Genomic DNA, 55742 nt, shown 5'->3' on the forward strand with positions numbered 1-55742 from the left:
CATGCGGCTGGTCAGGAGATCGATCACTTGTTCCGCCTGCACGTCGCAAGGTTGTACGAAGGTGGTGAGGTCATAGGCCGACCAGCTTGCCTGAGGGATGTCGTCATGGCCGATCACCTTGACCGAACCATAGCTCTTTCCGGCTTTGGCAAGCCCGTCGAGAACGCCGCAGGCCATGTAGTCGTTGACCGAGAACACCCCGTCGATCCCCATGTCGATAAGCACCTGGGCCGCCTCGTGGCCGTGGGCGTAGTCGTTGACGGCGACCGGTATCAGTGGCGCATCGAGCCCAAGCATCTGGCAGCGGCTCTGGAAAGCCTCGGCTCGGCGGCGCGAGGAATAGGAAACAGTCGTGCCGGCGATGACGGCGAGCTTTCTGGCGCCTGTTTCGATCAGATGGTCAACCGCGGTGTAACCCGACATCCGGTCGTCGGAAACGACCCGGTCGACGAAGGGAAAATCCTCGCCCTTGTTGACCAGCACGATCGGCACGCCCTCGATCGCGCATTCCTCGAAAATATGCGAGGGCGGCGCGTCCGAGGTGATGATGACTCCCGAAACGGCATAGTGCAGCAACTGACCGATGACGGTGGCGCTGTCCGCTTCCTTGGAGGTCGGCAAGAGGATCGGCCGGTAGTTGCGGGAGATCAGCGCCCGGGCCAGATTTTCGAGCTGCTGGGTGCGGAACGGGTTGTCGAGGCCGGCGGCCACCAGGCCGACGAAATCGGACCGCTTGTTGGTGAGGCTGCGGGCGAGATAGTTGACCCGGTAGCCGAGTTCCTTGGCCGCCTGATAGACCTTCTGCCGGGTTTTTTCCGAGACGCTGGCATCCGGTGTGAAGGCGCGCGACACGGCGGCGCGGGAAACGCCCGCCGCACGGGCGACGTCGAAGGAGGTAACGCGGCGAGGTTCGCGGGACATGCCGCTCATCTCCCTGGGCCGCATCAGGTCCGGCAGGTCGGTACAGATGCCGAGCACGGGCAGGGCCATGATGTCCTTCAGGACATCCGGCCGTTCCTCGTGCCAGAGCACGACTTCCTTTCCATTGGTGAAAGCCCTGTCGAGCAGTTCCTCGGTGACGAATTCCTGCGGCGTGTCGCTCGCCTTTTCCCAGCACAGATGCAGGATGTCGGCGCCTGCCGCCTCCCCTGCCACATGCGGGTCATGGCCGACGCGGATCAGCACCGAAAGCGGATAGTCGCAGCCGAGGTCGCGGAGGTCGCGTACCTGCACGGTGTCGAAGGAGCCGAGGCAGGCGAAACGCTGGTCCATGTCCTTCAAGTGCTGCCAGCAGAGCGGGCCGGTGCCCGGCCGTTTCAGCTCGACATAGAGGCCGCAGCCGGTCTCGCGCCCCAAGGCCGCAACTTCCGCGAAACTCGGCACCTCCGGCACCGCCTCGCGCAGCTCGGCAAAGGTCATATTCGAGATGAATAGATCCTGCTGGAAGACCCGTTGAAGATGATCGTCATGGGAGACGACGACCACGCCGTCCGAAGTCATCTGGGTGTCGAGTTCCCACATTTCGGCGCCAAGTTCCGCCGCACGGCGAAATGCGGTGAGCGTATTTTCCCGCTCATGGCCGCTTGCGCCGCGATGGCCGATGCAGAATGGCAGCCGGCCCTTCCCTTCCGGCCAGCCGAACTTGCCGAAGAAGGCGGAAAAGTCGCACGTCGAAGCGTCCATCACAGTCTCCGGCCGTCTTCGGCGAAAACGAAGGTCGAGGCGCTGTCGAGGTTCCAGCGCACGCTGTCACCCGGCTTCACGTCGTCGCGTACCGGCTGGATCGAACGCAGCACAGAACCGTCCGGCAGAACGACGTCGTAGAGGTTTTCTCGCCCTTGGGTTTCCGCAAACACGACCTTGCCTTCGACCGGTATGCCTCCCGCCGTCCCGAAATGCTCCGGGCGGACGCCGAGGCTGAGCGCCGTGCCGTCCGGAATGCCCGAAAGCGCGGCGATCGGCAGGCGCAAGCCGTTTTCGCCGAGCACGAAAGCCCCCTGCTGAGCCCGGCCCTTGAGGAAGGAGATCGGCGGGTTTCCGAGGAAGCTGGCGACGAAGGATGTCCGCGGATCCTTGTACATTTCCGACGGGGTGGCGATCTGGACGATCTCGCCCGATTTCATGATGGCGATGCGGTCGCACATCGACATCGCCTCGACCTGGTCATGGGTGACAAGGATAGCGGTGATGCCCGTCTCCTTTTGCAACCTTCGGATTTCCGAGCGCATTTCGAGGCGAAGTTTGGCGTCGAGATTGGCGAGCGGTTCGTCGAGGAGCAGCACATCCGGGCGGCGGATCAAGGCGCGAGCAAGCGCCACGCGCTGTTGCTGGCCGCCGGAAAGCTGAGCGGGACGCCGGCCCAGAAGATCGCCGATATGGACGAGGTCTGCGATATCGGCGACCTGTTTTTTGATGTCTGCCGAGGCGGTCCGCCTGACCATCAGCGGGAAACCAATGTTTTCCTCGACCGTCATATGCGGATAAAGCGCGTAGGACTGGAAGACGACGCCGACATTGCGTTCCTGGCTCGGCAGGTCGGTGACATCCCGTGTGCCGAACAGGATGCGGCCGGAGGTCGGCCGGTGGATGCCGCAGACGGCAAACAGGGTCGTCGACTTGCCGCAGCCGGAAGGCCCGAGCAGCGCCAGCATTTCGCCGGAACCCACTTCGAGATCCATGTCCTCGATGATCTTGGTAGAGCCGAAACTCTTGGAAAACTTGTCGAGCAGGATACGCATCAGCCCTTGCTGCCTCCGCCATAGATGTTCATGAGATGCTTCTGAAAGAAGACGTAGAGGATCAGCACCGGCACGACGTAGAAGACGCCGACGGCCTTGAAGGTGCCGAAATCGAAATTGTTGTCGTCGATGATCAGGCTCGCCAGATAGACCGACAGGACCTGCACCTTCGCGCCCGGCGCCAGCACCTGCGGCATTATGAACTCGCTCCAGCCGGTGAGGAAGGAAAAGAGCCCGAGCGCCATCACCGCCGGCCTGATCTGCGGCAGCACGAGCCGGCGCCAGACCGTGAAGCGCGAGGCGCCGTCGACGGTGCCGGCCATCTCGATCTCCCAGGGCACGGTGTCGTAGAACCCCTTCATCAGCCAGATGCCCAGGGGAAGTTCGACCGCAGCCTTTACCAGGATTACTCCGATCAGCGAATTATAGAGGCCGATCCACTGCAGCACGATGAATATCGCGATGATCAGCGTCACCGACGGAAAAGCGTGCAGCACCATGACGCCGGCGAGGAAGAAGCCACGCGCCGGCACGTTAAGGCGCGACAGCACGTAACCTGCCATCGACGAGACCGTGAGGACGACGCCGGTGATGCAGCTTGCGAAGATGAAGGTGTTGAGCGTGACGAGCCAGATGTTCGGTTTGCCAGTCTTGGTCTCCCAGAGGAAGCTCCAGTGGCGGAGCGTGAACTCGCTCGGGATCAGCGAACCGACTTCCGTGTCGCTGATCGTGTCGATGAAGAGATAGGCATACATCACCAGCAGCGGCAAGCTGAAAAGGCCGAGCAGCAGGATCACGGGGAGGCTCGAGAAATTCGCCGAGGCCATGCCTGACGAAATTTGCGGTTTTTCGGCCATGGTCAATCCTCGATCAGCGGCTTGGAGATCAGCGTATCGTAACGGAAGATGCGCAGGTAGATGAGCGACAGCACGATGCCGACAACCACCAGCACCAGTGCCATGGCAGCGCCCAGCCCGTATTCCAGATTGCCGGTGTAGTTGTTGAGCGCGGTGTGGAAGGCGGCGAGAGACCAGACTTCCGTCGCCTTCCCCGGCCCGCCGCGGGTCGATAGGAGGATTTCGTTGAAGGACGCCAGGAGCGACAGCGTCTGGTAGCAGGTAACGAAGAGGATCGGCCAGCGCAGCTGCGGCAGGATGACGTGGCGGACCTGTTGCCAGCGGCTGGCGCCATCGACCTCGCTTGCATGGAACTGCGTCTGCGGGATCGCCTTGATCGCTGACGAGAAGACCAGCATGCCCATCGAGGCGCCGATAAAGCCGTTGATCAGGATCACGAAGAACCAGGCGTTATAGGCGCTGTCGAGCAGGTAGTTTTTCGGCGGATAACCGAACTGGCCCATGAACATCGAGATGAAACCGCTGTCCCAGGTCAGCCATTTCCACATCAGCACATAGATGACGACCGGCGTGATGCGCGGCAGCAGCCAGATGGCGCGGAAAATGGATGCGGTCGAAGCCGGCATGTAATGGGTGGTGATGGCGAGGAAGAGCGCGTAGCTGACGTTGAATAGGAGCAGCGTCACCGAGACGTAGAAGGCGGTGTTCAAGAAGATCTGCGCCATGTCCGGCGAATTGCCGATAATCCGGAAGTTTTCCGCCGTCCACACCCAGCCGGTATAGGTAGCCTTGGCGACCGTCTCCTGTTCGGCCGGGGTCAGGGTAAAGCCGAGCTTCTTCAGGCTCGTCATCAATTCGTCGCGGCTCTCGAAACGGGTATTGAGAACCGAGCGGTTGAAGAGGTCGGAAATCTGCTTAACCTCGCGGGTTGAGGGCCGGTCCTTCAGCGCCTTGATCACGCGCTCCGCCTCGCGCCGCGAGGGAAAGACCTCGCCCATGTGGCTGGCGCGCAGCTCGGCGGTGAATCCTGCCTTGAGCTTCAGGGCATCGAGGGCGACGAGGCCGTCCTCATCGATCACGAAGCGCGGCTCGGCAATACCGTCGGCGAGTTCCGGCATGTCGGTCTTCAGGCGGTTGACGGCGCCTTGCGTGACCTGCCAGACGCCGCCGGAAATGCCGGTCGCGGTGGTCATGTTGGTCATGGCGAAGATGGCGGTCAACACGACCGGCATCAGGAAAAACAGGAGGATCATGACCGCAGCGGGTGCAATCATCACCAGTCCGAGCGTTCGTGACGTTCGCATGGGTGAAGCCTTGGGAAACGGGATGGGTGCGGGCGGCGGAGCGAGCGCCGCCCGCAGTTCGGAGCGAGGAGTTTCGCCCGGATCGGTCGACGCCCTGTGTCAACCGGTGGAGACACAGGGCGTCTTGCTTCAGCGGATGATAATCGCTGCGCCGAGCGCCGACTTCAGCTCGGCTTCGGCATCGTTGAGCGCGGCATCGGCCGTCTTGGCACCCGTCCAGGAGGCCTCGAAATTCTTCCACATGATCGTCCAGTACTTACCGAAATCGGCATTGTTCGGCATGGCGTTGGCATGCGGCAGAAGGCGTTCGGTGGCTTCCGAAGCCCAGCGGTCGGCTGCATAGAGGTCGACCTTGGTTTCCGAAGGCGAGATGCCGAGATGGGCCGACTTGATCGCATGCAGCGCATTGATGCGCGGCTCGGAGGCGATCTTGATCAGGTCGGCAGCGATCTGGGTCTCTTCTTCAGTATGGCCGGCCATCAGCAGGTAAGCCAGCGGATGGGTCAGCGTGTTGGCCTTGCCGCCTTCACCGGCCGGTACCAACGTGAACTGAACGTTGGTGAAGAAGTCCTTCAGGCCTTCCTGGTTGACGAGGCGGGCATAATGCCAAGTGCCGCCGTGCCAGATGCCGGCCTTGCCGGTGGCGACTTCCTTCCACCACTGGTCGCCTGGCATGCCGATATGATTCTTCTTGGTGACGCCGGCCTTCACGAGATCGGCGAAATACTGGTAGGTGCGCTTCATCGCGGCCTTGTCGAAGACGAGCTTGCCTTCCTCTTCCATCACGCCGCCGAAGGACGTGTAGAACTGCCAGTAGTCCGGGCCGTTATTGGTGCGCGGATAAAAGCCGTAGCCGGCCTGGACGAGGCCCTTGTCCTGCATCTTCTTGGCGTCTTCGAGCACGTTCTTCAGCGTATATTCGCCCTTTTCGACCTTGGCCGGCAGAGCCTCGATATCGGCGTCCGAATAGCCGATTGCCTTCATGTAAGGCTTCCAGAAGAAGAACGGGCGGGATTCTGCGTCCTGCGGAATGCCGTAGACGGTGCCGTTGAAGGAGGTGATTTCCATCAGGTTCGGATAGATGTCGCTGATCGGCCAGCTATCGAGGTCGATGAACTTCTCGACCGGAACGATGAGACCGGCCTGGGCCCAGGGGCCGATGTCTTCATGGCCGGTGGCGACGATGTTCGGAGCCTTTTTGGCTTCGGCAGCGAGCGTCAGGGCCTGCTTGAAATCTTCCCAGCCGGAATAGGGCGTCTTCTGGACGATGATATTGAGCTGTTCGCCGCGGATGGCAGCTTCGCGCTCGAGAATATCGGCAGCGATGTCGAACGCATCGGTGCGGTAGTTGTCGTTCGGTCCGGAACCGCCGGACCACACCGAGATGGTGACATCCTTGGCAGAGGCGAAGACCGCGGTCGAGGCGAAGAGAACGGCCGCGAGCGTTGCGGATTTGAGTATCGGAAGAACAGTCATGGTTTACTCCCCGAAGAGCGAAATGGCTTCTTCCAAACCCTGAGAGACCTATTGGCCCAAGGCTCCGGAAGCGCTGAAGATCATCAACAGGAAGCGGTTTAGAGGCGCTCCATAACACCCGGATGACAAAATGTACGCGTGTGCAAAATTTATCTAAGAGCGATTTCCAACGCCGGTCGAGGCAAACCCTCAGGCGGCTTCGTTCGCGGAAACGACCGTGACGCGCAGCCCTAATGCCTTCAGAACACCGAGAAGCGTGGAGAGTTTCGGATCACCCTTGTCGCTCAGAGCTTTATAGAGGGCCTCACGGGTAATGCCCGCTTCCTTGGCGACATTGGTCATGCCCATGGAACGGGCGACATCGCCAAGGGCGATGGAGACAAGTTTCGGATCGCCATCTTCGAAAGCTGCTTCGAGATAGGCTACACGCGCTTCGGGCGTCTTCAGATAATCTTGAACATCCCATTTGGTCGTTTCGATAGGCACTGTCATATCTCCTTCGCCATCTGTTTGCCGAAGCGATGTCCTTGCTCTGAGTGCTCTTGTCGCCACCGCAAAGCAGGATGATGATCTCCTGGCCCTGCTGAACGAAATAGATCCGATAGCCAGGACCGTAGGGGATGCGCGCCTCGCTGACACCTTCGCCGACCGGCTTCACATCCCCCAGATTGCCAATTTCCATTCGGCGAATGCGTGTAACAATCCGCATCGCGGCATTGTGGTCGCGAAGTTCGGCGAACCGCTTTGAGAAAACTGCGGTCTTACGAACTTCGATCATATGTAATCTATAGTTCACATCTCGCGTAAGGTCATTTCGACCTACCGCTCCAGCGCTACTGTCTTGATCACCGCAAAAACCCGCTTTTCCAGCTTCAGGTCGAGCCGTTCGACGGAAAGCGCGGTGATGCGGGCGAGCACGGTATCTCCGCCACAGCGGATGCGGATGCGGGCCATGCCCTCCCCGTCCGGCTCGATCGCGGCAATCGCGCCTTCGAGGATGTTGAGCGCGCTGAGACCCTCCGGCCGCCGGGTGGCGACCATCACCTCCCGTTCGGGGATATGCACGCGGACGCTCCGGCCTTCTTCGGCATGCGCATTCGGCACGACGATCCGAGCCTGCGAAAGCCGGATCGTCGCCAATCGGTGCGGAATATCGATCGTCTCGACCACCCCGGTCAGCACAGCCCCGGCATCGCGGCGGTCTGTCGATGGCATAGAGAGGACTTCCGACGGCATGCCGATGGCTTCGACCCGGCCGTCCTTCATGATCACCACCTTGTCGGCAAGCCGGGCCACTTCCGAGACCGAATGGCTGACATAGACGATCGGCGTCGTGGTTTCGTCGCGCAGGCGTTCGAGATAGGGCAGGATCTCGGCCTTGCGCTGGTCGTCGAGCGCGGCGAGCGGCTCATCCATCAGCAGGAGACGCGGAGCGGAGAGTAACGCCCGGCCGATCGCAACGCGCTGTTTTTCGCCACCTGAAAGCTTCCCCGGCCGCCGGTCGAGCAGCAGGCCGATGCCCAGCAGTTCGACAATCCGATCGAAATTATCCGGCGCCGTTGTCTTCGGCGCGAACCAGCGGCCATAGGCGAGGTTCTGACTCACCGAAAGGTGAGGGAAAAGCCGGCTCTCCTGGAAGACGTAGCCGAAACGCCGTTTGTGCTTCGGCACGAAAATGCGGCTTTCAGTGTCGAGTAGTGTTTCGCCGTCGACAACCAGCCGCCCGTGTTCCGGCTTCGACAGTCCCGCGATCACTCGCACGAGCGACGTCTTGCCGGAGCCCGAAGGCCCGAACAGCGCGGTCACGCCGCCATCCGACGTGAAGCCCGCATCGAGGACAAACTCTCCCAGCGTCTGCCGTGCGTTAACGACGAGGGTCATTCGATATGGACCCTCTTGCCGACCAGATAGGCCAGGAACTCCGAGGCGAGCAGCGCTGCAAACGAAATGGCGATCGCGACCAGCGTCAACCGCATCGCGCCTGCATCGCCGCCCGGCACCTGCGTGAACGTGTAGATCGCCGCTGACAGGGTCTGGGTTTCACCGGGAATGTTGGAGACGAAGGTAATCGTCGCGCCGAACTCGCCCATCGCCTTTGCGAATGCGAGGATCATGCCGGCGATCACGCCCGGCAGGATGAGCGGCAGCGTCACGGTCATGAAGACCCAGGCGGGTCCCGCGCCGAGCGTGCCGGCCGCCTCTTCCAGCTTGCGGTCGACGGCCTCGATCGACAACCGGATGGAACGCACCATCAGCGGGAAACCCATGATGCCGCAGGCAAGTGCTGCGCCCGTCCAGCGAAAGGAGAGAACGATGCCGAGATATTCGTTGAGAAAGGCGCCGATGACGCCTCGTCGTCCAAACAGGATCAGCAGCAGAAAACCGGTGACCACCGGCGGTAGGATAAGCGGCAGGTGGACGATGCCGTTCAGGATCGACTTGCCCCAGAACTTTCCGCGGGCGAGCAGGTAAGCGACGAGAATGCCGAACGGCAGGCTGACGATCGTCGCGACGGCGGAAACCTTCAGGCTGAGCCTGATCGCGGTCCATTCCTCGTTGCTCAATGCCAGCCAGTCCAAACGCTGATCCCATCCGTAGCCGCCATGCAATATATCGCATTGGATATATCGAGACGGGTCTGATGGCTAGGTCCTGGCGGAAAAGTTACCTGGCGGGTTCTGAAAAAGGCGGTGGGAGAGCGCCGGGTTACCGCTGCTCTCCCTACACCATCGCATTTACAAGATGATTTGCTGAACGAAGGCCCCTGGAGCCTCGGTTCTCATGCGCGACACGTTAGCGGTTGTCGCGGGTCGTGTTGCCGAAGATCGACTGGCCTTCCTGGCGATCGTTGTCGCGGATCTGGATGCTGCCGGTGCGCACGTCGTCCACATTGCCGCCGCTGACCCGGGCGGAAGCATGCGTCTTGGAGGTGCCTTCGTAGTAGTCGCCCTCAGCGAGAGCAGAGCCTCCGAAGGAAGCCGCAGCGATCATGGCGGCGATAGCGGAGATGGAAGTCTTCATTGTCCTGGTCCTTTCAGAGTTCGCCCGGGGCTTAAGTTTGCGACCTGCCTGCCGGACGATGTTCGGTATCTTGAATGAGCTGCGGTTAGCGCCGGTTAGCGATTGTCGCGGCTTTCATGCTTGAAGATCGGCTGGTCGCCGCGATTGTCGTTGGCGCGAACCTGATCGATGCTGCCGGTCCTGACATTGTCGACCTTGTCGTTGGTCTGCACCGCTGCCTGTCCCTTGGTCGCACCCTGATAATAGTCGCCTTCTGCAAAGGCGACGCCGGCGAAGGAAGCCGAAGCGATCATGGCTGCTGCAAGCGTGGAAAGTACTGTCTTCATCATCGTATTCCTCAGTTGCTAAACGGAGCCGTTTGGGAGCCGGCGTCCGCTGAGTGGCATTGGGGAAGCGTTGTTTGCTTCCGGTCATGGAGATGGGGGAGCCCGATCGAGGTCGCTAGGGCATGATTTCCAAACGGAATGTTCGGGATTCGAGAACAAACGATCGCGTGAGACCGGTTGAAATCGAGATTCGGACAGCGCTGGGCGGAGAGGTTCGCTCTCGAGAACGGTTCGGTCGGAAACGAAAAACAGCCCCAAAAGGGGCCGTTTCGACGCGCATTGCCGGAGTGCTTGCCGCTACTTCAGAACCGTAAAACCTTCCTTTTCGAAGAACGGCGCCGCCTTGGCCGACTTCAGATAGTCGAGATAGGCGGGCGCATCCTTGGACTTCGATTCCGACAGGATGGCGATCGGATAGATGATCGGCGGGTGGGTGTCGCTCGGAAACGTGCCGACGATGGCGACACCGGGATCGGCCGCCGCATCCGTCTGATAGACGATGCCGTAGGGCGCTTCGCCGCGCGAGACGAACGCGAGTGCTGCGCGTACGCTTTCGGCGCTTGCTACGCTCTTTTCGACCGACGACCAGAGCCCAAGTTTTTCAAGCGAGGCCTTGGCGTATTTGCCGGCCGGGACCGCATTCGGCTCACCCATGGCAAGCCTGCCGCCCTTCAGCAGGCCCGCGAGATCGAAGCCCGGCCTGATATCGACCGGCTTGGCGGCGTCCTTGGCGGCGACAAGCACGATGCGGTTGCCAAGCCAGTTGAACTTGGTGTCTTCCCTCACGAGCTTTTTGTCGGAGACATATTTCATCCAGTCGAGATCGGCCGAAATGAAGATATCCGCCGGCGCGCCGCTTTCGATCTGCTTGGCGAGCGCCGAACTTGCGGCGTAGGAAACGGTGACTTGTCCGCCACCCAAGGCTCCCCACGCCTTGTTGGCGTTGTCGAGCGCGTTCTTCATGCTGGCTGCCGCAAAGACGGTGACCTTTTCCTGCGCTCCGGCGGGAGCGACAAAGGAGGCGAGCGATACGAAGGCGGCTGCCACCGACGTCACCGCGAGCCTGATCCAGGTATGCCGATCAATGTTCATAGTTTCCTCCCCAATCCCTGCGAGATATACGTTTGGATATCTCGTTGGCCTGGTTTTGACCAGAGCCATATGCCCAAAGGGAATTACGACGAGCGTTTAATGCCCGGCAACTGGTAACGGACAAATCAAACCTGCAGCGACACTGTGGTCAATTCACCTGAGGGGTGAGGGCCTCCGAAGAGAACAGGCGCGTCCGACGTGCGTTAATGTGCATTGACGCACGTGCGTCCAAAGCTCTTCTGCCGCATCGTTTAGGTCATTGGCTTGCGAAGCCCAACTCGCCCAGCAGCGGCTTAGTTTGAAGCGCCTCGCTGGTCCAGCCCGAGGGGTTCACTCCATAACCGGCAGCCTTGATGATGTGGACGCCCCCGCACCGCCTGGCCGCTGCTATGATGCGAGCCGCTGATCTGAAGCGACACAAGGAGCATTCAGGCCGGACATATGAAAGCAATCGATCACGCAATCACGACAAAAAGCCCTTGCCACAAGGGGCAATGGGTATGGACCCCGCCCACCAGCGAGCGCAGTCTCCGTACTCGGGAACGGACAAGAAGGAGTGTCATGTCAGGCGTTCGGATTGGTCTCGATCTTGCGAAATATGTCTTTGAAATTCACGGTGTCGACGGCCACGGGAAAGTCGTCGTGCGCAAAACGCTACGCCGCGATGCGGTAGGCCGCGGAGCCAGCTTGCACCTAACGCCCAGGTGCCTCGCTCCTGCGCGAGGTCATTTAGGCAAGGCGAGCCCTCAGCCATCGTCAGGGTTCTTCAAATGTCTCGGCCAGGCGGAGATTGCGCCCTCCGTTGCCGCATCCAACTGTTGCTGATATTTTTCGCAGCATGGCTCAACAACGAAATGCATTCGGTCCATTTGTGCTCGATCGCGCCGCCGGGTTGGTGCGACGGGACGGAGAGGAAATTGGGCTTGGCCAGCGTGGCCTTGCTCTTCTCGACGCCCTCTTGAGCGCAGACGGGCAGGCCGTAAGCAAGGACGATCTGCTGGCCCGAGCCTGGCCGGGACAGACTGTCGAAGAAGCAAATCTCACGGTACAAATCGCAGCCTTGCGCAAGGCGCTTGGCAAGGCGCCGAGCGGCCTGGAATGGATCGCGACGGTCCCCCGAATTGGCTATAGGCTGCCGCATGCACATTCATCTGAGACTGCGCCGCGAGCGGTGCGCCCGACCATAGCCGTGCTGCCGTTCGAGAGCCTCTCCGGCGATGCCGAATACCAATATTTCGCCGAAGGCATGGTCGAAGACATCATCGTCGCCCTGTCGCGCTTCAGGACCTTTGCAGTGGTCGCCCGAAACTCGTCTTTCGTCTACAGGGACCGGAACGCACCCATCAGAGACATCGCGAACGCACTTGGCGTCCGCTACATTCTCCAGGGCAGCGTCCGTCGCCATGGCGATCGGCTAAGGGTCGCTGTCCAACTGATCGATGCGGATACCGATACGCATATTTGGGTGGATCGCTTCGATGGTGACATCTCGAGTCTTTTCGACTTTCAGGACCGCATCACGGAGGCTGTCGTCGGCCTTGTCGAGCCGGAAATTCGCAAGGCCGAGATCGAGCGAGCCCGACGGAAGCATCCGGACAGTCTCGACGCCTATGACCTCTATCTGCGCGCCCTGCCGCACTTCCGGGGCACCACCGCCACCGTTCGCGCCGAAGCGGTACGGCTGCTGGAGCAAGCCGCTCACCCCGACCCCGGTTTCGCCACCGGTCTTGCTCACGCCGCCTGGGCTTATGAGCGTCATGAGACGTTCGGCTCCGGCCTAGGCGACACCGAACGGCAGCGCTGCCTCCAGCTTGCGGAGACGGCCCTTGAAATAGGCTACGACGATCCGCAAGTGGTCGCCATCTGCGCACTGGTGTTCACCAATGTCGGCCACGATCACCAGCGCGGCCTCGCCATGCTGCGCGATGCTCGAGACGCCAATCCCAACAATCCAACAGTGCTCTCCCTCTTTGCCTTTCTCAATGTGATGGCAGGAGACATCGATATCGGCAGAGACACGTTCCTGCGCACACTGCACATCGCTCCAGGAGCGCTGGAGAATTACGAAATCCTGGTGGGCGTTGGCATTGCACATTTGTTCAAGGGCGAATTCGAGCAGGCAGTTGACTGGGCGTCGCGCAGTCTCGCCGTGAACAACGAGTGGCTTGGGGCGTACTGGACCCTGGCAGCGGCCTACGCCCATCTCGGTCGTGTTGAACAAGCGCAGGCGACAATCGCAAAGCTCCGGACCAAAGCGCCACTGATGCGGGTCCACGACCTCGAACGGCACCGTCCGCGCTATGCGGAGCGATACGAAATCATGATCGGCGGCGTCCGCAAGGCCGGTCTGCCGGACTGACCGCCGCTGGAGCGACTTAAGTCGAATTGGAAGATTTTGGCCCCCGTTTTGGGACACAAATCGCCTTATTCATCCAGATTGCCCCTGTCGACCCAAAATGGTGTTGGACGAGGGAGAACCGAGATGATTTTTGCTGGAGCTTTCCGAAATTCCCGGTTTGCGCGATCGACGAACAAGCCGTCGCGCGCGCGGATCGTTGCCGTCTGGTTCAGCTTCAGGGAGTGGTCAAGGGGTCTAGCGAAGCGTTTGCCGGTCGAAGAGTCGGGCGACGATCCCACGGCTCACTTCAGTCTCCGGGATTGGGCCGACCTCCCACCTCACCATCCCGCTTCACCGGAATAGGAGAATCCTGTCACGCTGGAACTGATTTTGGAGGCAAATACAGCTATGCTGGCTGTGTTTAAAGCCGAAATGTCGCGGGCTGGCGACAACCATCATCACGCCTATACGATCGGCAGGCTGTCGTGCTTGCGAAACTTGGCCAGCTTCGAGGCCTGGCGCTCGATCCCATCGATCAATCGCCGGACAGTCGCCGAGAGCGGAAGGCCCGTCGCCGTGATCACGCCCCAATGGAACGGGACATGGAAGCTCAGGGGAACAACGGATACGTCCTTGATCGGCAGCCCACTCAACGTGACCGACTCGACGATCGCTACTCCAAGCCCCGCGCGCGCCAGCGAAAGCGAGACATAGGTGGCGTTGCTGTCGATGACACCGCCGGGCTCAATGCCATGCTCGGCAAATACGCGGTCTATGCGCATCCGCAGCCGATAGGGATTTGCCGAGGCGATCAGACGGCGGCCATTCAGATCACCAGGCTGCAACACGTCCTTTCCCGCCAGCGCGTCGCTGACGGCAATGACAGCCACGCAGGGCACCTCCCCGATCCAATGAACATCGATGCCCGGATTGTCGAGCGGCAGGCTGGCAATACCCAAATCGGCCGTCCGGGCCAAAACTGCCTGGACCACATTCTCCGAAGCAGTGCTCTGTACATGGACATGTTCCGGAAACTGGTCCCCCGGCAGACCCTGCAATGCCAACGGGATGATGCTCGCGGCGATTGCCGGAATCGACGCGATCTCCACCGAACTCGTCTGGACCGTTTCGATCTGCCGAGCCCTCTCGCTGATGGTGCGCAATCCGCTGAGGAAAAGTTCCGCCTGGGCGAAGAAGGCCACTCCCTGCTCGGTCGGCGCGATCCGCGGCCCGTTGCGATGCAGCACCGGAAAACCCAGTTCCTGTTCCAGTTCCTGAATGAGCCTCGTCACCACCGGTTGGGATTTTCCAAGCGCCTTGGCGGCACCCGTCATACTGCCGATCGACATCACGGCCACGAAGGCCTCCAATTGCCGCGTATCAAGGTATTCCGGAGGCATAGGGTATCCCGTCTTCGCCCTTACGAGTGACATTCCAGCATTTATCGACGAGGTTGGTATAGCCATCTCATGCTTGGTGGACCAGTCCGGTTCGAAAGGCGCTTAACGGTGTGAACGGTCGCGCGATCCTTTTCACGCGCTCGCCTTGATCCAAAGCGCGGTGCGCCCATCGAAGGGGTCGGCGACGAGACGAAAATCCCCGCTATCCATATGCAGCACCTCTGGCTGCGAGGCCGAATAGCGATGCCAGTCACCGGCCGGCGACTTAGGTATCTCGTCGCGAATGAAAGAAACCCACACATCGTGAACAGCCGCCGCGAAATCCGGTTGCGTGACGGACTGCCGCGCCGGCAGATGGCTGACATTCGTGCCCCGCCGGTACCAGACCGCACCGACCTCGGCGCCATGCGGCGCTCCCAGTTCGTCCGGCTCGATCGGCCCATAGAGGTATTTGTAGACGGGCTGGTGGACCGCATGCAGCCGGGCAAAGCGTGTCGCCGGGTTCTGAAACACGAGATCGCCGCCAACAGCGCGCCAGATACCACGAGGAGAATGATCCGGCAATGCGCGCCGGTAGCGCTCGACGGTCCCTTCTCCGGTCAGCCCCATCGGCCGCACGCGTTCGTGCAGCAGGCTTGCGGCGATATCGAAATCCATGTCCGGCTGCGCCGTTGCATGGGTCACGTATTCGCCGGTCGTGCAGCCGATCATCATCGGCACGCCGGTGGTTTCGCCATCCGCTGCGGCGGCTTCCGGATGCCGCGGAAGCGAGATCCCGTCGATGACCGGGACGAAGGGGACCCCCAGCATCGATGCCGAGCCGTCCCGCTCGAAATCATGCTTTTCGTAGGATTCGTTACAGAGGTCGCGCTGCGCAATGAGCAGGTTCTCGAAGGGCACGTTTGCGAGTTCCGCTTCGGTCACATTTAGATAGTCCAGCATCCGCCTGTTGAGCTTCTGCGCATCGTCCATCGTCGAGACGCCGGTACTTGCGCCGCTCTGCGGCATCGCCCGGGCGAACAATCCGTGCGCCGCAGGCATCGCCATGACGGCCGCAATCGAGAAGCCCCCCGCCGAACGACCTGCAAACGTGATCTGCTTCGGATCCCCTCCGAAGGCGGAGATGTTGTCGCGGACCCATTCCAGTGCTGCGATCTGATCCAGAAGCCCACGATTGTCCGGCGAGCCGTCGTTCAAATGCAGAAAGCCGAGCGCCCCAAGCCGATAGTTGACCGTCACCTCGACGAGGCCGCTGGCGGCGAATGCGCCACTTTGCAGCACGGCCTCATTGGCCGAACCGACCGCGTAACCGCCTCCGTGAATCCAGACTAGGACCGGTGCCGAGCCCGTGATGGACGGCGTGCGGATGTTGACCGTCAGGAAGTCGGTGCCGAATTCGAGCATCGATGCAGCTGCCTTTCCCACGGGACCATAGGTCGGGATCTGCGGGCACACTCCGCTCAGCGCTTTGGCGAGCCGGATTCCCGACCAGCGTGGAACCGGCTGCGGCGCGGCAAAACGCCGTTCGGGAGTGATCGGTGCGGCATAGGGAACCCCGAGAAAGACGGCGTAGCCGTTCTCATTAAAACCCTCGATGGTGCCGCCAGTTGTCTCAACGAGCATGTCAGAGTGCCTTGCGTAGGCCAATCAGCTTTTCCACTACCATCACGACCCCGACCGAGATCAGGATCAGGATGACGGAGAGGGCGGCGATCTGCGGATCGGTGGAATATTCGAGATAATGGTAGATTTCCGTCGGCAGCGTCGAAGCCTTGACCGACACGATGAAGAGCGAGATCGTCGCCTCATCGAAGGAGATGAGGAAGGCAATCACGCCGCCCGCGATGAGGCCGGGCCGCACCAGCGGCAGGGTTATGCGCCAGAACACCATGCGTGGCGATGCGCCATGGACGAGGGCCGCTTCCTCGATACGGGTATCCACTGCCATCAGGCTCATGGTGATCGTTCTGACGGTGTAGGGGATCGTGATGCCGAGATGGGCAAGCACGATACCCGGATAGCTATCCAGCAGGCCGAGCGGCGCGATCACCAGCATAATGCCAACCGCAAGAACGATATGCGGCACGAGAAACGGTGCGAGGATGAGGAAGTTCACCGCCGCCTTTCCACGGAAATGGTACCGCACCAGCGACAAGGACAGCAGCATTCCGGCAGACACCGCGACGAAACCGACAATCGCGCCGATGATGAGGCTGCGCCAGAAGGCCGAGATGAACTTGACGTTCTGGAAGACCTTCACATAGGAGCCGAAGGAAAAGCTCTCCGGCGGGAAGGCGAGATACTGGCGTGTATCGAAGGAGATGATGAAGACAACGATGATCGGCGCCAGCAGGAACAGGTAAAGCAGCGCGATCAGCGTATTCCAGGCGAACCGGCCGAAGAGTGTGTTGCTCTGCATGGCTCCTCACGTCTCCAATGCGCGCAGGGCGCGCTGGTAAAGCAGGATGATGCTGCTGAACAGGATCAGCAGCATGACCGACAGAGCTGCCGCCAACGGCCAGTTGAGCGTTACCGTCGCCTCGTTGAAGACTTCGGTGCCTAGCACGAAGACGCGTCCGCCGCCCATCAGCCGCGGCGTGACGAAAGAGGAGATCGCCAGCACGAAGACCAGAAGCGCTGCAGTGAGCACGCCGGGGGCGCTGAGCGGCAGGATGATGCGCGTGAAGACCCTCAAGCGGTTCGCCCCGAGCATGGCGGCGGCCTCCTCGAGTTGTGTGTTCAGCCGCCCGAAGCCGCTGAGCATCGCGAGGATGGCATAGGGCATCAGAATTTCGATCAGCGCGACAGTGGCACCGAAGCTGTTGTTGGTGAGCCGGATGACCCCACCCGTCACCGAAAGAGACTGGAGCGTGCTGTTTATCACGCCGCGGTCTCCGAGGATGACCATCCAGCCATAGGTTCTGACGACCGACGACGTCAGCAGCGGCGCGACGGCAAGTGCCGTCAGGACACCGCGAAACCGGCTTTCCGTGCGCGCCAGGAACAGCGCAATCGGATAGGACAGGATCACAGCAAAAAACGCCACGTTGAAGCCGAGCACCTGCGTATTCCAGGCTACCCGCCAGTAAAATGGATCGAACAGCACCGCGGAATAGGATTGCAACGTCCAGTCTCCGCCGCTGAGCGCACCCATTGTCGAGGACGCAAAAGATGCCCGGAAAAGCCATATCAGCGGCAGGAGGAAGGTGATCACTAGAGCGACGAGCCCCGGCAACAGCAACATCAGCAATATCCCGCGCGGCGCGTTTGCCGGTGATGTCCCGGCGGCCGGAAGGCCTGCGGCGCTCATGGTGCCACCTGCCCGACCAGAGTAACATCTTGCGGGGCGACGGCGAGCGTCACCTCGCCGCCTTTCTCGGGCAACACGCCGGCGTGGGTGGGAAGATCGGCCTGCAGCAGCCTGCCCCCGCAGCGAATGTTCAGCGTCAGGATTTGGCCGCGATATACGATGTGCTCCACGGTCCCGGTGAAGCTGTTCGGCTGGCCGGCATTGTCGGCGAGGACCAGCCTGTGCGGCCGGATCATCAGTTTGACCGTTGATCCCACCGGCGCTTCACCGACGAAACGCAGCGCCTTAATCCCTTCGACCACGGCAAGGCCGGGTTCGGCTACCCGGCCTTCGAAGAAGGTCCCTGCACCGATGAAGGACGCGACGAACTCGGTTTGAGGCCGGTCGAAAATCTCGCGCGGCGTGCCGACCTGTTCCAGACGCCCGGCGGACATGACCGCCAGGCGGTCTGCCATGGACAAGGCCTCGTCTTGGTCATGGGTAACGAAGATCGCCGTAACGCCCGTCCGCGCCTGGATATCGCGGATCTCATCGCGCATCTCGTCACGAAGCTTGGCATCGAGATTGGAAAGCGGTTCGTCGAGCAGCAGAAGTTCCGGCTCGATCACCAGCGAGCGGGCAATCGCCGCACGCTGCTGCTGACCGCCGGATAACTGACTGATCTTGCGGTCGCCAAGCCCGGTGAGCTTCACGAGATCGAGCGCCTTGCGAACACGCTCCTCCCGTTCGGCGCGGCCGACCTTGCGCATTTCGAGGCCGAACGAGATGTTCTGGGCGATTGTCATGTGGGGAAACAGGGCATAGGCTTGGAAGACCATGCCCATGTTGCGCTTGTAGACGGCAATTGACGACACATCCCTGCCCTCGAGCCTGATCGCTCCCGAGGTCGGGGCGATCAGGCCTGCGATCATGCGCAGGATTGTTGTCTTGCCACACCCCGAAGGGCCAAGCAGGGCTAGCATCTCGCCGCGCGGCAGCGAGAAGCTGACGTGATCCACGGAAGGCTTCTGGGCGCCCGGATAGGTCTTCACGAGATTGTCGATGACGACGTGATGATCAGCCATGGCGGCCAGATTCCTCAAGTTGGATCAGTTGAGCGCGATGACTTCGCGGTTGATGCGCTGGATCCAGGCCGAGTATTTCTCGGCGACGAAATTCCAGTCGAGCGACATCTGTGCGGCCTGCGCTTCCTTCGAGCCGTAGATGCGGGCAGCCACGGCGTCCGGCAGGTTCACCTTGGTGTTGACCGGACCGTAGAAGCTCTTCTCGGCGAACGCCGCCTGCGCTTCGCTGCCGAGCGCGTAGTTGATGAAGAGCTGAGCGGCTGCGGCGTTCTTGGATTTTTCGACGAGGCCGATCGTGTTGGTCTGGCCGATCGAACCTTCCTTCGGGGCCGCAACACCGATCTTGCCGCCCTGAGTGTCGTGCAGGTATTGCGCACGGCCGTTCCAGCAGATGGAGAGGTCGACCTCGCCGCTCTGGATCACCGCATAGCAGTCCGGAGCAGGCTCCCAGGTCGAGACGTTCGGCGCGATCTTCTTCAGGAGGTCGAGGGCGGGGTCAATGCTTTGCTTGTAGTCGGCACCTGCCAGCTTGTCGAGAATCGGCAGCAGGATGACACCGCGGGTATCGCCAAGCTTTGCGGCGATCTTCCCCTTGTATTTGGGGTCCGCCAGATCGTTCCAGCTGGTCGGCGGCTGCTTGACGGTATCCGTATTATAGAGGATCGCCAGGTTATCCTGTGAAAACGCGACAGCCTTGTCGCCGTCGAGGCGGCCCCAGGCGGGCATCTCGTCGAGCACCTTGACTTTTGCCGGGTCGAGTTTGGCGAAAATGCCATCCTTGCTAGCCTTGATGGCGACCGCAACGTCGATCAGCGCGATGTCGATCTTCGGATCGGCGCGCTGCAGGGTCAACAGCGCCAGGGTCTCCGCGGAATTCTTGCTCTGCTGATAGGTTACGTCGATGCCGGGATATTTGACCTTGAACGGCTCTATGATGAACTTCTGGTAATTATCGGCGAACACGCCGGAAAAGCCGACGACGTTTACCGTTCCCTTAATTGAGGCGTCCTGAGCCTGGGCGCCTGCCGTAAATGCGGCAAGGCAGGCGGCGAGAACGCCGGCGCGAAGAAACATCCGCGAAATTCCGTTTTGCATGCGCATCGTCATGTCCGTCTCTCCAGTTTTAGGTATGGTGTGTGTTCTTATATCCCCATGCAGTTCCCTGAGCCCGCAAACGCGGTCTCCCGCTCGATAAGCCGAGGCAATTTCTTCCTACCGGCAGTCCTTGCCGGAGAAGATCAGGCCATCGGCGTCCAGGCCGCGTCGAGCACGCGCAGCCAGTTCCTGCCGAGAAGCTTGAGCACCAGTTCCTCGCCCCAGCCGCGTGCCAGCATGCGAGCCGTCAGGTTCGGCATCTCGGTCATCCGCTGGATTCCCTTGGGCTTTGATATCTTGACCGAGCCGAATTCGGTCAGCGTGCGCGCAGTGCCCTTGTCCTTGTTGGCCCAAAGCAGCCAGGGACCGGGACGCGGCCGATCGAGGGAGAAGTCCGTGCCGATGCCGACATGATCCTCGCCGACGAGATCGATCACATAGGCCATGGCATCCAGGTAATCCTCTACCGTCGCGTCGTTGCCGGCCGCAAGGCCTGGCGCGAACAGGCTGACGCCGATCAGGCCACCCTTTTTGGCGCAGGCGATGAACAGTTCGTCCGGCTTGTTGCGTTTGACGTCCCGCAGCGCCCGCGGCAGGATATGCGAGATGCAGACCGGCTTCTTCGAATGGGCGATGACATCGGCACTGGTCTTGTCGCCCACATGGCTCAGGTCGCAGAGCACGCCGACGCGGTTCATTTCCGCCAACACCTCCCTGCCGAAGCCGGTAAGCCCGCTGTCGACCTCCTCCAGGTAGCCGGCGCCGGAATAGTTCTGAGTATTGTAGGTGAGTTGCATGATGCCGACACCGAGATCCTTGAAAATCTCCACGTAGTCGAGCTTGTCTTCCAAAGGCGAGGTGTTCTGCCAGCCGATGATGATGCCGGTCTTGCCTTCCGCCTTGGCGGCATGGATGTCGGCAACCGTTCGCACCGGCCGGATGATGTCGTCGTTCTCGCGCAGGAAGCGCTTCCACTCGGAAACATAACCGATCCCCTCGCGGAAATTCTCCCAGAGGAGGGAAGAGACGTTGACGGCGGTCAGGCCGCCGGCGTGCATTTCCTCGAAGATCGACCGGCTCCACAGGCAGGTCTGGAGACCATCGACGATGATCGCGTCGTCATGCAGTTTTCTTGCTTCGGTCATCACGCCGTTTCCTTGCGCATTTCAGTGCTCTTGCAGGCCTTCAGGGCGCGGTCGACGAATTCCAGGCGATCCTGCCCCCAGAAGAGTTCCATGCCGAGGACGTAGGTCGGCGTCCCGAAGACACCAAGCCGCTCGGCCTCCGCAAGGTTGCCATGCCACTCCGCAATGATGTCGTCCGGTTGCGGATCGACGACCAGCGCTGCCGCTGTCTCGCCGGCCGTCGCCCGGGCGATATCGCGGAGGGTGGAGAAGTCGGCGATGTCGCGGTCCTCGGCCCAAAGCGCCCGCTGCACGGCGAACGAGAAGGAAATCGCGTCGAGGCCTGCCTTCTGGATCGCGATCACCGCCTGCGCGGCGGGCTCGATCGTGCGGCAGGGGTAGAATTTCGGCTTCAGGTTGAGCGACATGCCGAGATAATCCCGCCAGCGGCGCAGTTCGACCTCATGGTAGAGCTGGCGCGCATCGGGACGATTGCGCAGCGGGATGCCACCATTCGCCTCGATGATGCGGATCGGCCTGAGCCGCACGCCTGCACCATTCTCACGGGCAATCGCAACCGCTCTCTGGGCGCCGAAATAGGCCCATGGCGAGGAGATTCCGTAGAAAATCTGAAGCTCCGGGCGTCGTTCATCCATTGGCAATGCTCATGTCCTCGTCAATATCCGCATCAGTCCATTCGTCGCCCAAAAGTTCCGGCGTATCGAATGCGAGAAAGCGGTCGAGATGGTAGGTCCGGTCTTCCACGAAGAGTGACCGGGCGAGACCCGTCGCCAGGCGCGCCGCGCCTTCGCTGATCGAAGGTATCCCGCTGGTGATCTTTCCGTGCGAGGGAACCGCCGGATAGGCGAAGCAGGCAACCCTCGAGACCGAGGCGGCCAGACCCGGATCGAGCCCGGGCTTCGGTAGGAACTCGAAAGAAGGGCCAAGATAGGGCGTCGAAGCGATGCCCTCATGCTCCCAGCCGGCTGGCGGCGCATAGACGTCGCGCCACAGCAGGATTTTGCCGGCGAGCGCTGAAAACTCCGGCCGCTTGCCGAAATCGACCGAGAAGCCCGTCGCAAAGATCACCAGATCGGTCCGATAACGCCCCTTCGGGGTGACCACGTCCACCGCATCGCCAGCCTCGACGAGATCACTTATCGGGCTTGCCAGATGAAAGAAGGCATTGGGATAGCGCGAGGCGCGCAGCACGCTGCGGCGCGGCGGCGGGATCTGAGCCCGCTCGCCGGCAACCATGTAGATCCACTTGTCCGCATCCGGCAGGCCGAGATAACCGTGCGTCATGCCTTGGCTGCCGACCCCGGTGAATTTGTCGATGCGTGGGATATCCGCACGGCGCACGAAGATATCCACCCGCGCGGCGCCCGCCTCCAGCGCGGCCGCGGCATTGTCCATGGCCGATGCGCCTGCACCGACGACGGAAACACGTTTGCCCTTCAAGGAAGCCATGTCGATGAAATCGGCGCCGTGCCGAACGAGACGCGACGGTGCACGCGCGGCGACATCCGGAAGCGTCGGCGCCCCAAGCCCATCGAGGCCGGTCGCCAAAACCACGCGACGGGCGAGAACCTGCTGCTTTGTTCCGGCCCTGTCGAAGTTCAGAGCGACCAGCCCATCGTCGCGAAAGCCGATCGCCGACAGGGCGGCGTCGTTGACCACGTTGAGATCGAGAACCCGCCGATACCAGACGAGATACTCCATCCACATCGGGCGGGGAATGAGGCCCATGTCGAGATAGGCCTGTGCACCATATTGCGCCTCGAACCATGCTCGGAAAGTCAACGACGGAATGCCGAGCGCCGGTCCCGCGGCGTCCTTGCGGGTGCGCAGCGTTTCCATTCGTGCATAGGTAATCCAAGGGCCTTCGAACCCCTGCGGAGCGCGGTCATAGGCCCGCGCAGCCAGAATGCCGACTTTCTTCAGAGCTGCGAGCGTCACCAGCCCGCAAAGGCCCGCACCGATCACCGCAACGTCCAGAACCTCGATCCCGTCGACTTCCGTCCGAGGCATCCAGTCCTTGGGCGGCTGGTTCAGCCATAAAAGGTCGACCTGAAGGCGATTCTCAAGAGCTTCCAGAGAAGCCGGACGCGGTAGATCTTGGGCCCCCACTGGTCGCCTCACTATATCAGAATGACATTGCAGATGAATTACTATGCGAATTACGAAATGTAAATGGCCAGTGCCAGAAAATCAGGCAACTTAAAACTTGGCTCATTTTTTAGCTGTATGGTTTCGACGCCCATGCCGATGAGAACAGCCCGGAGGCGAAAGGGAACCTTCGCCTTCGGGATGCCTCCAGCCATCGTGTGGGCAAAGAATACATTCCGGCCGCCCACAATCATGCCGTCGAGGATGGCCATTACCTCGGAAAGAGCTTTTGTGAACCGCTTGGTGGCAATCGTCCGGCATTGCGAGACGTAATCCCAATCAAGCTTTTCCTGCTGCCAGTTCTCGAGCGTCATCGCAGCGAGCAGGTCGGTCGGCGTCGGACCGCCTTCGGGCGCGTCGAGATCGAAACCGGCCATCAAAGGAATGTTGATGATCCTGCCACCCAGCCGGGACTCGGCCGCTGATAACTCCTCGGCGTTAAGCGGACGCAAAAAGTTGTTCTCGTCGCGCCGTCCAACGGTAATACCGACGATGTCCATGCCAGCCTTGCGGGCTTCGTCCAGCAAGCCTGTGGCGTATCCGCGTCCGAAAAGCTCACCGAATAGCACGAACACGTCGCGGAATGGCCACCCGGTTCGCCGTCTCCACGAGCGCGCGATCGGCATTCGGCGCGCCCATAAGGGATAGTGAGAGTTCCAGACCGGCGGCGGTCACCGGGAACGCCAGCTGCGGATAGCCCCCGAGACCGGCAAGACACAGCAACCGGATGCTGGCCGAACGAAAGGCCGCAAGTCGGCCCGGGCTCGCATCGCACGGTGGTGCGTCGATTGCCAGGGTGGGCAGCGCGAGCAGCATGCAACCGGCGAGAAGATGCGCCGTCTCGTTCCGAAAGGCGCTTTGTATCCTCCGCGCTTCCTGAACGTCCACCGCATCGTGGTACGATCCGGCTGCTGCGAATTCTTCCGCCAGCGGGCCGGCATCGTCGTCACTCTCCTGCCCCTCCCCCTCCCCTCCTCCAGCCGCATCGGCATGGGCCGCGGCTCCTCCCGCGATCGGGCCGCGATAGAAAGCGTCCTGCCCTCCCTGCCGATCACTTCGAGCGTATCGGCGAGCTGTTTCTGATGCTGGATGGAACCCGCCGGTGGCGCCTTGCCGTCGACGAGGAAGACACGGCTCGCAGCCGGATCGTCCTTCAGGATCTCCGCCTGCGCGGCAAGGTCGTGCGCCGTGGGCGGGGGCAGAACATAGCTGTCGCGCGCCAGCTTGATGGCCGGGGCGAGAATATCGGCCATCTTCATGCGGCCGTGATCGGCAACCAGCCGCGTCCAGGCATCCACCGCACCCGGCACGGTGATCGTGTGCGGCGAGCTGCGGCTAAGGCTGGTGACGCCGAGCGAACGGAGATGTTCGACGGTTGCGGCAGCCGGTGCCCTGCCTGACCCATTATAGGCCAGCACCTTGTCCGTGCCGCCGAGCGAGAGAAGAGCGAAGCAATCGCCGCCGATGCCGGTCGAGCCGGCTTCGACGACGCACTGTACGGCGCAAGCGGCAACCGCCGCATCGACGGCATTGCCGCCACTACGCAAGATGTCGATGGCGGTGAGCGTCGCCAGCGGCTGGGCTGTAGCCCCCTCCCTCACCGGTGGCTCACTCAGAACTTTGAACCGTGGCGGGATCGCTCTGCGATACTGGAAAGATCGACTTTCTTGCCCGCGACATCCGCGACGATCTTCAACGTACCGCCGAGGGATTCGACATAGTCGCGAAGCGTCGACAATTTCATGTCGGCGCGCTTCTCCAGTCTTGAGACATTTGTCTGTCTGAAACCGGTCCCGGCAGAGACGTCTTCCTGCGTCCGACCAGCGAGAGCCCGCAATTCACGCAGATTGTGCGCCGTGACAAGCTCGTCGGCCCGCGTTGCAACGGCGCGCTGTTCGTCATCGGGAAGCGTCTGTATCAGCTTGTCGAGATCATCCATGTTTCTTCTCCAACTCGCGCAAATGCTCGTCGTATCGTTTATCAGCCAGATCGATCAGCCGTTTGTAGAAGAGTTTCTGGTTCACACCGCTCTTCGCACCACCGCAGAGAACGACGGCCTTTCGTTCCGGGTCAAAAGCAAAAGCGAAGCGCCATTGCACCTTCAACACCTTGACGCGCAGTTCTTTCATGTTCGCATGCCTGGAGCCCTCGAGTGTGTCGACCTCAGGCCGTCCCAGTCGAAAGCCCTTCTCGCGAAGCAGCACCAAATGCGCGAGCAATTCGATCCGAACATCGGCTGGAAGGTCCATGATCTCGCCCTTGAAGCGGTCGTGAAACTCGACCTTCCATACCGTCATTTCATATCCTGAATGATATAGATACTTTGGGATATATAGTCCATGTCTCTCATCAAGGCAATGGTGGGCATGTCCTCCAGAAGTTCCCACAAACGATCGTTTTCTCGCGTCGCCCGGATCTGGAAAATGATTCTAGCCATCGATAACAAGCGCTTATCGATGGTCCGGCCTAATTGACTTCGGGCTTTTCTGGAAGCCTTGAGCGACATGCCGCCGCTTCAAAAATCTCCCCAGTTTACCGAGGAACTGCCAGCTTTCGCCGCCCGGCATGCGAAGCTCGACGCTGGCCAAGTCCTCCGGCTTGGAAACCTTCTTGTTTCCCTTGAGATTGACGTGGCGGGCTCCGTAATAGGCTGGCGCCAGGATCTCCACCTTCAGTTTCTCGCGGGCCGTTTTCCTGACCTCCTCGCCGACGTCGCTCTCGACGATCTTGATGAGATGATCGGCGTCGCGAACCACATAGGCCGCGCCGAGGATATCGAATTCGGGCGCCTGCTTGGCAAAGTCCCAAGGCGGCAACATTGCCATCTCCAGGTTGCCGCGCTGAGGGCTGACCCTAGCAGAGGTAGCTCAACATGTTGAAATCTTGTTCAATTTGCGGAACCGGCAGGGGCGCTCTTCGAAGTCGATGGTGGGGTCAAATGCAACGCCGGAACACACATGCAGGATATCGACACGATCGACATCGCGCGCGCCGCCGATCTTCATCCGAAATATGCGATGAACATTTTCCGAAGGTCGACCGGAATGACGTTCAGCAAATACGTCAACCTCTTGCGGCTTTCCCGTGCGCAGGCGCTTCTGATGCAGGACGGAGCCAATGTGTTGCAGGTCGCAATGGACAGCGGCCTCGGCTCGCTCAGCGCGTTCAACAAATCCTTCCGGCATATTTCGGGTATGTTGCCCTCCGATTTCCGGCGGGATAGCCGCTTTGCCGCCTACGCAATGTCCTAAGCGGGAATACCGTCTCGGGCGGAGACCCAACACTATCGAACGGCGGTGGTATCATCGCAGCGCTGCAGAAATAGCGAAGTCGTTGAATGTCCATCATGCTGCCCGGTGCTTTCTTCGTCTTCGCGTGTGATGAAGGGCTACCATCCTGAAGGTCGAGGATTCGAACGGCCCCACAGGCCGATCCGCAGTCGGCGCAGCGCGGTCGTTTCCGGAGGACAGGATGGCAGGCCGTGATACGGGAGCCATTGATTGCGCCATTGCTCCGCATATGCCCGCCGGGCCCAAGGCCGAGCTTTGCCTCGACGACAATGTCATTTCGCTGAGCATGGTCACCTACCAAATTGAACGGGCAGCTCAAATGCCGAGAGCCATGCCGTCCTTGCGGGGGTCGGATCCGCCTTTCAGCACGCCTGTTTCCCAGTCGATCCAGATTGCCTGGGCGCCGCCCATGGCCGACTCCGGCGCCTTCACCTCGAAACCGCGCCTGGTGAACTCCGGGCCGATCGTGTTGCGCAGCCGGGCTTCCATCTCGACCTGGTTGGTTCCGGGCAGCGGGAAGAGGCGCGGCAGGTCGATGGCGCTCTGCAGGTCCATGCCGTAGTCGAAGACTTTTGAGAGGAAATGGGCGTGGCCCATGGCCTGATACTGGCCGCCCATGACACCGAAGGGCATGACGGCACGGCCGTCCTTCGTCACCATGCCGGGGATGATCGTATGCATCGGCCGCTTGCCCGGCGCGATCACGTTCGGATGGTCCGGATCGAGCGAGAAGCTGAAACCCCGGTTGTGGAACATCACCCCGCTCTTCGGGTCCATATGGCCGCTGCCGTAGACAAAGAAGATCGAGTTGATGAAGCTGATTGCATTGCGGTCGCTATCGACGACCGAGAGATAGATCGTGTCCTTGTGCGGTACTTCGTCGAAGGGCGGCAAGTTCTCGATCGCTTTTTCAGGATCGATCATGCCGGCCAATTCACTGGCGAGTTCCTCCGAGAGCAGGTAATCGACCGGCACGTCGACCTTGGCCGGATCGGCGAGCAAACGATTGCGCGCCGCATAGGCTAGACGCGTCGCCTCGACCTCGATATGCAGGCGTTCAGGCGCCAGCGGATCGCCTTTGCCGGGAAAATGCGACAGGATGTTGAGGATCATCAGCGCGATGATGCCCTGGCCGTTCGGTGGGCATTCGTGGATTTCGTGGCCACGGAATGTCGTCTTGATCGGCGTTACGTATTCGCCGCGGGCGCTGGCGAAATCTTCGAGCGTGTGCAGCGCACCGATGCCGTTCAGGTAGCTCACCATGCCTTCCGCGATCGGGCCGCGATAAAAAGCGTCCCTGCCTTCCCGGCCGATGGCTTCGAGCGTATCGGCGAGCTGCTTCTGGTACTGGACCGAACCTGCCGGCGGCGCCTTGCCGTCGACGAGGAAGACACGGCTCGCCGCCGGATCGTCCTTCAGGATCTCCGCCTGGGCGGCAAGATCGTGCGCCGTACGCGGGGGCAAAACATAGCCGTCGCGCGCCAGCTTGACGGCCGGGGCGAGAATATCGGCCATCTTCATGCGGCCGTGGTCGGCAACCAGCCGCGTCCAGGCATCCACGGCACCCGGCACGGTGATCGTGTGTGGCGAGGTGCGGGTGAGGCTAGTGACGCCGAGCGAACGGAGATGTTCGACGGTTGCGGCAGCCGGTGCCCGGCCTGACCCATTATAGGCCAGCACCTCGTCCGTGCCGCCGAGCGACAAAAGAGCGAAGCAATCGCCGCCGATGCCGGTCGAACCGGCCTCGACCACGCATTGCACGGCGCAGGCGGCGACCGCCGCATCCACGGCATTGCCGCCATTGCGCAGGATGTCGATGGCGGTGAGCGTTGCCAGCGGCTGCGAGGTTGCGGCCATCGCGGTGCGGCCAACGGCGAGCGAACGGCCGGGTAGTTCGAAGTCTCTCATGTCACTCTCATCACTGGAAAATGGGCTCAAGACCCTGTGGCGGCTCAATATTCGTCCTCAACAGACCATGCCGGGCAGGCGGCATCAAGCCGTCATGTGCTGATTTCCGAAAGCCGGCCGCTGTTCGGGCTTAAGCTGCGATCCGCGAAATTCCCATCTTGCAGCCGGAGGCTTCGAGCGCCGCGCCGGCGACCTCCACGAAGAGGGCGCGGAACCATGAGGCACGGCTGTCCGCATGGTCGACACGCCGGTAGAGCATGCTCACCGGCTCAGCGGGCAGGTCGATCGGCGGCAGGTCGATCGTTAGATCATGGAGTTGGGCCATGCAGCGGGCGATCGATTCCGGAATAGTGGCGATGGCCGGCATCGCCCGAAGTGCCGTCGGCAGCGCCGAAAAACGCGGCACAGTCGCCACGACATTGCGGGTTTTCCCGTGACGGGCGAGCGCAACGTCGATGCTGGTCGAGGAATTGCCCTCGAAGGAGACGGCCACATGCGGCGCATCCGCGTAGTCGTTGAGGCCGAGCGGCGCATTGAGCCTGATCTGCGCGGGATCGTAGACGCACACGGACGACTGGGTGAAGAGCGGTGCGCGGACGTGCCAGGAGGCCGGATCGCCATGCACCGCGACGCTGAAATCGAAGGCGCCGTCATCCAGCATGCGCGAAACGTCACGCCGGTCCGAGGCGACTCCGATCAACCGCGAACCGGGCGAGAACTGCCGCAGACGGGCGGCCAGCGGGCCGAAGAAAGCCGATTCGAGATTGTCGCACATGCCGATGCGGAACTCGCCCTCCCAGCTTCCGGGATCGAATTCGGCCGGCGGCCGGATCGCTCGTTCGATGTTCGAAAGTGCATCCTCGATGACGGGCGCGATCGCCAGCGCCCGGGGCGTCGGCTGCAGGCCACGACCGACACGTACGAACAGTTCGTCGTCCAACGCCTCGCGCAGCCGTTTCAGCGCAGCCGACAAGCCTGGCTGTCCGAGCAGCAGGCGTTCGGCGGCGCGACTGACGTTCCGTTCCTGCATCAGCACCGCGAAGGCCAGAAGCAGGTTGAGGTCAATCTTTCGAAGGGTCGCATCATTCATCATCGTCAGTAATACCTGCCATGGCAATTATCAATTTGCAATAGGTCAAGAAGATGGACAATTTCTGGATCCTCTGCCGGCCCGGTTCGACCTCCCCGCTCCGGGGGCAGCATGAACAAGGATCAGAATCCCATGAGCAATCCTCAATTCCGAGGGGCTGCGGGGCTTGCATTGCTGCTGCTCTGCACCGCCAATTTTCTCGACGCGATGGATGTCTCCACAATCGGCGTCGCACTTCCCGCCATTCAGGCCGAACTCGGCATGCGGCCCACCTCCCTGCAATGGGCGGTCAGCGCCTATGTGCTCGGTTACGGTGGTTTTCTGCTGCTCGGCGGCCGGGTGGCCGACATTTTCGGTCATCGCCGCGTCTTTCTCTGGTCGCTGGCGATCTTTGCGGCGGCCAGCATCGCCGGCGGTTTCGTCGACAGCGGCCCGACGCTGATCGCCGCCCGCCTCGTCAAGGGAATCGCCGCTGCCTTCACGGCACCCGCAGCGCTGGCACTCCTGCTGGCGGTGTTCGGCGAAGGGCCGCAACGTGCCAAGGCGCTTGGCCTCTTCGCCTCCACCGGGGCAGCCGGTTTCGTGCTCGGCATGGTGCTCGGCGGCGCGGCGACCCTGATCAGCTGGCGGGCAACGCTGGTGATGGGGGCGCCAGTCGCGATCCTGACCCTGCTCCTTGCACCGATAGCCTTGCCGCTCGACGCACGCCGCACCGGGCCGCGTCCCGGCTTCGACTGGGCGGGCGCAATCACCATCACTCCCGGCCTGCTGCTTTTCGTGTTCGGCATCACCAATGCGGCCTCGGCCGGCTGGGCCGACCTCCTCACCTGGGGCTCGCTGGTGGCCGCAGTCGTGCTGATCCTCGCCTTCCTCGCCATCGAAGCCCGCCATAAGGACCCGATGGTGCCGCTCGCGATGTTCCGCCGCGCCAGACTTACCCATGCCAATATTGTCGGTTTCCTCTATCAGGGCGCCTACATCGGCTTCCAGTTCACCGCGACGCTCTATTATCAGGCCGTCTACGGCTGGTCGGCCTTTGCGACGGGCTTCTGCTTTGCCGGTGCCGGTGCCTTCGTGATGTTCCTGGCTCCGCGTTTCGCGACGCTCGCCCAGAACCGTGGCACGACCGGTTTCATGACGGCGGGCGTCGCGTTGCAGGCGATAAGCTACATCTTCTGGGTCCTGTCGGTCGGCCATATCGACCCGATCCTGCTGGTCGTGCTCTCGCAGATTCCGCTCGGCCTCGGTTATGCCATGACCTTTCCGTCCATCCAGGTCGCGGCACTGGCCGATATCGAGGAGGATAAATCGGGGCTTGCCTCCGGCATGTTCTTCGCCGCCTTCCAGATCGGCGGCGGCGTGGTGCTGGCGGCAACGTCTGCCGTGTTCAGTGGCGCTCCCAGCTTCGGCTGGGAACCATATTCCGCCGCCGTTGCCTTTGTCGCGACGCTCGCGGTGGTGATCACGCTGATCGCAGCGCTCGGGCCAAAACCTTCGCCGGCAGTCGACCGGTACCAGGCCGCTGAATAGATCTGCCTGTAAACCAGAGTCCTGCTCTTCACCCGCGCCACCGCCCGGCGCGGGTTTCTTTTTCCGATACTTCGGCCCCATAGCAGATCGTCCGCGCGGCAGGGTATGTCCATCGCGTCGCTTGCAGTTCGCCCGGCTTTGTCGGACAATGAGACGGAGCAATATAATTTGGCATCAAACTATATTGCCGCATCTCCCCATTCCTAATAGCTTCCACAGCGGGAGGAATGCAGGAATGACGGTTGAATCATCGATACGACAGGACGCGCAGGCAACATCTGCGGAGGGCGAGACGCTTGTCCCGGCCATGTTCCAGAACCTGATCGGATATCATCTGAGGGTCGCGCAGGAGACCTCCTTCCAGGCGTTTGCCAGGGCGGCCGGCAAGGCTGACTTGAAGCCCGGATGGTATTCGCTACTGACCGTGCTTGCCGAACGAGAGAGCATGACGCCGTCGGAGCTCAGCCGAATCTGTGGCCGCGACCGTTCGACGCTTACCTCCAGTCTCAAGGCATTGTCCCATCGCGGACTGATCGAACGGCGATCGAACCCCGACGATCAACGCAGCTACAGTGTCAGGCTCACCGAAAACGGTCGAAATATGCAGGAGCGTTTGCACGCGATCGCCGTCGTCTATGACCGCCATCTTGATGAGATCGCCGGCAAGGACAAGGCGGTGCTGATTGCTGTGCTCGGCCGGATCGCCGCGACCTTCGGCACGCCCCAGCATCTTGAAGATGCGGTATCGCCGTTGCGAGACCTGCCGCAATGATTTCGAATAGTCCTTGGTGAGCCAGCCAGCAGCTTTTCAAGCAAAGGCCGGCGAGTCGCCCCGCCGGCCATTTCAGTCTCCGGGGCAGAACATCTGTCGTCAGAGGATGTGCGTGCCGCCGAGGTTCTGCATCGCGCGGCGTGTCATGACGGCGACGAGATGGGCGCGGTAGTCGGCCGGCGCATGCATGTCGCCCATCATCCGCGACGGGTCGATGGTCAGGCCCTCCAGCGCTTCGGCCAAAAAATTCTCGGTCAGCAGTTCCTCGGCCTCGGTCCAGCGGAACACCCCCTCATTGCCGGCGCCCGTGATCGCAACGCGGATGTGGCCGTCGCGATGTTTGGCGACGAAGGAAGCGGCCATCGAATAACGCGAGGCTGGATTGCGGAATTTCGCATAACCGGCGATTTCCGGAATCTTGAACTCGACGCGGACGAGGATTTCACCTGGCTCCAAGGCCGTGGTGTAAAGGCCCTGGAAATAGTCATTGGCGGGGATTTCGCGGCGGTCGGTATGGACGATCGCATCGAGCGACAGAACGGCGGCGGGATAGTCGGCCGCCGGGTCGTTGTTCGCGGTCGAGCCCCCGATCGTGCCCATGTGGCGCACCTGGACGTCCCCGATCGAGCCGGCGAGGCTCGAAAGCGCGGGGATGGCAGCCTTGATCTCCTTGGAAGCCGCGACGACGGCATGTTTGGTGGCCGCGCCGATGACCACCTTGTCGGCGGTGACTTCAATGCCGGACAGTTCCCGGATACTGCGCACGTCGATCAGGTGCGCAGGCGCGGCAAGCCGGCTTTTCAGCGTCGGGATCAATGTATGGCCGCCGGAAAGATAGGAGGGCTCCTCGGAGCTCTCATAGAGTTCGACGGCTTCGGTGAGCGTCTTCGGCTTGTGGTAGGTCGTTGCGTACATGATGTGGCCCTCGCCGCTTATTCGGCCGCGACGGCATGCGCCGCGCGATGCTTTTCGGCAGCGTCGAGCACTGCCTTGACGATGTTGTGGTAACCGGTGCAGCGGCAGATATTGCCTTCGAGTTCATGGCGGACGGTATGTTCGTCGAGCATGCCGTCATGGCGACGGATCATGTCCACCGAGGCCATGATCATGCCGGGCGTGCAATAGCCGCACTGCAGACCGTGATGTTCGCGGAAAGCCTGCTGCACGTCATGCAGCTTGCCGCCTTCGGCCAGCCCCTCGATCGTCGTCACCTTCGAACCGTCGGCGGCGACGGCAAGCACGGTACAACTCTTCACGGCTACACCGTCGAGATGGATCGTACAGGCGCCGCACTGGGTGGTGTCGCAGCCCACATGGGTACCGGTGAGGCCGAGATGTTCGCGGATGAACTGCACGAGCAGCGTCCGGTCTTCGACGTCGCGCGTCTGCGGCGTGCCATTCACGGTGATGGTGACACGGGACATTGGTCCCTCCTCTTCAAATCCATAATTCAAGGCTGGCCGAGTTATATGACGTCGGCCCCATGCATGTCAGCTTATGATAGCGGCATCCCCCCGCATGTCATCCGTTCCGGAGGGCATGCCCTCATTTATGAACAGCGCCCCACGGAAAACCGCAGGCCCGAAAATCCGGAAAGGTTTGGAGAGCGGCGACTCACCGATCTCAATATGTGAGAAATTCGGCGACCCAAGCGTTGCGTCCGCGCGAAAGCGACGGTAAGTCGTCACAATACTTGGTGAGGAAAGTCCCATGCGCCGCATCATCATCGCCATCACCGGAGCTTCCGGTGTCGTCTATGGCGTTCGCGCCCTGCAGCTTTTGAGGGAAGTCGAGGATGTCGAGACCCATGCGGTGATCTCACCTTCAGCTTTCCGCACCGCGATCGACGAAATCGACATGAGCGCGGAAGAGATCAAGAGCCTGGCCGACGTGCTCTATAATCACAAGGATATCGGCGCGGCGCTCTCCTCCGGCTCGTTCCGCACCGCCGGCATGCTTGTCGCACCCTGTTCGGTGAAGACGCTGAGCGGTATCGCCAACTGCTACAATGACGAGCTGATCGTGCGCGCGGCCGACGTCTGCCTGAAGGAACGCCGGCGTGTCGTGCTCCTGTTTCGCGAAACGCCGCTGCATGCCGGCCATATCGCGCTGATGGACCAGGCGACCCGCAACGGGGCAATCGTCATGCCGCCTGTTCCGGCTTTCTATTCGAAGCCTAATTCACTGGACGAGATGGTGACCCAGACGGTCGGCCGGGCGCTTGATCTCTTCGATATCCACCTGCCAATGGTCAAGCGCTGGAAGGATGGCCCTGGCTCACCCGGCCAGCACTGATTTGGTGCTCCGGATATCGATCCTAAAGGACAGCGAGCGCGTTTTCGATCACGGCCAGCGCGGTGGCAGCCCGCTCATCCGGCTCCGCCCCACGGAAAAACGTCACGACACTTCTGAGGTTGCCAGCTGCATCGCCGGTTGATCCGTCGGTGGCCAGTAGTGCCTTCCCTTCGGCCTCCAGCACCGCCAGCTCGATCTTTTCCGAATTGAGCTCGGCAGCCTTCACGCCGTTGCGCAGCATTTCCGTCTCTTTCGTGGGCGCGGGATACGGCCCGCTCTTCAACTGCCGACGCACGGAGCGCAGCGGTTTGACCACCTCATTGTGCCAGTCGGCGACGAGGGCGTCGATGCGGGCAATCTCGGCTGGCGAAAGCGCCACGGAATTCCTGGCGAGCCAACCGGAAAACAATAGCACCGGTACATCCACGCCACTTTCATCCTGAAGCACCAGACAGGCTTCGCCGACACCGGGTGCACCATAAAGGCGGACCGCGAAATCCCAAAGCTCCTGCCCAACACCCGCAGCCATCCAGCCCTCTCCATTGCCGTCTGACGGTTTATCAGTTCGGCCCCCGCGCCGCTAGAAATGCTTGAAACCGTCGCCTGGCATCTGAATGAACCTGGTTCAGGCCGCCAAAGCCTGAACGTACCGTCGTATCAGGCGGCCCGGCGGCGACGCTGGGCCTGGGAGGAGCCGGCGCCGAGCTGGAACTGGCCGACCATCTGCCGCAGCTTCGAGGCCTCGTCGGCAAGACCGGAGCTCGCCGCCGTCGTCTCCTCGACCATTGCGGCGTTCTGCTGGGTCACCTGGTCCATCTGGTTGACGGCCGAATTGATCTCCGAAAGCCCGGTCGACTGTTCGCGGGCCGAGCGGGCGATATCGTCCACGTGGCTGTTAATCGTGACGATATAGCCCTCGATCGACTTCAGCGATTCGCCAGCGTCGCGGACATATTTCACGCCGTGGCCGACTTCGACGGTCGAGTTATGGATCAGCGACTTGATCTCCTTCGCCGCGTTGGCCGAACGCTGAGCGAGTTCCCGCACTTCCTGCGCGACGACCGCAAAGCCCTTGCCTGCCTCGCCGGCCCGCGCCGCCTCGACGCCGGCATTGAGAGCCAGGAGGTTGGTCTGGAAGGCAATCTCGTCGATGACCCCGATGATGTTGGAGATCTGGTTGGAGCTTTCCTCGATGCGTCGCATCGCTTCCACCGCATTGGCCACAACTTCGCCGGAACGGGCGGCGGATGAATTGGCTTCCGCGGCGATCTTGCGTGTCTCATCGGCCTTCTTGGAGGCGGAACTGACATTCGCGGTGATCTGATCGAGCGCTGCCGCCGTCTCTTCGAGCGAAGAGGCCTGCTGCTCGGAGCGTCGTGACAGGTCGCTGGCGGACTGGCTGATTTCCCGGGTCCCGCCATCGATTGCCTTGGCGCTGCCGGCGATTTGCGTCAACGTGCTGGCGAGTTGGGCGATCGAGGTGTTGAAGTCGTGGCGCAGAGCTTCGAAATCCGCCGAGAAGGCCTCGTCAAGCTGGAAGGAGAGATCGCCTGCAGCGAGACGGCGCAGGCCGCCGCCAAGGCCGGATGTCGCGATGCGAAGCCGTTGGGACGCGTCGGCTTCGGCCTGTTCCTGCGCGGCGATGCGCTCCGCTTCCGACCGGTTGCGGGTTTCGGTCGCCTCGTCTTCCAGCCGCTTGTTGTCGATTGCAGCCTTACGGAAGATCTCCACGGCGGCTGCCATCCCGCCGACCTCGTCCTTGCGATCCATGCCGAAAATAGTCAGCGTCAGTTCGCCGCCGGCCAGGCGTCGCATGCAATCCTGCAGGCGTTGCAGCGGCCCGACGACGCCCGACAGCACGACTCGGATCGAGAAGCCAACCACGATCAGCGAGATGATGCCGATCACCGTCATCCAGAAGGAGAGGTTGGCCTTGTCCTTCAAGGCATCCTCGAAACTCTTGTGGGCGACATCGGACTGCAGCTTGGTCAACGCGTTCAGCGGTTCGGCAAGCGGTTCGATCGCCGGGTAGAGCCGCTTCGTCACATAGGTATCGAGAGCCGCCTGATCGCGTTTGCCCATGATCGCCAGAAGCTCATCGACCGCTTTGGTGGTTTCGGTACGTGCACCGAGGTAACGCTGGACAAGGCTTTTTTCCTGATCGGACAGGTAGGTCGCCGAGTAGGCCGCCCATTCACGGTTGGCGGTGGCGAGCGCAGCGCGAACGGTTTGCTCGCCCAGTTCCCAGCTGAAAGCGCCGCTGCGCGTCTTATGGGCGGTATCGACGATGGTGACCGCATAGGCATCGGAGACCGTCTTGATCTGCGCCATGGGCTCGACCCGGTCCTCGACGATCGTGCGGGTGCGGGCCGACAGCGTGTCCATTCCGATGAATGCGACTGTCGTGGTGGCCGCAAGTGCAAGCGCAAGGCCGACAACGCTGGCGACGAGCTTGAATTTAATAGTCATCGGAAGGATCCCATTGCTGAAATTCGAGGTAATGGCCAATCCGCTTGGCCTGCTATAATTTAGGATTATCGAAAATACTGAGGATATGTTTAACGGCAGCTACCAGGGGTGGCGCAAAGGACGTCCTTTCGCTCGGAACTGAAGCGCCACGCGAACGCGCCGGTTACGCGCGTATGGCGATCTCGCTCGGCATCCGGCAGGCCGCTGACGAGATGGCGACGTCATGGTATCCTCATTTTCCCGGCCCGCATGAGCGGCGGCGGGGTCTACGAGGCGGTGATATCGGACCCCGACCGCAACCCGATCGAGATTACGGAGTGATTCGGTTTAAGCTTGCCCGGCTCAGCCTTGAAAGGTCCAGGGATTGAGGCAGGGTACGCCGAGCAGCTCGAAATCCGAGATGTTGCGGGTGACGACGGTCAGCCCGTGATGCAGCGCTGTCGCGGCGATCATTGCATCTGGTGACGGCCGCTTGTTCGGCGTGGGGAGGGTGCCAGTGCGAAGAGCAATCGTGGTATCGAAGGGAAGGATGCGGCCGCTGAAATTCACCAGCACATCCTCGGTCAGCCAGCGTTCCAGTTCGGTCGAGAAAACAGGGTTTCGGCTTTGCTCCAGTCGGACGCCGAAACGAATCTCCATGATGGTGATCACTGACAGAAACGCGTCGTCTATGCGGAACTTCCGCATGAAAGCCTGAAAGGCAGCCGCTTGCTTTTCCGGCCGCTTCGAGCACGAAATGACATTGGTATCCAGCAGGAATGCCATTCAGAACTCAACCTCGCGCCCCTCGAAACTCAGGCGCGGAGGGTCGAAATCCTGATCGACCGTACCTTGGGTATCGCGCAAAGCGTCGTAGAGGCTCTTCTGCTTCTTCCAGTTGGCCTCGAATTCCTCGTAGCTGACAAGCACATGAGTCGGCTTGCCGTGATCGGTGATGACCAACGGGTTTTCGTTTGCCGCCCGCCGCGCCTTGCTCGGGTTCTGGTTGAAGGAGGCGCTGGTCATGTATGAAAGGGTCATCGGGACCTCCGGAGCAATTCTAGTATCTTTCTTCGAAAATATACTAGAATTGTCCGTCCTTCAATGCAGATGCCGTCAGCCCGTTCCCAGCGACCTGACGTTGCCGGCAAGTTCCGTTGCAAGCCGCAGCGCGGCACCCGTTGCCATCACCATGGAAGGCAGGATCAGCCATTCGAGTGTCCAGGCCGCACCTGAGCGTTCCTGTTCATGCACCATCGATTGCTGCATGCCGGAAAGCTGCACCGCATTGAAGCGCGCAAGCGACACCAGCACCTCGGCGGCCACCGGGTTCTGCTTGTGGGCCATGGCCGAGGAGCCGCCGCCGCCCGAAAGTTCCATCGCGCCGCCCATCAGGGCGAGAAGCGCCACGTCCTGGCCGAGTTTGCCGAGCGAGCCGGAGATCATTGCCAGGATGTTCGCGAATTCGGCCAGCCGGTCGCGCTGGCTCTGCCATTGCGGCGCGTCGGTAAGGAACAGTTCCCAGGCCAGGGCCTTGCGCACTTCAGCGGCCTTGTCGCCGAATTTTTCGAGGCTGCCGGCAGCCCCGCCGAATTGCACGGCGAAACCGGTCTCGGAAAAAACATCCAGCCGCTGGCGATGCCGGGTCAACGGTTCTTTCCAGGCGCGGATACGGTCCGAAACCGTGATCGGAATCGCCGCCTGCATGCGCGTATGGCCCATCAGCGTTTGGGTCCCGAATGCCCGATCGATGTCTTCGAAGGCCTTTTCCAGGGCCGCGAGGCGTTCGATGAACAAGGAGCAGGCCCGCTTCAGGCGGATTATGAGCGCGGTATCGATGACATCCTGGCTGGTCGCGCCGAAATGCACGTGCCTGGCAGCCTCGCCGCCCGCCTGCTGACTGACGGCATCGCGAAGCTGCTTGACCAGTTCGGCGACGACGACGCCGTCACGCGCGGTTCCGTTCCGCAGCCCGGCCATGTCCGGCTCAAAGGTCTGCAAGGCTGCCGCAATGCGCTCCGCAGCCTCGGCAGGGATGATGCCACAGGACGCCTCGGCCTTGGCAAGCCCTGTTTCGAAGGCAAGCATGGCCTCCATCTCGGCTTTTACCGAAAACAGCTCTCCGGTCTCGTCGTCGCCGACGAGACCGGAGAGGAATGGATGCTCGAAAGCCGAAATGCTCATATCCACTCCCGGGCGGACCCTGATTCTTCGATCCTAGATATCGAAGAATATGGTCTCGTTTTCGCCCTGAAGATAGATGTTGAAGGTGACGGTATTACCGTCACGCTCGCCGATCAGGGTGGGAACGCGAACCCGGTGCTCGATGCGCGACAGGATCGGATCCGCCGCATTGGCCTCTTCCTCGTCGGAAAAGTACATGCGGGTGTTGAGGCCGAGATTGATGCCGCGGGCGACGACCCAGAAGGTGACGTGCGGTGCCATCAGGCGGCCGTCGCGGAACGGCACCTTGCCGGGCTTGATCGTTTCGAAGGCGAATTCGCCGGTCGCCATGTCGCCCGGCTGACGGGCCCAACCGAAGAAGTTCGGGTCGGCCTTGCCTCGCGTTTCCGACGGGCTGTTGTAAAAGCCGTCGGCATCCGCCTGCCAGATCTCGATCATCGCGTCCTTGAGCGGCGTCATCGTGCCGTCATAGATGAAGCCGCGGATGGTGATGCGCTCGCCGCGCGTCTGGTCATTGACCATCGAGCCGGAGCCGAGATCGGTGTCGTAGACACCGGTAATGCCGGAGAAATTCGGCGTGCAGCCGATATGGACATACGGACCCGCGGTCTGCGAGGCGGATTCCTTGAAATAGGTGAGCGGCTGGACCATCTCAGTTGCCCTCTTTACGGTTCTCGAAGAATGTCGAGCGGCGGCCGCGCAGGACGATATCGAATTTATAGGCCCGCATATCGTGCGGGATGGTGTTCTGCATGTCGAGCGCGGCGATCAGGCCCTTGATTGCGTTCTCGTCCGGTATGGTCTTCACGATGGGACAAATCCAGATCATCGGATCGCCCTCGAAATACATCTGGGTGATCAGGCGCTGGGCAAAGCCATGGCCGAAGACCGAGAAGTGAATATGCGCCGGGCGCCAGTCGTTGACGCCGTTCGGCCACGGATAAGGGCCGGGCTTGATCGTCTTGAAGGCGTAGCCGCCGTCCTCGTCGGTGATCGTGCGGCCGAAGCCGCCGAAATTCGGATCGAGCGGAGCGAGATAGGTTTCCTTCTTGTGGCGGTAGCGGCCGCCGGCATTGGCCTGCCAGAATTCCACCAGCGCGCCGGGGACGCCACGGCCGCGCTCGTCGATGACCCGGCCGTAAACGAGGATGCGTTCGCCGAGCGCCATTTCACCGGGCTTGGCATAGTTGACGATCAGGTCGTTGTCGAACTCGCCGAGGATGTTATGGCCGAAGACCGGGCCGGTGATCTCGCTCTTGGTGCCTTCGAGCGAAATCAGGGCGCGCTGGGGCGAGCGCAGCACCGAGGTCTTGTAGCCCGGCGTGAATGCCGGCGGATGCCATTCCCGGTCACGGGCGAAGAAGGGTGTCGTTTCTGGGGGTGTGTTCTTCATTTTTGCTCTCCCGCGGCCTTGTCCGCGTCCATTTCGGCATAAGTGGCTTTGGCGATCTTGAAGGCATGGTTGGCGGCCGGGACGCCGGCGTAGATCGCAACATGCATCAAGGCTTCGCGGATATCGTCCTTTGTCGCACCCGTGTTGGCGGTGGCGCGGATATGCATGGCGACCTCGTCGTGATGCCCGAGTGCGGCCAGAAGCGCGATCGTCACCATCGAGCGTTCGCGCTTCGACCAGTTCGGGCGCGACCAGACCGTGCCCCAGGCGCCTTCGGTGATCATTTCCTGGAACGGCCCGTCGAACGGCGTCTGGTTCGCCTGGGCGCGGTCAACATGGGCATCGCCCAGCACCGAGCGGCGGGTCTTCATGCCTTGGGCGTAACGTTCCGATGGCGCGGAATTTTCGGCCATGTCTATTCCTCGAGTTGTTCGATGAAGCCGCGGATCAGCGCGGCATGGGCAGCGGGCGCCTCGACGCAAGGGATATGCGCGGCACCCTCGATGATTTCGTAGCGCGCGCCGGGGATCAGATCGGCGAATGACTTGACGAGTTCGGGCGGTGTCGAGCCATCCTCGCGCCCGACGACGCAGAGCGCCGGCACGGCGATCTTTTTCGCAGCCTCGGTGAAATCCGCGTCGCGGATCGCAGCGCAGGTACCGCTGTAGCCGAAGGTCGGCTGACGCACGAGCATGTTGCAATAGGCCTGGTAGGCTGCATTTTCCGGTTTGCGAAAGGGCGCGGTGAACCAACGTTCCATGATCGCGTCGAGAATGCTGCCGATGCCGTTCGTCTCCACCGCGGTGATGCGCGCCGCCCAAGACTCGGCCGTGCCGATCTTGTGGGCGGTGTTGGAAAAGATCAGCGTCTTCACAAGGTCGGGACGGGTGGCATAAAGGCTTTGCGCGATCAGCCCGCCGACCGAGAGGCCGCAGACAATGACCTGGCTCAGCTGCAGGTGGTCGAGCAGACCGGCGAGGTCGGCCGCATGGTCGGCGATCGAATAGGGCGGATTGCCAAGGCCGGAAAGCCCGTGGCCGCGCTTGTCATAGGTGAGGATCGTATAGTCCCCGGCAAGCTTCGGCAGTTCGTGATGCCAGATGCGGCTGTCGGTTCCGAGCGAGTTGATGAACACGATGACGGGCTTGTCGTCACCTGCGCGCTGGATGTCGTAATGGATCACAATGTCGTTGATGTGTACAAACTGCATCAGCGCCTCCTCTCACTTTGATAGATTGCACTAGTTTCCGGTTAGGTAAAATGATATTTCAGCATGATCCCCTAACCACAGGGTTATTTGATCTTGATCAATTCCCGAGTCAAGTTTCGGCATCTGCATACATTCGTCGAGGTCGCGCGCCAAAAAAGCGTGGTCAAGGCAGCCGAAATCCTGCATGTCAGCCAGCCGGCCGTCACCAAGACCATACGCGAGCTCGAAGAGGCGCTGGGTGTCGCCATGTTCGAGCGCGACGGCCGCGGCATCCGCATCACCCGCTATGGCGAGGTGTTCCTGCGCCATGCCGGCGCGGCGCTGACGGCGCTCCGGCAGGGCGTGGATTCCGTCTCGCAGGAATTGTTCGATTCCGCACCGCCGGTCCGAATCGGCGCGCTTCCGACCGTTTCCACCCGCATTATGCCGCGCGCCATGACGCTCTTCCTCGCCGAAAAGACCGGCAGCCGCATCAAGATCGTGACGGGAGATAACGCCGTTTTGATGGAGCAGCTTCGGGTTGGCGAGCTCGACCTCGTGGTGGGACGTCTGGCGTTGCCCGAAAAGATGACCGGCCTGTCTTTCGAACATCTCTACTCGGAACAGGTCGTGTTCACCGTCCGCGCCGGCCACCCCCTGCTCGACGGCAAGCGATCGATTTTCGAAGGTTTTGCCGACTACCCGGTGCTGATGCCGACGCGTGGCTCGATCATCCGTCCTTCGGTCGAACAGTTCCTGATCGCCAACGGCGTCGCCAGTCTGCCGACCCAGGTGGAAACCGTCTCGGATGCCTTCGGGCGCGCATTCGTACGGTCGAGCGACGCGATCTGGATCATCTCGACGGGCGTGGTCGCGGCCGACATCGAGGACGGCATTCTGGCGACGCTGCCGATCGACACCAGCGAGACCCGCGGCCCGGTCGGCCTCACCATCCGCGCCGATGCAAATCCCTCCACACCGCTGTCGATCCTGATGCAGACCATCCGCCAGGCGGCCGCGGAAATCATGCCGGCGCGGTGACGCCCGGCTCGATCTTCACTACCTCGTCGCCGCAGAACAGGATGACGTAGTGACCGCGCGCCTCGGCGGCCTGGGCCCAATCCTTGAGATCGGTAGAATACGGCTCCTGTTGCCAGGTCGTCGGATGGTCGGGATCGACCAGGACCGTCAGCTGCGGCCCCTGATCATAAACCAGCATTTTCGACGTCAGCGGCTTCCACGCCTCGGAGACGTCGGGATCCCTCATCCACCCACAGAGGAAATCGCGACAGAGCTGAGGTCGGTCGGCATAGATTGCGCAACCCTTCCCTTCCGAACAGTGCCGGCACCATGCGTCCGGCGGCTTGTCCAGCGCCGCGATTTCCGGTAGCCGGCAGCAGAGCGTGCAGGTGCCGCAGGATCGCGCCGTCTGTTCAACTGTCTCCAAAATCTCGTCGCCTCAACCGCCAAAATGCTCAGCCGAACGAACGGCCGGGCCAGCGATTATACGCTGCGGCTCTTCCGCGCAAACGGAGACGGGCGATTCTATGTCGGCCGCAGCTCCGGGAACGTGCGGCGCAGCTCGTCCATCGAGCCGATCACGGCGTCGTCGGCCCGCAGCGTGACCGAGATATTGTCGGCGACATTGAGTGTCTCCTCGAAATGCACCGGCATTTCGGCGCCACCCTGGCGTACCAGCGTGGCCTCCTTGCGAAACCCGTGCTTCAGCAGCCAGTCGCGCGAGGCGCTGAGGCTCACCGCCACATGGAAGGCGCCGTCATCTTCCTTGCTGGCTTTCAGTTTGTAAGTTACGGGAGACCTGTCGCCGCCGATGTCGATCTGGCCTGGGTAACCGGCTTCTTTGAGATGTTCACCCATATTTTCGTTCCTTCATTTTGGTGAGCCCGTGGGACAACAGACACTGGCTCGCTTTGTTCCGCGTTAAAGGTCCAGGCGCGATCAAGCCCGGTTGACGGCTGTTGCCCGCCGTGATCGAAAGGGCTCGCTTGAGGAGAAGAGGACGACGCGATGACCGACCGGGAACTGCTTGAGGCGTTGTTTGCCGCAGCCGTGAAGGCCGCCGATCCGCTGACCGGTATCGTGAAACACCTCCCCGCCCCGCCGGCGAACGGCCGTACCGTGGTCATCGGCGCGGGCAAGGGCGCGGCCCAGATGGCCGCTGCGCTCGAGAGCGTGTGGGCCGGACCGCTCACCGGCGTGGTCGTGACCCGTTACGGTTATGGCTGCGAAACGAAGTCGATCGAAATCCTGGAGGCCTCGCATCCGGTGCCCGATGCAGCAGGTCTCGCCGGCGCAAAACGGCTGGTCGAGACGATTTCCGGCCTGTCCGAAAACGACCTCGTCATCGCGCTGGTCTGCGGCGGCGGGTCGGCCCTGTTGCCCGCCCCGCCGGAAGGCCTGACGCTGGAGGACGAGATCGCATTGAACGAGATGCTGCTTGCCTCGGGCGCGCCGATCTCGGCGATGAACGTGGTTCGCAAACATCTGTCCGCCATCAAGGGCGGCCGGCTTGCGGCTGCGACCAGGGCGCGTGTCGTCAGCCTGATCGTCTCGGATATCCCTGGCGACAACCCAGCCTTCGTCGCCTCCGGCCCAACCATTCCGGATGCCTCGACGCGCCACGATGCGCTCGCCATCGTCGAGCAATACAAGCTGAAACTGCCGGCCGCGATGATCGCGCATCTGAACTCGCCGGCTGCCGACGCACTGAAGCCGGAGGATCCGGTCTTTGCCCGGCACCAGCATTTCGTCATCGCGTCGGCCGGCGTATCGCTGGAAGCGGCCGCCGAAGTCGCCCGCGCCCATGGCGTTACGCCTTATATCCTCTCCGACTCCATCGAAGGTGAAGCCCGCGACGTGGCTCTGGTGCATGCAGCCCTTGCGCGCGAGGTGTCGCTCCGCGACCGGCCGTTCGCAAAGCCGGCGGTTTTGCTGTCCGGCGGAGAGACCACGGTGACGTTACGGGCAAAAGGCGGCAAGGGCGGCCGCAACGGCGAATTCGCGCTCGCTCTGGCGCTGGCGATCGACGGCCACGAGATCACCGCACTCGCTGCCGATACGGACGGCATCGACGGCTCCGAGACCAATGCCGGGGTTTTCGCGGACGGCACGACGGCGAGACGCCTGCGGGCCAGCGGGTCGGACGGCCGCAAACTGCTCGACGGGAACGACAGCTTTTCCGGGTTTTCCGCGATTGGCGACGTGTTCGAGACAGGCCCGACCGGAACCAACGTCAATGATTTCCGGGCGATCCTGGTGCGGTAACAAAGGCCAGAAGCGGCCTTTGTTCCTCGCTCTTAAACACCCTCGGCGCTTACTGCAGCTGCGGCTTCCTCAGAAAATCGTTCCGATCGGCGGACTTCACCCGAAGCCAGGCCTCCCGCCCGTCGCGCAGGATGCGCATCGGAATTTCAGCACCGGGAGGGCCACTGTCCCAGATCTTGCGATAGAAGTCCGCGAGCCCGTCGACTTCGCCGTCGCGTATCTCCGAAATAACGTCGCCGCGCTTGAGGCCGGCCTTTGCCGCCGGGCCGTTTTCGGTAACGCTCATGACCACCACTTCGCCATTGCTTTCGGCCGACATGGCGCCGAGCCAGGGGCGCGGTGGGCGATTAAACTCGCCCCGATTGAGGAGATCGTCGAGGATAGGCTTCAGAAGGTTGACCGGCACGACCATGTTGATGTCGGCGATCTCGCCGCCTCGGCTCATCTGCAGGCGCAGCGATCCGACCCCAAGCAGCTTGCCTTCCGTATCGATCAGCGCCGCCCCGCCCCATGAGGGATGGGCGGGCGCGATGAAGATAGCCTCATCCAGCAGATATTCCCAATATCCGGCAAATTCCTGCTTGGCGACGATATTGCCGCGCACATATTCTCCCTCGCCATCGGCGAAGATGATTGGATCGCCAAGCGTCGCGGTTGCGGAATCGCCGATCTGAAGCGCCGGCAGATCGAGCGGCGCCATGGCCTGCACGAGGCCGAAGCCGCTTTCCTGATCATAGGCAAGCGCATGAGCCGGCACGACACGGCCGTCCTGGCGTGTCAGCCAGACGTCTTCTGCTTCAGTGATCAGGTAACCGATCGTCAGAACCAACCCGTTTTCGCGGATCACCACGCCGCTTCCCTCCCGGCGGGTGCCGAGGGTATTGGCCGTAAAGGCGTTGTCCGGAATTGAAGCACGCACGGCCACGACCGACCGTAAACTTTTCGCGATATCCATGACGCAAATCCTGATGAGGCAATACGCGGTCCGGAACCCCGCAAGGGTCTGCAAGAGGCGTATCATAACCTCTATAAGGTATGAATGTGAACGGCGTGGAGCAAGAGGCCAGAGAGCTCATGCCCACAAAGTGTCTACCTCATATTTAGGCCCCTCCCCGTGTCCCGGGAAGGGGGAAGCATGGAATGATGCTCAGCCCGCTGGCGTCAGCGTGACGGACGTGCCGGTTGCGGCGACATTCAGGCCGAGCTGGCCGGTGACGCTCACCGTCTGCAGGTGGATCGAGCCGGCGGTACCGCCGACGAGGATGTTGGCGCCGATGCCGGCACCAACGGTGGCCTCCGCGGTTGCCCCCTGGTAGAGGCCGCCGAGCGAACCATGGTGGTAACCGGCGGTCGGCGCGAAGACCGCCCAGATCAGTCGCGAGCGGGTGGTGAAGCCGAGATCGACGCCCATCTTGCGCACGACGCCGGTGTAACGGTCGAGCGGCTCGCTGCCGATCGCCGTCGTAAAGACGCAGTCGGCTTCCTTGGCGGAACCGAGCACGTAACCGACGCCACCGCCGATCGAGCAATCGAGGTATCCGATGCGAACCCCACCACGCTGGTCCTGTTCTTCATAAACCGGGACACGATCCCGGCGGGCGATCACGTCGGCGGAAAAGGCGGCTCCGGCGCTGGTCACGACCGGTAAAGCGGCGAGCGCCACGGCAACAATCTTCTTCATCCCTGTACTCCTTTAATTATTCAGCCGCCCTTGTTGAGACTCATGCGGGCGGGTTTCGTAGCGTTGGGAAACGCGTGTGGCGGAAGAATGATCCCACGTCCGTTGCACACGAATTATCACCGAATTGTTCCAAGCGTGAGTTGGCTCTGTTCCGCCGCCCCTACGTCAGCGTTTCGCGGAATTGGATAGGGGTGGTCGGGCTTGCGGTCGGAAAGAGAAACCGCGGCCTCGACAAACCTTCCGGAACCGCGACCATCCAGGCACGTTTCTGGATCTTTCGAGGAGATCGGGATGGACAAGGACAGGAAACTGGAATGGCTGGCGAGGTCCGGGTACGCAGCCAGGGGGATCGTATACGTCCTGATCGCCGGCATGGCATCGCTCTCGACCCTCGGCGGCGGGGAGCCGGATTCAGAATCTGCGCTGCAGATCGTATTGGGACAGCCTTTTGGGCAAATCTGGCTCGGCGTGATCGGCATCGGCCTGATCGGCTTCATCCTCTGGCGAGTGGCGCAATCGATCCTCAACACCGACCGACATCAGAACAATGCGAGAGGGTATCTGGTCAGGGCGGGTCTTCTCGTCAGCGCCGCGACCTATACCGGTCTCGCTTTCTATGCGGTCGGGCAGGCCCTGCATCTCGGCTTCGGCGCAGGATCGTCCGGCGGCCGCGAAAGCTGGACCGCCTGGCTGATGCAGCAGCCGTTCGGGCGCTATCTCGTTGCAGGCGTCGGCCTTGCAATCATCGGTGCCGGCTGCGCCCAGGCGGCCAAGGGCATAAAACAGGGGTATCTTCGCTATTTCGAAAGCGGTTTCGAACAGCGGACCGTCCTCAACGGCATCTGCACCTACGGCCTGCTGGCGCGCGGCATTATATTCCTCATTATCGGCGGGTTCTTCGTCTACGCCGCCTTCACTGTGGATCCGAACCAGGCCGGCGGGTTGGCCGATGCACTCGCGTGGGTGCGCCGGCTTCCCTTCGGGGCGATCCTCTACGGATTGGCGGCGATCGGACTTTTCGCCTTCGGTCTCTACGGATTGATCGAGGCCTGGTACAGGATCGTGCAGCCGCCTTCGATGGGTCAGCCGCTTCGCGCGATGCGGTCGGTCGTGAACTGAAATTGAACAAGGAGTTTGGATGGCATTCCATCAGCGCGTGACACGCAGAGTGGTCGAAAGGGTCATGACTTTCGAGCCAATCGGCTTGATGATGGTCGCCTTTCTGGCAGGCGGGCTTTTCGTCTTCTTCCGGTTGACCGACGAGGTTTTGGAGGGCGAGACCCATGCCTTCGACGAAAAGATCCTTCTGGCCCTGCGCAATGCGACAGATCTTGCGACGCCGCTCGGCCCCTATTGGCTCAATCATGCGATGGGAGACATCACGGCGCTCGGCGGGGTCACCGTGCTGACCCTGATGACCATAATGGGAACCGCCTTCCTCCTGCTGTCGCGGCAAAAGGCGATCGCGCTCTTCATGTTCCTGTCGATCGCCGGCGGCTGGCTTTTGAGTTCGCTGCTGAAGCTCGGCGTGGCACGACCGAGGCCGGACATCGTGCCGCATCTTGTCGAAGTCAGCGACCTCAGTTTTCCGAGCGGCCATGCAATGCTGTCGGCCGTCACCTACCTGACGCTCGGAGCGCTGTTGTCGCGCGCCCAGCCCTATCGTTCGACGCGAATCTTCCTGATCGGTGCCGCGATCTTCCTGACATTCATCATCGGTTTCAGCCGGGTCTATCTAGGCGTCCACTACCCGACCGACGTCCTTGGCGGCTGGTGTGCCGGCGCGACCTGGGCACTGGCGTGCTGGATGATCGCGAGACGCTACATCTCCGTCGCGCCGGAGTAATCCGGCAACTTGCGGGGTGATTTCCGCATCCCTCACGGCTCGATAAATCCGACCGCCCGGACCCGGATCTCCCGAACGCCCGGATCCTGAGAAAACAGGATGGCGCCGGAGGATTTGGATTCCGCCGGCACATAGTCGAAGGTGACGTCGGCGTCTTCGACTATCTTGCTGCCATCCAGGATCTCGCCACGTACGGTAACGGCAGCAGCCGTCGCCGTCGCCTTGTTGGCGATATCGAAGGCGATACGGTAGCCGCCTTCGGTCTGGCGCCTCTCGGTGATGGCGATCGAGAATTCCGGCTGCATATCGGCGTACGTCCAGGCCTCATAGGCGACCAAGGCGATCGTGGCGACAACAACGAGCGCCGAAATCATGCCGGTCGCCCATTCGATCCAGTGCGGCTCCTTGACTTCTCTGTGGCGTTTGTTGGCTGTCGTCGTCATGGGAATTCACTCGCTACAGGATGAGGCGGGCGGCGGCGGCCCCGATTGCGCCAGGGAAACTCAAGACGATGGCCGACATCAGCATCTGCGGCGGCGCCGTGTCGTCGAGCCGGCCGAAGGTCCACAGCACGTAGAGGCTGATCAGCATGGCGACCATGTAGCCTGGCAGGGTGAAGCGGAAGAAGGCGTGCCACCGCGGCGTCTCCTCCGAAATCTCATGGGTGCCCTTGAAGGCGACTGCATAGACAAACCCGTGCATGATGGCGATCGACACGCAGATGGTGCCGAGCGCATGCCAGGGCGTCATCTTGTAGGCGATCAGGATGATCTCCTCTGTCGGTGCGACGTTGAGATTGAGGAAAAGTGCACCGACCGCCATCAGGAAAAGTTCGCGGCTGTAGCTGGTGGAAATTTCGTCTGGCACCGCGCCGCCTTCCTCTTCATCCTCCTCGTGTTCATCCTTCCCGGCCTGTCCGCCGAGCTGGGAGCGGCCGAGCAGCGCACCGATGCTTGCCGGCACGGACTGTATCGCGATCTTGCCGAGTATTTCGGAGAGCGGCATATGGGGCTTGATATCCCCGAGCATGATGAGGACCGCCGCGCTTATGACGATGCCTAGGCCATAGGCGATGGTCGCGTCGCGACAGGCTTCCGCTACGGTCGAGGTACGCTCGAAACCGATCCGGTGGGCGAGCAAGATGAGAAGCGGAATGTTAGCGATCAGCAGCAGGAACAGGCGCCAGCGTTCGATGTAGAAACCGAGCTGCCAGAGCTCCATTGTCATCAGCATCGGGATGCCGAACAGCATGGCGCCGGCAGCGCCACGTCCGAGACCGATCAGGAAACTTAGGCTTTCGCCTGCGCCATCGCCCCGTTCCGCCCTGACACCGTTCAACGCCAGCTCCTCCCCTTTTACGAAAAGCGGAAAGAAACTCGCAAATCGGATGAAATGTTCCACCCTGGCGAGGAGGCTGGACAAGGCATTACCGATCGAACAGATCCTGCCATTGTTTCTCGCCGACAAGGCAGTCGCTGGAAGGCTGGTTGCCCGCCACCTTCTGCACGGTTGCTGGCGGCACGAGCCCGCTGATCTCGAGCACCAGCTTGCGGCGCACGGCGACGGCAAAATCCTCGATTTTTTGAACCGGCAGCACGAAGGAGCCAGGGCCGCCGATGACGCAGTCGCCGTAATATTTGTCGAGCCCACCGGCCGCGCCCGAGGGTCGCAGCATGATCGCCAGGCCGTTGATGATGATGCCCGCCTCCATGGCCTTGTTGCGGGCCGGTACGACGGGGTTGCCGGAATTGTTCGGGCCGTCGCCGGAAACATCGATCACCTGCCGCATGCCACGATAGGAGTTGGCGACGATCATCGTCGCTCCCTGGGCGATCGCGGCCGAAATCGACGTACGGCGCTGCGTATTGATCGGCCGGGCTTCGAGCTTGGCGGCAAAATTGAACGCGTCCTGCTCGTTTTCGATGACGGTCCAATCGATGATCGAATCCGGCACCACGTCACCCGCCCATTCGAAATAGCTGATGGCGATGCGACCCGTCAGCCCGGTCTTCACTGCGTCGATGAATTCCTTGTGCTTGAGCGCCTCGACATAACCCTCGCGCTGGACGCGGACCTCCTCGTAATCCATGGAGCGGGATGTATCGACCGCGAGGACCAGTTCTACATCGACTTCACCTCCCCTTTGTTGCGCGACCATCGGGGTGGTGGCAGTGGCGGAAAGGCTCATGAGCATCGCGAGTGTTGTAAGCATTGGCAATCCAATCACTGCGTTATCGATTTCTTAAAACTGTAACACAGAGGGGACCGAGGGCGACTCTCCTCCGCGAGCAGACCTTCAACTTTCGGTGATGGGACTTTTTTTTGCGCAGCCGCCCGACGTAATCTGCGATGGGAACGCTGCTGCTTCGGCCGTGGTCTGGAGTTCCACCTATCAACTGGTATCTGGACGAGATCGGCGGCATGACGAGGTTAACAGGCAAATGTTATTGCGGCGCGGTCGCCTACGAGGTGGAGGACGCCTTCGTTTACGCCGCCAATTGCCATTGCTCCAATTGCCGCCGCACCACCGGCTCCGCTTTCAAGCCCTTCGCCGGCATCGAGCGGCAGAAGTTTGCCGTGGTGAAAGGTGAAGACGGTTTGCTGATATTCGGAGATGCCGAGAATCATAACGGTCATTGCAAGGACTGCGGTTCGCTTCTCTATTCGCTCGTACGCGAGGCGGCCTGGGTGCATGTGACGATGGGCACGCTGGTCGATGCCCCGACTATCCGGCCGACGCACCACATCTTCGTCGGCTCGAAGGCGCCCTGGTACGAAATCACCGACGGCCTGCCGCAATATCAGGGCCATAAGCAATAGCTACTTCCGGGCCGGGGACGCAAACTGGTATCGACTTTGGACAGGGCGATTTCTGATGGCCGCTGTTGACTTCGCAGCGCGCATATCGACAGAGTGGCACAAAGAGGAAACGCCATGTCCAGGTCAGAAAAATTCATCGTGCTGCCGTTCAAGAAAGTCCGGGGCAACGTGACGCCTGGCGAGATGCGCGTGGCCTCGAATGCCGCTTCCGCCGAGAAGATCGCTCGCGCCATGGCCGACCGTTTCGTGGGGGTCGCGGCCTATTCGGTTCAGGTCGATATGGAAAGCGGCGACATGTCCGATCCGCGCATCCTCTGGCAGTCGGGCGAAATCGCCGACATCGCCGCCTGAGGGCTCCGAGCCTCCGTCCCATTCACACGCGATGCAGGTATCGATCCGGCTATTTCTTGAGGATAACCCACAGCGCGTGCACGATGCCCGGCAGCCAGCCGCACAGGGTCAGCAGAATGTTCAGCCAGAAATGCAGGCCGAGCCCGACCTGCAGGAAGACGCCGAGCGGCGGCAGGATGAAAGCGAGCAGAATGCGGATGATATCCAACGGGCGTTCTCCGGTTTGATAGGTTCGGGCCGTAACGCGCTGGATGGGATATGGTTTCAGAAGATGCTCATCTCAGCAGGGTCTTTGCGATGATCTCCAGTTGAATCTCGTTGCTGCCGCCGAAAATGCTCTGTGAGCGGGAGTTGAAATAGACGGCAGAGGCGACCTTGCGCTCCTCGTCGATTTCCGCCTCTTCCGGCAGTTCGTGCAGCGGTCGATGTTCTTCCCAGCGCAGGGCATCAGGGCCAAGGATCGACGCGGCGAGTTCGGCGATCGACTGGCGGATGCGGCTGCGCTCGATCTTCATCGTCGAGGAGGGTACCGAGCCCGGATTGCCACCTGCCTGAACTTTTGACATGGCCGCAAGCTCCAGCATGTCGTTGGCGTCTACATCCGTGGCAATTTCCGCAAAGCGGGCCATGAACAGCGGGTCGTCGAGCATCTTCCGGCCGTCGGGCAGCGGCTCGGAGGCGAGCCGCTGCAGCCGCGTCAGCATGGCGCGCAGCACACCGCCGGCAAAAGCCCCGCCCCTCTCGAATTCGAGCAGGTATTTGGCGATGTCCCAGCCCTCCCCCTCTTCGCCGATGCGATCGGAGACCGGGACTTTCACGTCGTCGAAGAAGACCTGGTTGAACTCATGCGTGCCGCAGATCGAGCGGATCGGCCGGATGGTGACGCCCGGCGATTTGAGGTCGATCAGTATGAAGGTGATGCCTTCCTGCTTCTTAGCCGTATCGGCGGTGCGCACGAGCGCGAACATGCGGGTCGCATGATGCGCCAGCGTCGACCAGATCTTCGAGCCGTTGACGATGTAGTGGTCACCCTTGAGCACGGCCTTGGTCTTCAACGACGCAAGGTCGGAACCGGAGCCCGGTTCGGAGTAACCTTGCGCCCAAAGGTCTTGACCACTCAGGATACGCGGCAGGTAGAAATTCTTCTGCGCCTCGTTCCCGTAGCGCATGATGACCGGAGCGATCATCTTAATCGAGGCGCCGCGGAAATGCGGTTCGCCGGCACGTTCGCATTCCTGGTCGAAAATGTAACGCTCTGCGAGCGTCCAGCCGGTGCCACCATATGGCTTCGGCCAGGAGGGTGCCACCCAGCCCTTGTCGTTGAGTTTTGCCTGCCACTTCAGACCGATCGCGGGGTCTGCGAGGAAGCTCGGGTTCAGCCGTTCGGCGCGCTTCAGGCCCTCGTCCAGATGGCCGTCCAGAAAAGTCCGCACCTCGTCGCGGAAACGGACCTCTTCTTCCGTCATCAACAGATCCATGAACGTCTCCTCAGGCGGACCAATGGGCAGGTGCGCGCAGCAGGCTTCCGGAGAGCATTACGGGGTCACGGATGATCTCGCCGTAGCGCTTCAAGTGGTCTGCGGTGGTGCCAAGTGAGTTTTCGATCGCATAAAGCCGGCGGAACCAGGCGCCGATCGGCATCTCTTCCGAAAAGCCCATGGCGCCGTGGAGCTGGATCGCTTCTTGGGCGACGACACGGGAGACCTTGCCGATCTTGGCGCGGGCACCGGAAACGCCGCGAACGCGCATCGCGCGCGGCGCATCGACAGACAGCGTGGCGAGCAGCGCCGAGGCCCGCGCTTCCTGGCATTTCACCGCCATCTCGGCCATCCGGTGCTGAAGCGCCTGGAAGGCGGCGAGCGGCTTGCCGAACTGCACGCGCTCCTTGGTATGGGCGACTGTTGCGTCCATCAGCGCATCCATGATGCCGACCGCTTCCGAGGCGAGCGCCGCGTTGGCGCGGTCATAGGCCGCTTCGATTTCGGCGAGCGTATCGGCCGCGGCACCGAGCAGCGCCGAAGCGGGTACGGAGACGTTGTCGAGGACAAGATCGCTGGCGCGGCTGCCATCGACCAGTTTCACTTCGGTGCGGATCATGCCGGAAGCGTCAGCGGGTACGGCAAACAGCTTGAGCGCTCCCTCCACTCTGGCCGAGACGAGGAAGACATCCGCAAACGGTCCTCCAGGCACCAGCATCTTCTCACCCAAGATGAGGAATTCACCACCGTTCTTCGTCGCGGTTGTGGCAATATTGCCGAGGTCGAAGCCCATCTGGCGTTCCGCATGGGCGAGCGCAGGACGCGACGTTCCAGCCATCAAGCCGCCGAGGATTTTCGCCCTCTGTTCTTCGGAGCCAAGCTTCTCGACCATGCCGCCAGCGAGGATGACAGACGCGAGATAGGGCTCGACCATCAGCACGCGGCCGATCGCCTCCATGATCAGCGAGATTTCCACCTGACCGCCGCCAAGCCCACCATTCTCTTCGGCAAATGGCAATGCGAGCCATCCGAGATCTGCCATCTCGACCCAGATGCCTGCATCAAGACCAGTCTCCGAGCCGATGATCTTGCCGCGCTTCTCGAAGTTGTAACGCTCCTTCAGGAACCGCTCGGCACTCTCCTTCAAAAGGAGCTGCTCATCCGAATAGTTCAGGTCCATGACTGGGTCTCGCGATTAACTCGGCGGTGCGTGGAGCCCCTCCCCTTGTGGGGAGGATTAAGAATGGCGTGCCGTCTCATCTGGAAGCAAAAGGCCCGCTCAATCCTCCCGCTTGTAAGCCCCATGCCCCGGACGATAGGTCTTCGTATCCAGGAACTGCGACAGCCCCTTTTCACGGCCCTTTTCCGGATCGACAAACGTGGTCTGGTCGGCCTTGGCGGTGAGGTATTCGGCCGATTCCTCCCAGGTCATCTCGCGCACGTATTTGTATGCCATGCGGGCCTGGCGCAGCACGGTCGGGTTCTTTTCGAGCAGCACGCGGGCAATTTCGACAGTGCGTTCGCGAAGCTTGTCGGCCGGCACTGCCTCGTTCACCAAGCCGAGCTGCTCGGCCATCTTGCCGCCGAACTTTTCGCCGGTCATGACATAATACATCGCCTTGCGATCGTTCATCAGCGTGGAGATCGCCTTGGAGACGACGCCGCCTGGGATGACGCCCCAGTTGATTTCCGAGAGGCCGAACACGGCGTCTTCGGAGGCGATCGCAAGGTCGCAGCATATCAGCGGCGTGAAGGCACCACCGAAGCACCAGCCGTTGACCATGGCGATGGTCGGCTTTGCGTAGTGCATCAGCAGGCGCCATTGCCAGGCGCGGGTGGAGCGGTAGGCGCGCATGCGCTGGATGTCGGAGCCGCCGTCGGTGGCGCGGAAGAAGTCCTTGAGGTCCATGCCGGCGGAAAAGGCTTCGCCTTCGCCGGTGAGGATGATCACGCCGGCGCGGTCGTCGATTTCAAGCGCGTCGAGCACCCGGATCATGTCTTCGGCAAGGCCGACGCTCATGGCGTTGCGCTTGTCGGGGCGGTTCAGTTTCACCCAGGCAATGCCGTCCTCGAATTCGACCTTGACGTTCTCTCCGCCCAGATCGCTTGATTCAATGGTCATCGTATTCTCCTAAAGGTCCCAGCGCCTTATGACAGGCTGGTCATTTTGGTGACGAGATAGGCGTCCATGCCCTCGGTGCCGCCTTCGGAGCCGTAACCGCTCTGCTTGACGCCACCGAACGGCGTTTCGGCCATCGAGATGAAATTGTTGTTGATGCCGACCATGCCGGCCTCGATCGCATCACTGACCATCGCGGCGGTCTGGCTCGAGCGGGTGAAGGCATAGGATGCAAGGCCGTAGGGCAGCCTGTTCGCCTGTTCGATCACCTCGTCGAAGGAGGTGAAACGGGCGGTGACCGCCACCGGGCCGAAGGGCTCTTCATTCATGATGATCGCGTCCTGCGGCACGTCGGCGAGAACCGTCGGCTGGAAGAAATAGCCGCGATTGCTGCCGCGCTCGCCGCCGGCCTTGACCGTGGCGCCGCGCTGCACGGCATCCGCCACCATGCGTTCCATGGAGGGCACGCGGCGGCTGTTGGCGAGCGGTCCCATCTGGCTCGACGGATCGAGGCCATCGCCGACTTTCAGGGCCGAAGCCGCCTTGGCAAAACCATCGACGAACTTGTCATGGACGCTGTCATGCACGTAGAACCGGGTCGGCGAAATGCAGACCTGGCCGGCATTGCGATATTTCGCATGGACCATGACGCGGATCGCGTGATCGATATCGGCATCTTCGAAGATCAGCACGGGCGCATGGCCGCCGAGTTCCATCGTGGCACGCTTGACGCCGGCCTTCGCGGCGAG

The 55742-nt window shown here is 61.6% G+C and carries 59 protein-coding genes and 5 pseudogenes (2 of these 64 only partly in view); 12 read left to right on the forward strand and 52 right to left on the reverse strand.

What is annotated here, in order from left to right:
• From ABCW43_RS16805 to modA, 13 genes and pseudogenes are all read right to left on the reverse strand, one after another.
• A protein-coding gene (locus ABCW43_RS16805) for a LacI family DNA-binding transcriptional regulator (protein WP_345926925.1) crosses the window boundary here: on the reverse strand, window positions 1–930 show its 5' portion. It extends 69 nt beyond the left edge of the window; the window shows 930 of its 999 coding nt (coding positions 1–930); the start codon lies at window positions 928–930; the stop codon falls past the left edge of the window.
• A gap of 6 nt (window positions 931–936) precedes the next feature.
• A pseudogene (locus ABCW43_RS16810) lies at window positions 937–1683 on the reverse strand (glycerophosphodiester phosphodiesterase); the annotation flags it as partial.
• A complete protein-coding gene (locus ABCW43_RS16815; protein ID WP_345926446.1) occupies window positions 1683–2738 on the reverse strand; it encodes an ABC transporter ATP-binding protein in 1056 nt (351 codons plus the stop codon). The gene ABCW43_RS16815 and the pseudogene ABCW43_RS16810, both read right to left, overlap by 1 nt.
• Window positions 2738–3595, reverse strand: a complete 858-nt coding sequence (locus ABCW43_RS16820; protein ID WP_345926447.1) for a carbohydrate ABC transporter permease — start codon at window positions 3593–3595, stop codon at window positions 2738–2740. The genes ABCW43_RS16815 and ABCW43_RS16820 overlap by 1 nt, the downstream gene beginning before the upstream one ends.
• 2 nt (window positions 3596–3597) lie before the next feature.
• The gene (locus ABCW43_RS16825; RefSeq protein WP_345926449.1) at window positions 3598–4899 is read right to left on the reverse strand and encodes a carbohydrate ABC transporter permease; all 1302 of its coding nucleotides are present in this window, start codon (window positions 4897–4899) and stop codon (window positions 3598–3600) included.
• Between the two features lie 129 nt (window positions 4900–5028).
• Window positions 5029–6375, reverse strand: a complete 1347-nt coding sequence (locus tag ABCW43_RS16830) for an extracellular solute-binding protein (RefSeq protein ID WP_345926451.1) — start codon at window positions 6373–6375, stop codon at window positions 5029–5031.
• Between the two features lie 189 nt (window positions 6376–6564).
• Window positions 6565–6861 carry an addiction module antidote protein gene (locus ABCW43_RS16835; protein WP_345926452.1) on the reverse strand — a complete coding sequence of 99 codons (297 nt, stop codon included), beginning with the start codon at window positions 6859–6861 and terminating at the stop codon, window positions 6565–6567.
• A 76-nt stretch (window positions 6862–6937) separates the two neighbouring features.
• Window positions 6938–7153, reverse strand: a pseudogene (locus tag ABCW43_RS16840) (type II toxin-antitoxin system RelE/ParE family toxin); the annotation flags it as partial.
• 41 nt (window positions 7154–7194) lie between these two features.
• Window positions 7195–8256, reverse strand: coding sequence for a molybdenum ABC transporter ATP-binding protein (gene modC, locus ABCW43_RS16845; protein WP_345926454.1), 1062 nt, complete (start codon window positions 8254–8256; stop codon window positions 7195–7197).
• Window positions 8253–8954, reverse strand: coding sequence for a molybdate ABC transporter permease subunit (gene modB / locus ABCW43_RS16850; protein WP_345926456.1), 702 nt, complete (start codon window positions 8952–8954; stop codon window positions 8253–8255). The genes modC and modB overlap by 4 nt, the downstream gene beginning before the upstream one ends.
• A 214-nt stretch (window positions 8955–9168) precedes the next feature.
• Window positions 9169–9396, reverse strand: a complete 228-nt coding sequence (locus ABCW43_RS16855; RefSeq protein ID WP_345926458.1) for a hypothetical protein — start codon at window positions 9394–9396, stop codon at window positions 9169–9171.
• A 95-nt stretch (window positions 9397–9491) separates the two neighbouring features.
• Window positions 9492–9725, reverse strand: a complete 234-nt coding sequence (locus ABCW43_RS16860) for a hypothetical protein (protein ID WP_345926460.1) — start codon at window positions 9723–9725, stop codon at window positions 9492–9494.
• A gap of 294 nt (window positions 9726–10019) precedes the next feature.
• On the reverse strand, window positions 10020–10814 hold the full coding sequence (modA, locus tag ABCW43_RS16865) for a molybdate ABC transporter substrate-binding protein (protein WP_345926462.1): 795 nt from the start codon (window positions 10812–10814) through the stop codon (window positions 10020–10022).
• 561 nt (window positions 10815–11375) lie between these two features.
• On the opposite strand from modA, the pseudogene ABCW43_RS28840 reads away from it, so the two are divergent.
• Both ABCW43_RS28840 and ABCW43_RS16870 read left to right on the forward strand, forming a co-directional pair.
• Window positions 11376–11480: pseudogene (locus tag ABCW43_RS28840) on the forward strand (IS110 family transposase); the annotation flags it as partial.
• 136 nt (window positions 11481–11616) lie between these two features.
• A complete protein-coding gene (locus ABCW43_RS16870) occupies window positions 11617–13173 on the forward strand; it encodes a winged helix-turn-helix domain-containing tetratricopeptide repeat protein (RefSeq protein ID WP_345926464.1) in 1557 nt (518 codons plus the stop codon).
• 443 nt (window positions 13174–13616) lie between these two features.
• On the opposite strand, the gene ABCW43_RS16875 is transcribed toward ABCW43_RS16870, so the two are convergent.
• The 14 genes and pseudogenes from ABCW43_RS16875 to ABCW43_RS16940 all read right to left on the reverse strand — a co-directional run bounded on the left by ABCW43_RS16875 (window position 13617) and on the right by ABCW43_RS16940 (window position 26145).
• The gene (locus tag ABCW43_RS16875) at window positions 13617–14585 is read right to left on the reverse strand and encodes a LysR substrate-binding domain-containing protein (RefSeq protein ID WP_345926466.1); all 969 of its coding nucleotides are present in this window, start codon (window positions 14583–14585) and stop codon (window positions 13617–13619) included.
• Between the two features lie 99 nt (window positions 14586–14684).
• Complete coding sequence (locus ABCW43_RS16880) at window positions 14685–16175, reverse strand: carboxylesterase/lipase family protein (protein WP_345926468.1); 1491 nt, start codon at window positions 16173–16175, stop codon at window positions 14685–14687.
• Window position 16176: 1 nt separating this feature from the next.
• Window positions 16177–16971, reverse strand: a complete 795-nt coding sequence (locus ABCW43_RS16885) for an ABC transporter permease (RefSeq protein WP_345926470.1) — start codon at window positions 16969–16971, stop codon at window positions 16177–16179.
• Between the two features lie 6 nt (window positions 16972–16977).
• Window positions 16978–17862 (reverse strand): ABC transporter permease, encoded by an 885-nt coding sequence (locus tag ABCW43_RS16890; RefSeq protein ID WP_345926472.1) that lies wholly within the window; start codon window positions 17860–17862, stop codon window positions 16978–16980.
• Entirely contained in the window at window positions 17859–18926 is a 1068-nt protein-coding gene (locus ABCW43_RS16895) for an ABC transporter ATP-binding protein (protein WP_345926474.1), read from the reverse strand. Before ABCW43_RS16895 ends, ABCW43_RS16890 begins: the two co-directional genes overlap by 4 nt.
• Window positions 18927–18950: 24 nt before the next feature.
• Complete coding sequence (locus ABCW43_RS16900) at window positions 18951–20033, reverse strand: ABC transporter substrate-binding protein (RefSeq protein ID WP_345926476.1); 1083 nt, start codon at window positions 20031–20033, stop codon at window positions 18951–18953.
• Between the two features lie 131 nt (window positions 20034–20164).
• Entirely contained in the window at window positions 20165–21166 is a 1002-nt protein-coding gene (locus ABCW43_RS16905) for a dipeptidase (RefSeq protein ID WP_345926478.1), read from the reverse strand.
• Entirely contained in the window at window positions 21166–21801 is a 636-nt protein-coding gene (locus ABCW43_RS16910) for a 2-hydroxychromene-2-carboxylate isomerase (RefSeq protein ID WP_345926480.1), read from the reverse strand. Before ABCW43_RS16910 ends, ABCW43_RS16905 begins: the two co-directional genes overlap by 1 nt.
• Window positions 21794–23176, reverse strand: coding sequence for an NAD(P)-binding domain-containing protein (locus ABCW43_RS16915; RefSeq protein ID WP_345926482.1), 1383 nt, complete (start codon window positions 23174–23176; stop codon window positions 21794–21796). Before ABCW43_RS16915 ends, ABCW43_RS16910 begins: the two co-directional genes overlap by 8 nt.
• 263 nt (window positions 23177–23439) lie before the next feature.
• A pseudogene (locus ABCW43_RS16920) lies at window positions 23440–23940 on the reverse strand (enoyl ACP reductase FabMG family protein); the annotation flags it as partial.
• A gap of 45 nt (window positions 23941–23985) precedes the next feature.
• A complete protein-coding gene (locus ABCW43_RS28845) occupies window positions 23986–24915 on the reverse strand; it encodes a gamma-glutamyltransferase (RefSeq protein ID WP_445738958.1) in 930 nt (309 codons plus the stop codon).
• An 11-nt stretch (window positions 24916–24926) separates the two neighbouring features.
• The gene (locus tag ABCW43_RS16930) at window positions 24927–25253 is read right to left on the reverse strand and encodes a helix-turn-helix domain-containing protein (RefSeq protein ID WP_345926484.1); all 327 of its coding nucleotides are present in this window, start codon (window positions 25251–25253) and stop codon (window positions 24927–24929) included.
• A complete protein-coding gene (locus ABCW43_RS16935) occupies window positions 25246–25611 on the reverse strand; it encodes a type II toxin-antitoxin system RelE/ParE family toxin (protein ID WP_345926486.1) in 366 nt (121 codons plus the stop codon). The genes ABCW43_RS16930 and ABCW43_RS16935 overlap by 8 nt, the downstream gene beginning before the upstream one ends.
• Before the next feature lie 153 nt (window positions 25612–25764).
• On the reverse strand, window positions 25765–26145 hold the full coding sequence (locus tag ABCW43_RS16940) for a type 2 periplasmic-binding domain-containing protein (RefSeq protein ID WP_345926927.1): 381 nt from the start codon (window positions 26143–26145) through the stop codon (window positions 25765–25767).
• Window positions 26146–26274: 129 nt separating this feature from the next.
• Here ABCW43_RS16940 and ABCW43_RS16945 point away from each other — a divergent pair.
• Window positions 26275–26565: pseudogene (locus tag ABCW43_RS16945) on the forward strand (helix-turn-helix transcriptional regulator); the annotation flags it as partial.
• Between the two features lie 354 nt (window positions 26566–26919).
• On the opposite strand, the gene ggt reads toward ABCW43_RS16945, so the two are convergent.
• Together ggt and ABCW43_RS16955 are read right to left on the reverse strand one after the other, a co-directional pair.
• Window positions 26920–28512, reverse strand: a complete 1593-nt coding sequence (gene ggt, locus ABCW43_RS16950) for a gamma-glutamyltransferase (protein ID WP_345926488.1) — start codon at window positions 28510–28512, stop codon at window positions 26920–26922.
• A gap of 130 nt (window positions 28513–28642) precedes the next feature.
• Window positions 28643–29605 (reverse strand): LysR family transcriptional regulator, encoded by a 963-nt coding sequence (locus ABCW43_RS16955; protein WP_345926490.1) that lies wholly within the window; start codon window positions 29603–29605, stop codon window positions 28643–28645.
• A gap of 129 nt (window positions 29606–29734) precedes the next feature.
• Between ABCW43_RS16955 and ABCW43_RS16960 the strand changes: the two genes are divergently transcribed.
• Together ABCW43_RS16960 and ABCW43_RS16965 are read left to right on the forward strand one after the other, a co-directional pair.
• Window positions 29735–31132 carry an MFS transporter gene (locus ABCW43_RS16960; protein WP_345926492.1) on the forward strand — a complete coding sequence of 466 codons (1398 nt, stop codon included), beginning with the start codon at window positions 29735–29737 and terminating at the stop codon, window positions 31130–31132.
• A 235-nt stretch (window positions 31133–31367) separates the two neighbouring features.
• Entirely contained in the window at window positions 31368–31904 is a 537-nt protein-coding gene (locus ABCW43_RS16965; RefSeq protein ID WP_345926493.1) for a MarR family winged helix-turn-helix transcriptional regulator, read from the forward strand.
• A gap of 99 nt (window positions 31905–32003) precedes the next feature.
• Here the strand turns inward: ABCW43_RS16965 and ABCW43_RS16970 are convergent, their stop codons facing one another.
• Together ABCW43_RS16970 and ABCW43_RS16975 are read right to left on the reverse strand one after the other, a co-directional pair.
• Window positions 32004–32819, reverse strand: a complete 816-nt coding sequence (locus ABCW43_RS16970; RefSeq protein WP_345926495.1) for an FAD binding domain-containing protein — start codon at window positions 32817–32819, stop codon at window positions 32004–32006.
• Window positions 32820–32836: 17 nt separating this feature from the next.
• Window positions 32837–33328: a (2Fe-2S)-binding protein gene (locus ABCW43_RS16975; protein WP_345926497.1), complete on the reverse strand. Its 492-nt coding sequence runs from the start codon at window positions 33326–33328 to the stop codon at window positions 32837–32839.
• Between the two features lie 286 nt (window positions 33329–33614).
• On the opposite strand from ABCW43_RS16975, the gene ABCW43_RS16980 reads away from it, so the two are divergent.
• Window positions 33615–34199: a UbiX family flavin prenyltransferase gene (locus ABCW43_RS16980; protein ID WP_345926499.1), complete on the forward strand. Its 585-nt coding sequence runs from the start codon at window positions 33615–33617 to the stop codon at window positions 34197–34199.
• Between the two features lie 22 nt (window positions 34200–34221).
• Here ABCW43_RS16980 and ABCW43_RS16985 read toward each other — a convergent pair whose 3' ends face one another.
• The 9 genes from ABCW43_RS16985 to pcaD form a co-directional block, all read right to left on the reverse strand.
• A complete protein-coding gene (locus ABCW43_RS16985) occupies window positions 34222–34728 on the reverse strand; it encodes a TIGR02444 family protein (RefSeq protein WP_345926501.1) in 507 nt (168 codons plus the stop codon).
• 128 nt (window positions 34729–34856) lie between these two features.
• Entirely contained in the window at window positions 34857–36668 is a 1812-nt protein-coding gene (locus ABCW43_RS16990; RefSeq protein ID WP_345926503.1) for a HAMP domain-containing methyl-accepting chemotaxis protein, read from the reverse strand.
• A 342-nt stretch (window positions 36669–37010) separates the two neighbouring features.
• Window positions 37011–37433 (reverse strand): type II toxin-antitoxin system VapC family toxin, encoded by a 423-nt coding sequence (locus ABCW43_RS16995; RefSeq protein WP_345926505.1) that lies wholly within the window; start codon window positions 37431–37433, stop codon window positions 37011–37013.
• Entirely contained in the window at window positions 37434–37688 is a 255-nt protein-coding gene (locus ABCW43_RS17000; protein ID WP_345926507.1) for a type II toxin-antitoxin system Phd/YefM family antitoxin, read from the reverse strand. It abuts the gene before it with no gap.
• 75 nt (window positions 37689–37763) lie between these two features.
• Complete coding sequence (locus ABCW43_RS17005) at window positions 37764–38831, reverse strand: 3-carboxy-cis,cis-muconate cycloisomerase (RefSeq protein WP_345926509.1); 1068 nt, start codon at window positions 38829–38831, stop codon at window positions 37764–37766.
• Between the two features lie 33 nt (window positions 38832–38864).
• Window positions 38865–39482, reverse strand: a complete 618-nt coding sequence (gene pcaG / locus ABCW43_RS17010; protein WP_345926511.1) for a protocatechuate 3,4-dioxygenase subunit alpha — start codon at window positions 39480–39482, stop codon at window positions 38865–38867.
• Window position 39483: 1 nt separating this feature from the next.
• Window positions 39484–40224 (reverse strand): protocatechuate 3,4-dioxygenase subunit beta, encoded by a 741-nt coding sequence (gene pcaH / locus ABCW43_RS17015; RefSeq protein WP_024163715.1) that lies wholly within the window; start codon window positions 40222–40224, stop codon window positions 39484–39486.
• The gene (pcaC, locus tag ABCW43_RS17020) at window positions 40221–40637 is read right to left on the reverse strand and encodes a 4-carboxymuconolactone decarboxylase (protein ID WP_345926514.1); all 417 of its coding nucleotides are present in this window, start codon (window positions 40635–40637) and stop codon (window positions 40221–40223) included. Before pcaC ends, pcaH begins: the two co-directional genes overlap by 4 nt.
• A gap of 2 nt (window positions 40638–40639) precedes the next feature.
• Window positions 40640–41434 carry a 3-oxoadipate enol-lactonase gene (gene pcaD, locus ABCW43_RS17025; RefSeq protein WP_345926516.1) on the reverse strand — a complete coding sequence of 265 codons (795 nt, stop codon included), beginning with the start codon at window positions 41432–41434 and terminating at the stop codon, window positions 40640–40642.
• A 93-nt stretch (window positions 41435–41527) separates the two neighbouring features.
• Between pcaD and pcaQ the strand changes: the two genes are divergently transcribed.
• Window positions 41528–42454 carry a pca operon transcription factor PcaQ gene (pcaQ, locus tag ABCW43_RS17030; protein ID WP_345926518.1) on the forward strand — a complete coding sequence of 309 codons (927 nt, stop codon included), beginning with the start codon at window positions 41528–41530 and terminating at the stop codon, window positions 42452–42454.
• Here pcaQ and ABCW43_RS17035 read toward each other — a convergent pair.
• Window positions 42438–42860 carry a hypothetical protein gene (locus tag ABCW43_RS17035; protein WP_345926519.1) on the reverse strand — a complete coding sequence of 141 codons (423 nt, stop codon included), beginning with the start codon at window positions 42858–42860 and terminating at the stop codon, window positions 42438–42440. The genes pcaQ and ABCW43_RS17035 overlap by 17 nt on opposite strands.
• Window positions 42861–42958: 98 nt before the next feature.
• The gene (locus ABCW43_RS17040) at window positions 42959–43291 is read right to left on the reverse strand and encodes a hypothetical protein (RefSeq protein ID WP_345926521.1); all 333 of its coding nucleotides are present in this window, start codon (window positions 43289–43291) and stop codon (window positions 42959–42961) included.
• Window positions 43292–43441: 150 nt separating this feature from the next.
• Between ABCW43_RS17040 and ABCW43_RS17045 the strand changes: the two genes are divergently transcribed.
• A complete protein-coding gene (locus tag ABCW43_RS17045; protein WP_345926523.1) occupies window positions 43442–44698 on the forward strand; it encodes a glycerate kinase type-2 family protein in 1257 nt (418 codons plus the stop codon).
• 49 nt (window positions 44699–44747) lie between these two features.
• On the opposite strand, the gene ABCW43_RS17050 is transcribed toward ABCW43_RS17045, so the two are convergent.
• Together ABCW43_RS17050 and ABCW43_RS17055 are read right to left on the reverse strand one after the other, a co-directional pair.
• Window positions 44748–45653, reverse strand: a complete 906-nt coding sequence (locus ABCW43_RS17050) for a S1C family serine protease (protein ID WP_345926526.1) — start codon at window positions 45651–45653, stop codon at window positions 44748–44750.
• 192 nt (window positions 45654–45845) lie between these two features.
• Window positions 45846–46379 (reverse strand): DUF992 domain-containing protein, encoded by a 534-nt coding sequence (locus ABCW43_RS17055; RefSeq protein WP_046627168.1) that lies wholly within the window; start codon window positions 46377–46379, stop codon window positions 45846–45848.
• Between the two features lie 291 nt (window positions 46380–46670).
• Here ABCW43_RS17055 and ABCW43_RS17060 point away from each other — a divergent pair, with 291 nt between their 5' ends.
• Window positions 46671–47498: a DUF1206 domain-containing protein gene (locus ABCW43_RS17060; RefSeq protein WP_345926530.1), complete on the forward strand. Its 828-nt coding sequence runs from the start codon at window positions 46671–46673 to the stop codon at window positions 47496–47498.
• Between the two features lie 19 nt (window positions 47499–47517).
• Window positions 47518–48225, forward strand: a complete 708-nt coding sequence (locus tag ABCW43_RS17065) for a phosphatase PAP2 family protein (protein WP_345926532.1) — start codon at window positions 47518–47520, stop codon at window positions 48223–48225.
• 32 nt (window positions 48226–48257) lie between these two features.
• Here ABCW43_RS17065 and ABCW43_RS17070 read toward each other — a convergent pair whose 3' ends face one another.
• The 3 genes from ABCW43_RS17070 to ABCW43_RS17080 form a co-directional block, all read right to left on the reverse strand.
• Window positions 48258–48668, reverse strand: coding sequence for a TIGR02588 family protein (locus ABCW43_RS17070; RefSeq protein WP_345926534.1), 411 nt, complete (start codon window positions 48666–48668; stop codon window positions 48258–48260).
• A gap of 13 nt (window positions 48669–48681) precedes the next feature.
• Window positions 48682–49563, reverse strand: a complete 882-nt coding sequence (locus ABCW43_RS17075) for a TIGR02587 family membrane protein (RefSeq protein WP_345926536.1) — start codon at window positions 49561–49563, stop codon at window positions 48682–48684.
• A gap of 88 nt (window positions 49564–49651) precedes the next feature.
• Entirely contained in the window at window positions 49652–50437 is a 786-nt protein-coding gene (locus ABCW43_RS17080; protein WP_345926538.1) for a DUF1194 domain-containing protein, read from the reverse strand.
• Window positions 50438–50646: 209 nt separating this feature from the next.
• On the opposite strand from ABCW43_RS17080, the gene ABCW43_RS17085 reads away from it, so the two are divergent.
• Window positions 50647–51045, forward strand: coding sequence for a GFA family protein (locus ABCW43_RS17085; RefSeq protein ID WP_345926540.1), 399 nt, complete (start codon window positions 50647–50649; stop codon window positions 51043–51045).
• 114 nt (window positions 51046–51159) lie between these two features.
• Window positions 51160–51396 (forward strand): hypothetical protein, encoded by a 237-nt coding sequence (locus ABCW43_RS17090; RefSeq protein ID WP_007771449.1) that lies wholly within the window; start codon window positions 51160–51162, stop codon window positions 51394–51396.
• Window positions 51397–51445: 49 nt separating this feature from the next.
• On the opposite strand, the gene ABCW43_RS17095 is transcribed toward ABCW43_RS17090, so the two are convergent.
• The 5 genes from ABCW43_RS17095 to ABCW43_RS17115 all read right to left on the reverse strand — a co-directional run.
• Complete coding sequence (locus ABCW43_RS17095; RefSeq protein ID WP_046605997.1) at window positions 51446–51604, reverse strand: YqaE/Pmp3 family membrane protein; 159 nt, start codon at window positions 51602–51604, stop codon at window positions 51446–51448.
• A 67-nt stretch (window positions 51605–51671) separates the two neighbouring features.
• On the reverse strand, window positions 51672–52874 hold the full coding sequence (locus ABCW43_RS17100) for an acyl-CoA dehydrogenase family protein (RefSeq protein WP_345926547.1): 1203 nt from the start codon (window positions 52872–52874) through the stop codon (window positions 51672–51674).
• A gap of 10 nt (window positions 52875–52884) precedes the next feature.
• A complete protein-coding gene (locus ABCW43_RS17105) occupies window positions 52885–54054 on the reverse strand; it encodes an acyl-CoA dehydrogenase family protein (protein WP_345926549.1) in 1170 nt (389 codons plus the stop codon).
• Between the two features lie 99 nt (window positions 54055–54153).
• Window positions 54154–54996, reverse strand: coding sequence for a p-hydroxycinnamoyl CoA hydratase/lyase (locus ABCW43_RS17110; protein WP_345926551.1), 843 nt, complete (start codon window positions 54994–54996; stop codon window positions 54154–54156).
• 26 nt (window positions 54997–55022) lie between these two features.
• Window positions 55023–55742, reverse strand: the end of a protein-coding gene (locus ABCW43_RS17115) for an NAD-dependent succinate-semialdehyde dehydrogenase (RefSeq protein ID WP_345926553.1). The gene runs 723 nt beyond the window's last position; only the last 720 of its 1443 coding nucleotides appear in the window; the start codon falls outside the window, past its right edge; its stop codon occupies window positions 55023–55025.

This window comes from Neorhizobium tunisiense (genome assembly GCF_039631515.1).
Taxonomy (GTDB): domain Bacteria; phylum Pseudomonadota; class Alphaproteobacteria; order Rhizobiales; family Rhizobiaceae; genus Neorhizobium.

Coding starts and splice junctions, on each gene's coding strand:
- ABCW43_RS16965 (WP_345926493.1), top strand. CDS start 31,368: ATGACGGTTGAATCATCGATACGACAGGACGCGCAGGCAACATCTGCG.
- ABCW43_RS16880 (WP_345926468.1), bottom strand. CDS start 16,175: ATGCTCGTTGAGACAACTGGCGGCACCATCGAGGGTTTTAATGAGAAC.
- ABCW43_RS17000 (WP_345926507.1), bottom strand. CDS start 37,688: ATGACCCTTTCATACATGACCAGCGCCTCCTTCAACCAGAACCCGAGC.
- ABCW43_RS16860 (WP_345926460.1), bottom strand. CDS start 9,725: ATGATGAAGACAGTACTTTCCACGCTTGCAGCAGCCATGATCGCTTCG.
- ABCW43_RS16820 (WP_345926447.1), bottom strand. CDS start 3,595: ATGGCCGAAAAACCGCAAATTTCGTCAGGCATGGCCTCGGCGAATTTC.
- ABCW43_RS16900 (WP_345926476.1), bottom strand. CDS start 20,033: ATGACGATGCGCATGCAAAACGGAATTTCGCGGATGTTTCTTCGCGCC.
- ABCW43_RS16995 (WP_345926505.1), bottom strand. CDS start 37,433: ATGGCATTCCTGCTGGATACCAATGTCATTTCGTGCTCGAAGCGGCCG.
- ABCW43_RS17065 (WP_345926532.1), top strand. CDS start 47,518: ATGGCATTCCATCAGCGCGTGACACGCAGAGTGGTCGAAAGGGTCATG.
- ABCW43_RS17040 (WP_345926521.1), bottom strand. CDS start 43,291: ATGGGTGAACATCTCAAAGAAGCCGGTTACCCAGGCCAGATCGACATC.
- ABCW43_RS17080 (WP_345926538.1), bottom strand. CDS start 50,437: ATGCTTACAACACTCGCGATGCTCATGAGCCTTTCCGCCACTGCCACC.
- ABCW43_RS17090 (WP_007771449.1), top strand. CDS start 51,160: ATGTCCAGGTCAGAAAAATTCATCGTGCTGCCGTTCAAGAAAGTCCGG.
- ABCW43_RS16930 (WP_345926484.1), bottom strand. CDS start 25,253: ATGGATGATCTCGACAAGCTGATACAGACGCTTCCCGATGACGAACAG.
- ABCW43_RS16910 (WP_345926480.1), bottom strand. CDS start 21,801: ATGGATGAACGACGCCCGGAGCTTCAGATTTTCTACGGAATCTCCTCG.
- ABCW43_RS16985 (WP_345926501.1), bottom strand. CDS start 34,728: ATGGCTGCGGGTGTTGGGCAGGAGCTTTGGGATTTCGCGGTCCGCCTT.
- ABCW43_RS16825 (WP_345926449.1), bottom strand. CDS start 4,899: ATGCGAACGTCACGAACGCTCGGACTGGTGATGATTGCACCCGCTGCG.
- ABCW43_RS16885 (WP_345926470.1), bottom strand. CDS start 16,971: ATGCAGAGCAACACACTCTTCGGCCGGTTCGCCTGGAATACGCTGATC.
- ABCW43_RS16815 (WP_345926446.1), bottom strand. CDS start 2,738: ATGCGTATCCTGCTCGACAAGTTTTCCAAGAGTTTCGGCTCTACCAAG.
- ABCW43_RS17050 (WP_345926526.1), bottom strand. CDS start 45,653: ATGGATATCGCGAAAAGTTTACGGTCGGTCGTGGCCGTGCGTGCTTCA.
- ABCW43_RS17110 (WP_345926551.1), bottom strand. CDS start 54,996: ATGACCATTGAATCAAGCGATCTGGGCGGAGAGAACGTCAAGGTCGAA.
- pcaD (WP_345926516.1), bottom strand. CDS start 41,434: ATGCAGTTTGTACACATCAACGACATTGTGATCCATTACGACATCCAG.
- pcaG (WP_345926511.1), bottom strand. CDS start 39,482: ATGGTCCAGCCGCTCACCTATTTCAAGGAATCCGCCTCGCAGACCGCG.
- ggt (WP_345926488.1), bottom strand. CDS start 28,512: ATGAGAGACTTCGAACTACCCGGCCGTTCGCTCGCCGTTGGCCGCACC.
- ABCW43_RS16980 (WP_345926499.1), top strand. CDS start 33,615: ATGCGCCGCATCATCATCGCCATCACCGGAGCTTCCGGTGTCGTCTAT.
- pcaC (WP_345926514.1), bottom strand. CDS start 40,637: ATGGCCGAAAATTCCGCGCCATCGGAACGTTACGCCCAAGGCATGAAG.
- ABCW43_RS17105 (WP_345926549.1), bottom strand. CDS start 54,054: ATGGACCTGAACTATTCGGATGAGCAGCTCCTTTTGAAGGAGAGTGCC.
- ABCW43_RS17100 (WP_345926547.1), bottom strand. CDS start 52,874: ATGGATCTGTTGATGACGGAAGAAGAGGTCCGTTTCCGCGACGAGGTG.
- ABCW43_RS17085 (WP_345926540.1), top strand. CDS start 50,647: ATGACGAGGTTAACAGGCAAATGTTATTGCGGCGCGGTCGCCTACGAG.
- ABCW43_RS17060 (WP_345926530.1), top strand. CDS start 46,671: ATGGACAAGGACAGGAAACTGGAATGGCTGGCGAGGTCCGGGTACGCA.
- ABCW43_RS16890 (WP_345926472.1), bottom strand. CDS start 17,862: ATGAGCGCCGCAGGCCTTCCGGCCGCCGGGACATCACCGGCAAACGCG.
- modA (WP_345926462.1), bottom strand. CDS start 10,814: ATGAACATTGATCGGCATACCTGGATCAGGCTCGCGGTGACGTCGGTG.
- ABCW43_RS17070 (WP_345926534.1), bottom strand. CDS start 48,668: ATGACGACGACAGCCAACAAACGCCACAGAGAAGTCAAGGAGCCGCAC.
- ABCW43_RS17045 (WP_345926523.1), top strand. CDS start 43,442: ATGACCGACCGGGAACTGCTTGAGGCGTTGTTTGCCGCAGCCGTGAAG.
- ABCW43_RS16875 (WP_345926466.1), bottom strand. CDS start 14,585: ATGTCACTCGTAAGGGCGAAGACGGGATACCCTATGCCTCCGGAATAC.
- ABCW43_RS16975 (WP_345926497.1), bottom strand. CDS start 33,328: ATGTCCCGTGTCACCATCACCGTGAATGGCACGCCGCAGACGCGCGAC.
- ABCW43_RS16855 (WP_345926458.1), bottom strand. CDS start 9,396: ATGAAGACTTCCATCTCCGCTATCGCCGCCATGATCGCTGCGGCTTCC.
- ABCW43_RS16955 (WP_345926490.1), bottom strand. CDS start 29,605: ATGATGAATGATGCGACCCTTCGAAAGATTGACCTCAACCTGCTTCTG.
- ABCW43_RS16935 (WP_345926486.1), bottom strand. CDS start 25,611: ATGACGGTATGGAAGGTCGAGTTTCACGACCGCTTCAAGGGCGAGATC.
- ABCW43_RS17005 (WP_345926509.1), bottom strand. CDS start 38,831: ATGAGCATTTCGGCTTTCGAGCATCCATTCCTCTCCGGTCTCGTCGGC.
- modC (WP_345926454.1), bottom strand. CDS start 8,256: ATGACCCTCGTCGTTAACGCACGGCAGACGCTGGGAGAGTTTGTCCTC.
- ABCW43_RS16960 (WP_345926492.1), top strand. CDS start 29,735: ATGAGCAATCCTCAATTCCGAGGGGCTGCGGGGCTTGCATTGCTGCTG.
- ABCW43_RS16830 (WP_345926451.1), bottom strand. CDS start 6,375: ATGACTGTTCTTCCGATACTCAAATCCGCAACGCTCGCGGCCGTTCTC.
- ABCW43_RS16895 (WP_345926474.1), bottom strand. CDS start 18,926: ATGGCTGATCATCACGTCGTCATCGACAATCTCGTGAAGACCTATCCG.
- ABCW43_RS16905 (WP_345926478.1), bottom strand. CDS start 21,166: ATGACCGAAGCAAGAAAACTGCATGACGACGCGATCATCGTCGATGGT.
- ABCW43_RS16970 (WP_345926495.1), bottom strand. CDS start 32,819: ATGTACGCAACGACCTACCACAAGCCGAAGACGCTCACCGAAGCCGTC.
- pcaH (WP_024163715.1), bottom strand. CDS start 40,224: ATGAAGAACACACCCCCAGAAACGACACCCTTCTTCGCCCGTGACCGG.
- ABCW43_RS16990 (WP_345926503.1), bottom strand. CDS start 36,668: ATGACTATTAAATTCAAGCTCGTCGCCAGCGTTGTCGGCCTTGCGCTT.
- ABCW43_RS17055 (WP_046627168.1), bottom strand. CDS start 46,379: ATGAAGAAGATTGTTGCCGTGGCGCTCGCCGCTTTACCGGTCGTGACC.
- ABCW43_RS16915 (WP_345926482.1), bottom strand. CDS start 23,176: ATGCCTCGGACGGAAGTCGACGGGATCGAGGTTCTGGACGTTGCGGTG.